Consider the following 57106-nt stretch of genomic DNA (forward strand, 5'->3'; position numbering starts at 1 on the left):
GGAAGGTGCGAATAAGCAGGTCATTTCTTCCCAAGCTGACTCGCTGATTAAAATTTCGCGGATCTGGGCCGATTTTTTTCCCGCAAACACATCGAATCAGCCTATTTAGGCTATTTTTTCCACCATTTCTGGCGTTATTTCCGGTTTTTACTGAGATCTCTCCCACTGACGTATCATTTGGTCCACCCGAAACAGGTTGGCCAGGGTGAATAACATCGCCAGTTGGTTATCGTTTTTCAGCAGCCCCTTGTATCTGGCTTTCACGAAGCCGAACTGCCGCTTGATGATGCGAAACGGGTGCTCCACCCTGGCACGGATGCTGGCTTTCATGTATTCGATGTTGATGGCCGTTTTGTTCTTGCGCGGATGCTGCTTCAAGGTTTTTACCCTGCCGGGACGCTCGGCGATCAGCCAGTCCACATCCACCTCGGCCAGCTCCTCGCGCTGTGGCGCTCCTTGGTAGCCGGCATCGGCTGAGACAAATTGCTCCTCTCCATGAAGCAGATTACCCAGCTGATTGAGGTCATGCTCGTTGGCCGCGGTGGTGACCAGGCTGTGGGTCAGGCCACTCTTGGCATCGACACCAATGTGGGCCTTCATGCCAAAGTGCCACTGATTGCCTTTCTTGGTCTGATGCATCTCCGGATCGCGTTGCTGCTCTTTGTTCTTGGTAGAGCTGGGTGCCTCAATGATGGTGGCATCCACCAAAGTGCCTTGGGTCATCATGACGCCTGCTTCGGCCAGCCAGCGATTGATGGTCTTGAACAATTGACGGGCCAGTTGATGCTGCTCGAGCAGGTGGCGGAAATTCATGATGGTGGTGCGATCCGGCAGGGCGCTATCCAGGGATAATCGGGCAAACAGGCGCATGGAGGCGATTTCGTACAGGGCATCTTCCATGGCACCGTCGCTCAGGTTGTACCAATGCTGCATGCAGTGAATACGCAGCATGGTCTCCAGCGGATAGGGCCGTCGGCCATTGCCCGCCTTGGGATAAAACGGCTCGATGACAGCGGTCATATTCTGCCATGGCAGAATCTGCTCCATGCGGGAGAGGAAAATCTCTTTTCGGGTCTGACGGCGCTTAGTGCTGAATTCACTATCGGCGAAGGTGAGTTGATGGCTCATGATGTCCCTCTGGGATGCGCTCCGGATGAATATGATGATCTCATATCAGGAACTTGTTCGCACCTTCCCCAGGATTCAGGCCGTTTTCGCCCCCCAACACCCAACAAACCCCGGTCAATGCGATGATTAATCCGGGAATCACCAACCAGGTTGTTTTTTGGCCATTAAATAAGATGGCGAATAATATTGTCAGACTTGGCCAGAGATAATTGACCATACCGACTTCAATAGCCTGGTGACGAGTGGCGGCATAGCCCAGGGCCAGCGCTAAGCATATTTCATAGCTAACAAAAAGCACGCTACCGGCGATTAAATATCGCACAGGAATTTTTCTGATATTTGGGAATCCGACGGTAAATATCAGCAACAGGCCGCTTAATGTAAAAATCATCGCCGCGCCGCCTGCCGGCCCCAGTCCTTCGCTTACCCCACGAATAAGCCCGACCATCGTGCTCCAGAGCACGATGGCAATAAGCCCAATTAACGTTGCTTTTTGTTTTGTCATGCTGATTGTCTGTCCATGGTACTGGCAAAAATTAAGCTGAAATGTATAGCACCTTTACACCGTAGCGCGCTAATTAATTCCCTTTTGTCTACTCCCTTATGGGTACAAAGGTTAAGCGAAGTGCACTATTTAGTAGCGGAACCGTTTCGTTATTGATTTGACGCAAAAAAAATATGGATATAGCTGATAGTTTCGTCGCGAAGTTGTACATGTCATCTTTCAATCATGCCGCGCTGGCGCAATTTGAGAGATTTCCTGTACGAATCCCTGCAAAAAAGAGGAAAGCAATGGACGTCAGCCGCAGACAATTTTTTAAAATCTGCGCGGGCGGTATGGCGGGAACAACAGTAGCCGCTCTGGGTTTTGCACCCAAAATGGCACTGGCTCAGGCGCGAAACTATAAGCTGTTGCGCGCCAAAGAGATCCGAAACACCTGCACATACTGTTCCGTAGGTTGCGGGCTATTAATGTATAGCCTGGGAGATGGAGCAAAAAACGCCAAAGAGTCGATTTACCATATTGAAGGGGATCCGGATCATCCGGTGAGCCGTGGGGCATTATGCCCTAAGGGTGCAGGATTACTGGATTACGTGCACAGTGAAAACCGTCTGCGTTACCCGGAATATCGCGCTCCAGGCTCCGACAAATGGCAGCGTATCAGCTGGGATGAGGCTTTCACCCGTATCGCGAAGCTGATGAAAACTGACCGCGACGCCAACTTTATTGAGAAGAATGAGCAGGGCGTAACGGTAAACCGCTGGCTTTCTACCGGGATGCTGTGTGCATCTGCGGCAAGTAATGAAACTGGCATGCTGACGCAAAAATTTGTGCGCTCACTCGGCATGCTGGCAGTAGACAACCAGGCGCGCGTCTGACACGGACCAACGGTAGCAAGTCTTGCTCCAACATTTGGTCGCGGTGCGATGACCAACCACTGGGTTGATATTAAAAACGCCAACGTCGTGATGGTGATGGGCGGTAACGCCGCTGAAGCACATCCGGTGGGATTCCGCTGGGCGATGGAAGCTAAAAACAACAATGATGCCACGCTAATTGTTGTTGACCCCCGTTTTACACGTACAGCCTCGGTAGCGGATATTTACGCGCCAATTCGTTCCGGCACGGACATTACGTTCCTGTCCGGCGTCTTGCTGTATCTGATTGAAAACAACAAAATCAACGCTGAATACGTTAAGCATTACACCAACGCCAGCCTGCTGGTGCGGGATGATTTTGCTTTTGAAGACGGTCTGTTCAGCGGTTACGACGCGAAAAAACGCCAATACGATAAATCGTCCTGGAACTACCAGTTCGATGAAAACGGCTACGCGAAACGCGATGAAACGTTAAGCCATCCTCGCTGTGTCTGGAATCTGCTAAAACAGCACGTTTCCCGCTACACGCCGGATGTGGTGGAAAACATCTGCGGTACGCCAAAAGAAGACTTCCTGAAAGTCTGCGAAGTGCTGGCTTCCACCAGCGCAGCGGATCGCACCACCACGTTCCTGTATGCACTGGGCTGGACACAGCATACCGTCGGGGCGCAGAACATCCGTACCATGGCCATGATCCAGTTGCTGCTCGGCAACATGGGGATGGCAGGTGGCGGGGTCAACGCTTTACGCGGCCACTCCAACATTCAGGGTTTAACCGACTTAGGGCTGCTCTCTACCAGTCTGCCAGGCTACCTGACGCTGCCGTCAGAGAAACAGGCCGATCTGCAAACCTATCTGGCTGCTAACACGCCAAAAGCGACGTTGGCCGATCAGGTGAACTACTGGGGCAACTACCCGAAATTCTTCGTCAGCCTGATGAAATCTTTCTACGGCAATGCGGCGCAGAAAGAAAACGACTGGGGCTTTGAGTGGCTGCCGAAGTGGGATCAGTCCTACGACGTCATCAAATACTTCAACATGATGGATAGCGGGAAAGTCACCGGCTACATCTGTCAGGGCTTTAACCCGGTCGCGTCCTTCCCGGACAAAAACAAAGTGGTGCAGTGCCTGAGCAAACTGAAGTATCTGGTGATTATCGATCCGCTGGTGACCGAAACCTCTACGTTCTGGCAGAACCACGGTGAATCAAACGACGTTGATCCGGCTTCTATTCAGACCGAAGTCTTCCGTTTGCCATCCACCTGCTTTGCGGAAGAGGACGGCTCCATCGCCAACTCCGGTCGCTGGCTGCAGTGGCACTGGAAAGGTCAGGATGCCCCGGGTGAAGCCCGCAACGACGGCGAAATTCTGGCCGGTATTTATCACCGTCTGCGCGACATGTATCGCACTGAAGGCGGTAAAGCCGTAGAACCCGTGCTGAAAATGAGCTGGAACTATAAGCAGCCGGATGAACCGCACTCCGAGGAAGTGGCAAAAGAGAACAACGGCTATGCGCTGGAAGATCTCTATGATGCCAACGGTGTGCTGGTTGCGAAGAAAGGCCAGTTACTCAGCAGCTTTGCGCTTCTGCGCGATGATGGGTCTACGTCATCGTCCTGCTGGATTTATACCGGTAGCTGGACCGAGCAGGGCAACCAGATGGCCAATCGCGATAACGCCGACCCGTCAGGTCTCGGTAATACGCTGGGCTGGGCCTGGGCATGGCCGTTAAACCGTCGCGTGCTGTATAACCGCGCTTCGGCGGACCCGCAAGGTAAGCCATGGGATCCAAAACGCATGCTGATCCAGTGGAACGGCACGAAGTGGACCGGGAACGATATCCCGGACTTCAACACCGCAGCACCGGGCAGTGGCACCAATCCGTTTATTATGCAGCCGGAAGGGCTGGGTCGTCTGTTCGCTATCGATAAGATGGCGGAAGGTCCGTTCCCGGAACACTACGAGCCGATGGAAACGCCGCTGGGTACGAACCCGCTGCATCCGAACGTGATCTCCAACCCGGCAGCGCGTCTGTACGAAGCGGATAAGTTACGCATGGGCACGAAACAGGACTTCCCATACGTCGGGACGACCTATCGTCTGACCGAACATTTCCATACCTGGACCAAGCACGCATTGCTGAATGCGATTGCCCAGCCAGAGCAGTTTGTGGAAATCAGCGAAACGCTGGCGGCAGCGAAGGGGATCTCCAACGGCGATCACGTCAAAGTTAGCAGCAAGCGTGGATTTATTCGCGCAGTTGCCGTGGTTACCCGTCGTCTGCGTACTCTGCACGTCAACGGTCAGCAGGTTGAAACGGTTGGGATCCCGATCCACTGGGGCTTTGAAGGAGTCGCGCGTAAAGGCTATATCGCCAACACCCTGACGCCGAATGTCGGTGATGCAAACTCGCAAACGCCGGAATACAAAGCGTTTTTAGTTAACATCGAGAAGGCGTAAGGGAGGCGAACATATGTCTATGGAAACGCAGGACATCATCAAACGGTCCGCAACAAACGCCATCACGCCGCCGCCTCAGGCCCGTGATTACAAAGCTGAGGTCGCGAAGCTGATCGACGTTTCCACCTGCATAGGCTGTAAGGCCTGTCAGGTGGCATGTTCAGAGTGGAATGATATCCGCGATGAAGTCGGCCACTGCGTCGGGGTGTATGACAACCCTGCCGATCTTAGCGCCAAGTCCTGGACGGTGATGCGGTTTACCGAAACCGAACAGAACGGCAAGCTCGAGTGGTTGATTCGTAAAGACGGCTGTATGCACTGTGAAGATCCGGGCTGCCTGAAGGCATGCCCGTCTGCCGGGGCTATCATCCAGTACGCCAACGGGATTGTTGATTTTCAGTCAGAGCACTGTATTGGCTGCGGCTACTGTATTGCCGGGTGTCCATTTAATATTCCGCGCCTCAATAAAGAGGATAACCGCGTGTATAAATGTACGCTGTGTGTGGACCGCGTCAGCGTCGGGCAGGAACCTGCCTGCGTGAAGACCTGTCCGACCGGGGCAATCCATTTCGGTACCAAGCAGGAAATGCTGGAAATGGGCGAACAGCGTGTGGCAAAACTGAAAGCACGTGGTTATGAACATGCCGGTGTCTACAACCCGGAAGGTGTGGGTGGCACGCACGTGATGTACGTTCTGCATCATGCCAACCAGCCGGAGCTGTATCACGGCCTGCCGAAAGAACCGCAGATCGATACCTCTATCAATCTGTGGAAAGGGGCGCTGAAACCGCTGGCCGCTGCCGGATTTATCGCCACCTTCGCCGGACTGATTTACCACTACATTGGTATCGGTCCGAATAAGGAAGTGGACGACGACGAGGAGGATCATCATGAGTAAGTCGAAAATGATTGTGCGCACGAAGTTTATCGACCGCGCCTGTCACTGGACGGTGGTGATCTGCTTCTTCCTGGTGGCGTTGTCGGGGATTTCGTTTTTCTTCCCGACTCTGCAATGGCTGACGCAGACCTTCGGTACACCGCAGATGGGGCGCATTTTGCACCCGTTCTTCGGACTGCTGATCTTCGTGGCGCTGATGTTCATGTTTGTACGCTTTGTTCACCACAACATCCCGGATAAAAAAGATATCCCGTGGCTGAAAAACATTGTGGAAGTGCTGAAAGGCAATGAACACAAAGTGGCGGACGTGGGTAAGTACAATGCCGGACAGAAAATGATGTTCTGGTCGATCATGAGCATGATTTTCGTGCTGCTGATCACCGGCATCATTATCTGGCGTCCGTACTTTGCGCAGTTCTTCCCGATGCAGGTCGTGCGCTATAGCCTGCTTATCCATGCGGCTGCGGGGATTATCCTGATGCACGCCATCCTCATCCACATGTATATGGCATTCTGGGTGAAAGGATCGATTAAAGGCATGGTCGAAGGGAAAGTGAGCCGTCGCTGGGCGAAGAAACATCACCCACGCTGGTATCGCGAAGTTGAACGACAAGAAGCGAAAAAAGAGAGCGAGGAAGGGGTTAACTAACTCCTGACGTGCCCTGATCGTAATGGCGCTACACCAGTAGCGCCATTTTTTTGCCAAAAAAACGTCATGTTTTTGTCATCTGCTGAACGTAAGGTATTGTCTTTCCAATAATAGAAGAGTTAAAAGACAATGCATCTGGTGAAAAAATTACTCGCAGTCAGCGTGTTTCTTTGTGCGTCCGCTCAGGCGCAGAACATCCTCGAATTTCCTCAGCCGTAAATAACCCGGAAGAGTTTTATGCCGTAACCGAAATCCCGGCAGGTGGAATGATTAAATATGAAACCGACGCCAAAACCGGTTTTATCGTGGCCGATCGCTTCCAGTCAATGCCGGTTGCCTATCCCGCCAACTACGGTTCACTAACCCAGTCTTTAGCCGGTGACGGCGATCCGCTGGATGTTATCTTTTATACCCGTGCGCCGCTGGCCCCGGGAACGTTGATTAAGTTGCGGGCTATAGGCGTACTGAAGATGATCGACGGCGGTGAAAAGGACGATAAAATTGTCGCCGTTCCGGCCAGCAAAATTGACCCCACTTATGACAACATCAAAGAGTTAAGCGACCTGCCCAAGATTGAAGTTCAACGTCTGGAATCTTTCTTCCGCGTATACAAAGATCTGCCGGAAGGGCGCAAGAAGGTCGAATTAAACGGTTTCAATGACGCCGCTACGGCAAAGCAAGAGATCAAGCAGGCCTGGGATGCCTGGAAAGAGAAAAAACCGCAATAACAAAAGATAAGCCGGATGACGGGCCTACACGCGCATTTTGCTGATGTAGGCTGCCATCCGGCAATACGGTTTACTCCAGTTGTGAGTTCAGGCGCTCAATCTCCTCACGCCATTGCGCCTGTAACAGCGGCTTTTGATGTTTCGGCTTGCGGGCAAGATCGTCAGCCAGACGCTGCTCCAGCTCAAGAAGTTGTTCCAGCAATCCATCGCTGTCACCGCTTATTTCGGCTCTTGCATCGACCACCGTTTTGGGAACGGTTATCTCCGAGGATGTTTCCCGAATACGCGCATTGACCGCGTCCAGATCGTGCCATTCACTGAGTTCACCCTTGTCGATCAACCAAAACCGGTTACAGCTTTGGCTGATAAGCTGACGGTCGTGACTGACCAACAACACGCCGCCGTTATAGCTTTGCAGCGTTTCTGCCAACGCCTCTTTACCTTCCAGATCCAGATGGTTGGTCGGTTCATCGAGCATCAGCAGGCTGTAGCGCGCAAGCGTTAGCCCAACAAACAGCAGCCGGGAGCGCTCACCGCCGCTTAGGGAACTGATCCGCTGCGCGTGACGAACCCACGGAAAACCCGCGCTAATCAGCGCCATTTTGCGGATATCGGGCTGCGGAGCAAACGGCTCCAGCGCGTCAAATAACGAATCGTTATCTGCGAGTTGGTGCAGCGTCTGGTCGTAATACCCCAACGTAACGCGCGGGTGCAACACCAGTGAAGGTGATGCCAGTTGTGAGTGAAACTGTTGCCAGATAAGCCTTAACAACGATGATTTCCCGCAACCGTTGCGCCCGACAATCGCCACGCGATCGCCGCTTTTTAACCGGAGACCGGCAATGGAAAACAGCGTATCGGCGTCGGGAGCAGGGGCTACGGACAGATTAGTCATCTCCAGCAAACGATCCGCACGCAGGGCATCTCCCTGCAATGTTAGTGTCCACTGACTTCCTGACGTCACTTCAGTCTGTACCTCTTTCAGGCGCTGTACCTGCTTTTCCATCTGCTTGGCCTTGCGGGAAAGATCTTCGTTGTCGTAGACCCGCCCCCAGGTAGCCAGCCGTTTGGCGCTGGCGGTCACCCGGTCTATCTCCTTTTGCTCAGCCTTATGGCGCAGAGCATCGCTGATGTCTCTTTCTGCCAGAGCCTGACGCGCCGCGCTACAGGGCAGATCGAAGGCATGAAGAGTTCGATCGCGCAGGATCCAGGTTCCGTGAGTCACCGCGTCTAACAGCTGCGGGTCGTGGGACACCACCACAAAACTGCCAGACCAGTTTTGTAAGAACTGTTCCAGCCACAGTAATGTTGGCAAGTCCAGGTGGTTACCCGGCTCATCCAGCAGCAGCAGGTCAGGGTTTCGCATCAGCGCCCGCGCCAATAACAGACGCGTGTGTTGGCCGCCGCTCAGCGTGTGTGCTGTCAGAGATAAATTCTCCGGCGTGAACCCCATTTCGGCGAGCAGTGCTTCAACTCGCCACTGCTGACCTGCGCGTTCATGCTCGGGCAGTTGAGCCAGAACGGCTTCCTGCAGCGTGAGCGGCAATATTTCGTCAGGCAGATGTTGTTCTACACGGGCGAGATGGCAGTGATTTGCCTGCGCGATAACCCCACTGGTCGGCGAAATTGTGCCATCGAGCAGTTTTAACAGCGTGCTTTTGCCGCAGCCGTTGTAACCGATAAGCCCGATGCGGTCGCCTTTTTTCAGGGTAAAGGAAAGATCGTCGAATAGCGTGCCGAATGCCGTATCAACGTGTAAGGATTGTGCGGTTAGTAATGTGCTCATTGTTGCTTACTCAAGAGTTACAGGCGTAAAAACGCCTCGTCAAACATCGCTGACGATAACCCGGTAAGCCCGAGAGAAGGGGATTTAGAAGTTAGCTTCGCTCAAGCAGAAGTTATCGCAGCACGATACCGATAACGCTTGAGCACTGGCGATCGCCAAAAGCATGTGAAACGATAAAACGTTCACAGTACAGCATAAGTATCCTCCTTTTGTTTTTCAGAATGTTAATCGGTAGCGAAAGTGTAATCGTAAGTCACGCAGTCGCGCAAGTTCTGAGCGCCCGGCAGCAGAGTGCCGCCGGGCAAACCGTCAGATAGAGGTACGACGGTAGTCGCGGTATTCTGCCTGCCAGAAATTATCGTCAATCGCCTGTTGCAGCGCTTCGGCGGAGGTTTTCACCGCCACGCCTTGCTGCTGGGCCATTTTACCGACGGCAAACGCGATGGCGCGGGAAACGGTCTGAATATCTTTCAGCTCAGGTAACACCAGTCCTTCGCCGTTAAGCACCAGCGGTGAATACTGCGCCAGCGTTTCACTGGCCGACATCAGCATTTCATCGGTGATACGCGATGCGCCAGAAGCAATTACCCCCAGACCAATACCCGGGAAGATATAGGCGTTGTTACATTGGGCAATGGGATAGATTTTCTCTTTCCACAGTACCGGTGCGAACGGGCTACCGGTCGCAACCAGCGCGTTACCCTCGGTCCAGGCGATAATATCCTGTGGCGTGGCTTCTACGCGGGAAGTCGGGTTAGACAGCGGCATGACGATCGGACGCGGGCAATGCTTATGCATTTCGCGAATGATCTCTTCGGTAAACAGGCCGGTCTGTCCGGAAACACCAATCAGGATGTCCGGCTTAACGTTGCGTACCACATCGAGTAACGACAGCACATCTTCTTGCGTATCCCAGTGCTGCAGATTTTCGCGTTTTTGCACCAGTTTGGTCTGGAAAGAGAGCAGGTTCGGCATCTTATCGGTTAACAGGCCGAAGCGATCGACCATAAACACGCGTTGACGCGCCGCTTCTTCGCTTAAACCTTCACGCTGGATTTGCGCGATGATCTGCTCGGCAATTCCGCAACCGGCGGAACCTGCCCCGAGGAAGACAATGTTCTGTTCGCTTAACTGGCTACCGGCCGCACGGCTGGCCGCAATCAGCGTGCCAACGGTTACCGCAGCGGTACCCTGAATATCGTCGTTAAACGAGCAAATTTCATCGCGATAGCGGGTCAACAGTGGCATGGCGTTTTTCTGTGCGAAGTCTTCAAACTGCAACAGCACGTCCGGCCAGCGATGCTTCACGGCCTGGATGAATTCATCGACAAATTCGTAGTATTCATCATCGGTGATACGCGGATTACGCCAGCCCATATACAGCGGATCGTTGAGCAGTTGCTGGTTGTTGGTTCCGACGTCCAGTACCACCGGCAGGGTGTAGGCCGGGCTGATCCCACCACACGCGGTATACAGCGACAGTTTACCGATTGGAATACCCATCCCGCCGATCCCCTGATCGCCAAGACCCAAAATACGTTCCCCATCGGTGACAACGATGACCTTGATATTGTGGTTAGGAACGTTTTGCAGGATATCGTCCATATTGTGGCGGTTCTGATAAGAAATAAACACGCCGCGCGCGCGACGATAAATCTCGGAGAAACGCTCACAGGCCGCGCCGACCGTTGGGGTATAGATAACCGGCATCATCTCATCAAGGTGATTATGCACCAGGCGGTAAAACAGGGTTTCGTTGGTGTCCTGGATGTTGCGCAGGTAAATATGTTTATCGATTTCGGTTTTGAATCCCTGATATTGGATCCAGGCGCGTTCAGCCTGTTCTTCAATCGTCTCGACCACTTCCGGCAGTAACCCCAGCAGGTTGAAGTTACGGCGTTCTTCCGCACTGAAAGCACTCCCTTTATTCAGTAAAGGGAATTCCAGCAGAACCGGGCCAGCGTAGGGGATGTAAAGGGAACGCAGTTTTTTAGTTTCGTTTTCCATGTCACTCACTCTTTTTTGAATAACCGTCCCTGGCACTCTTTATGATCGTATGTGGCCTGTCCGCCAGGGAAACGGCCGAAGTATAAAGCATTGTGAATGGGTTAAGGGGTTTTATAAGCAAAAACACCACTGCGGTTGCAATGGTTTTTATCTCGTTATTCAGTCAGACGTGCGAAAGGCTATTTGGCGTCAGCGCGGCGCTTTCTTCCGGTAGGATTATTGACCACGTTGGTTTTGTCACCTTCGGTCACGACTTTACGTTGATTTGAGATTTTGTGGTCCAGTCCGAGAATATGACGGGCCTGACGGTTCGATTTCATTCTAACTCCTTAATCCTGTTACTGGTTTCAAGGGCGAGTCCGTATGAGAACGGACGAAATACAACCTGATAGAAAGCCGATGTTGAAAATAGCGGCTTTCTGGATGGTCGGTCATTTAAGCTGAAAGGTCAATGCTTAAGCGGCAAATGAGAACTATCCCGTATGTGCCATGCTTTTTCTCAGCCGTCCTATACTTGTAACTCCAACGACAACACAGGAGAACGGTAATGACTATCCATAAGAAAGGTCAGGCACACTGGGAAGGCGACATTAAGCACGGTAAAGGTACCGTATCGACCGAAAGTGGGGTGTTGAATCAGCAACCCTATGGGTTTAACACCCGATTTGAAGGGGCGAAAGGCACCAATCCTGAAGAGTTGATTGGCGCGGCGCATGCAGCCTGCTTCTCAATGGCGCTTTCGCTCATGCTGGGCGAAGCGGGTTTTACCCCAGATGCCATTGATACCACTGCCGATGTTTCTCTGGATAAAGTGGATGCCGGATTTGCCATCACCAAAGTCGCGCTACACAGTCAGGTGAGCGTCCCGGGGATAGATGCCGCCACGTTTGACGGCATCATCCAGAAAGCAAAAGCCGGCTGCCCGGTATCACAGGTACTGAACGCGGAAATTACGCTGGATTATCAGTTAAAATCGTAAAGAAGGTGTGCCGGATGCGACGGGGTCTTATCCGGCACCAGATATCTTTATTGTGCCACCCAGCCGCCATCCATATTCCACGCCACACCACGCACCTGCGACGCCCCGTCTGAGCACAAAAATAGCGCAAGCTCACCCAACTGTTGCGGCGTGACGAATTCGCGCGACGGCTGTTTTTCCGCCAGCAGGGCGTCACGCGCGGCGTCAGGCTCAGCGCCTTCGGCAATACGTTTATCGATTTGCTGCTGGACCAACGGCGTAAGCACCCAACCGGGGCACAGCGCATTGCAGGTAATACCCGTCTGCGCGGTCTCCAGCGCAATGGTTTTGGTTAATCCCACCACGCCGTGCTTCGCCGCCACATAGGCGGATTTCTCTTTTGAGGCCACCAGGCCATGAACAGAAGCGATATTGATAATGCGTCCCCAGTTACGCGTACGCATGCCGGGAAGCGCCAGGCGCGTGGTGTGAAAGACAGAAGAGAGGTTAATGGCGATAATCGCGTTCCATTTATCAACCGGGAAGGTCTCCACCGGTGAAACATGCTGGATCCCGGCATTGTTGACCAGAATATCCACACCGCCAAATTCGCTATCGGCATAGCGCATCATGTCGGCAATTTGCGCTTCATTGCTCAGGTCCGCGCCATGATAGCCCGGCGTTTTGCCATATTGTGCAATGGCATCTTTGGCGGCTTCCACATCACCAAATCCGTTAAGGATCAGGGTAGCGCCCGCTTGCGCCAGCACCTGTGCGATGCCTAATCCAATACCGCTGGTAGAGCCGGTAACCAGAGCGGTTTTTCCCGTTAAGTTCATGATGATTCTCCTTAAACAATTCCGGTGGTGTAGAAGACGCCGATAACAAACAGCACGGCCAGACTTTTAATTACGGTAATGGCGAATATCCCGCCGTACGCCTGACGATGGCTAAGACCGGTGATGGCCAGCAGGGTAATGACCGCACCGTTATGCGGCAGGGTATCCATACCACCACTGGCCATTGACGCCACGCGGTGGAAGACCTCGAGGGGAATATTGGCGGCATGGGCGGCAGCAATAAAAGTGTCAGACATGGCGGCGAGGGCAATACTCATCCCGCCAGACGCCGAGCTGGTGATCCCGGCAAGCGTGGTGATGCTGATAGCTTCATTGAGCAGCGGGTCGGGAATGGCCGCCAGCGCTTTTGACAGCACGAGGAAACCTGGCAGGGCGGCGATCACTGCGCCAAAACCGTATTCTGATGCGGTGTTCATGGCTGCGAGGATCGCGCCGCCAACCGCCGTTCGGCTCCCTTCCGCCAGGCGACCTTTAATGTTGCGATAGCCGAAGAGCACCACCAGCAGGATCCCAGAAATCAGCGCCGCTTCTACCGCCCAGATAGCGGTGATTTTACCGACTTCGGTGGTAATCGGTTTGGCAAGGCCCGGAAGTTCCAGTTGATGCGTAGCGCCATACCATTGCGGGATCCAGTGGGTAAATAGTAGGTTAAAAACGCCAACCAGGATCAGCGGAGAGATAGCAATTATCGGGTTCGGCAGGTTAATGTTATCCGGCGTTTCCGGCTCGTTTAACAGTTCAGTGCCATATCCTTCATTCTTTGCCTGCGCTTTACGACGCTGGCGCTCGAGATAAACCAGACCGACAACGATGATATACAGAGAGCCGATCAAACCCAGCCAGGGCGCGGCCCAGGCGTTAGTTCCAAAGAAGCTGGTCGGAATAATGTTCTGGATCTGCGGCGTGCCTGGCAGAGCGTCCATGGTGAAGGAAAACGCGCCCAGCGCAACGGTGGCCGGGATCAGGCGCTTCGGAATATTACTCTGACGGAACAGCTCCGCCGCAAATGGATACACCGCAAATGCCACCACGAACAGCGATACGCCGCCGTAGGTCAACAGTGCACACACCAGCACAATCACAGGGATGGCGTGACGACGCCCGAGAATGTTGATGGCGGCGGCAACGATGGATCGAGAAAAACCCGATAACTCGATTAACTTGCCAAACACAGCGCCCAGTAAGAACACCGGGAAGTAAAGCTTCACAAAACCGACCATTTTTTCCATAAACAGGCCGGTGAAGGCAGGGCCGACGGCGCTGGGTTCGGTGAGCAATACAGCACCTAATGCCGCGATGGGGGCAAACAGGATGACGCTATATCCGCGATAGGCTGCCAGCATCAGCAGGCCCAACGCTGCCAGGGCGATTAATACACTCATCATGACTCCTCAATATCATTGTTATAGTGGGGTACAGAAAGAGAAGTTACGGTTTCAGGGCAAAGCGCAGCTGATGCTCTCTGCGTTGCTGGATATATTCCTTGCGCGAATCATCCCAGCGATAAAATCCCTGACCGCTGCGCAAACCGGTATCACCGTTAGCCACCTTGTCAGCGACCAGAGACATCATATCGCTCCCGGTTGCCAGCTCCGGTAGCAGATGCCGACAAATGTCCTGTACCGTAGAAAGTCCGGTCATATCCGCCGCCTCCAGCGGACCGACCATCGCATAGCGGCGACCGAGCGAGGCGCGCATTACCTGATCCACCACCTCTGCGCTGGCGATCCCGCTTTTTACGATATGCAACGCTTCACGCAGCAGAGCGAACTGCAGGCGATTACCGACAAACCCCGGCGCGGCGCGGTCGAGCACGACGGCTTCCAGCTGCATCGAAAGCAGCAGCTGTTGCAGTTCCTGCAGATATTCCGGCTTCGTGGCCGTGCCGGGTACAATCTCAACCAGTGGAATAAAATGCGGCGGGTGCCAGAAATGGGCGATTAACAACCGCTCAGGATGGGCGAGCTTCTCTGCCAGCGCATCCGGCGGCAGGCCGCTGGTGTTACTGGCAATGACGGCCTCAGGCGCGATCAGTGCTTCCAGTTGTGCATACAACGCGTGCTTGAGTTCGAGTCGCTCCGGGATGGCTTCGATCAGTAACCCGCACGCGGCGATATCGTGCAGCGAGGTAGTGCCATGCAGACGACTCACAGCCTGTTCTTTGTCGTTTTTAGGAAACTGTTCGGTGGCAATCAGTTCATCCAGAATACCGCTGGCAACTGCGCCAATATCTGCAATACGGTTGCTATCGGTGTCGTACAGCCAGACATCGTGACCATAACGGACGAAGTGGGTGGCAATACCGACACCCATTAAACCCGCGCCCAGTACGCAGATATGCTTAGTTTTCATGAGATACCTCCTGCGGGCGCTCAACCGCCAGCGCCACCCCCTGACCGCCGCCTACGCACAGCGTAGCCAGCCCTTTGGCGGCGTTACGGCGGGCCATTTCGTGCAGCAAAGTCACCAGAATTCGGCAACCTGACGCGCCAATGGGATGGCCCAGCGCAATCGCGCCGCCGTTTACGTTCACCCGATTGCTGTCCCAGTTCAGGGATTCGCCAACCGCCAGCGCTTGCGCGGCAAAGGCTTCGTTGGCTTCAATGAGATCGACATCATTCAACGTCCAGCCAGCTCGCTTCAGGCACTGAAGTGATGCCTCTACCGGCCCAATACCCATAATCGCAGGGTCGACGCCGGAGACAGCGTAGCCCGCCACTCTGGCAAGAACCGGCAGATTGAGTTCTGCTGCTTTGGCGGCGCTCATCAACATCACTGCGGCGGCGCCATCGTTGATTGAAGAGGCATTCCCGGCGGTCACCGTGCCGTTACCTGGGCGAAACGCTGGTTTGAGCTGCGCCAGCTTTTCAGCCTGCGTATCCGGACGAGGCTGTTCGTCACGATCCACGACACGCGGCGGTTTTTTGCCCTGCGGGACGCTGACTGGCGTGATTTCCGCGCTAAAACGACCGGCTTCAATGGCGGCGGCCGCTTTTTGCTGTGAGCGCAGGGCAAAGGCGTCCTGCTGCTCGCGACCGATCACGAACTTATCCGCCAGATTTTCCGCGGTAATTCCCATGTGATAGTCGTTAAACGCATCCCACAGACCGTCATGCACCACGCTGTCTTTCATGCTGGCATGACCGAGCCGCAGTCCCGCCCGGGCGCCGTCGAGGAAATAGGGCGCATTGCTCATGCTCTCCTGCCCACCGGCAATCACAATTTGCGCATCGCCGCAGCGAATCGCCTGGACCGCCTGATGCACCGCCTTCATGCCCGAGCCGCACACCAGATTCAGGGTTAACGCGGGCGTGGTGACCGGCAGTCCTGCGCGTAACGCTGTTTGCCTGGCAGGGTTCTGGCCGCAGCCTGCCGTCAGAACCTGGCCGAAGATCACTTCATCAATTTGCTCAGGTGCCACGGCGGTTTTTTCCAGCAGCGAACGGATCACCACTGAACCTAGTTCAACCGCGGAAAGCGGTGCCAGCGCGCCATGAAAACTGCCAATTGGGGTGCGCGTTGCCGCGACAATAACAACATCCTGCATGGTCAGCTCCTCAGCTAAAGTGCATTTCGGGGACATTTTCGGGAACGATCAGCTTGCCGGCGGTTCTGGCGACAATCTCATCGACGCTGATGCCCGGCGCTCGCTCGCGCAGAATGAACGCCCCGTCGGCAATCTCCAGCAGCGCCAGATCGGTAAGCACACGTTTAATACAGGCCACGCCGGTCAGCGGCAGGGTGCAGGCGGGAAGCAGTTTCGACTCGCCGCTTTTAGAGGCATGCGTCATCACCACGATGATGTTGTCGGCTCCGGCAACCAAATCCATCGCGCCGCCCATGCCTTTCACCATTTTTCCGGGGATCATCCATGAGGCGATATTGCCGTTAACATCCACTTCAAACGCGCCGAGCACCGTCAGGTCGACGTGACCGCCGCGGATCATGGCGAAGGATTGCGCCGAGTCGAAGATTGCCGCGCCTTTGCGCGCCGTCACGGTCTGTTTCCCGGCGTTGATCATGTCAGCATCAATTTCGTCTTCCGTGGGAAACGGGCCCATACCCAGCAAACCGTTTTCCGATTGCAGCATTACGTCCATGCCTTCAGGAATGTAGTTCGCCACCAGAGTAGGAATACCAATCCCGAGGTTGACGTAATAACCGTCTCGCAGTTCGCGGGCGACACGCATCGCCATTTGTTCACGCGTTAACATGGTCAGGCTCCTTTCTGGCGCAGGGTGCGTTGTTCAATACGTTTTTCAAACTGCCCCTGGATAATGCGGTTAACGTAAATTCCGGGGGTGTGAATTGCGGCGGGGTCCAGCTCTCCGGGAGGGACAATTTCTTCAACTTCCACGACGGTAATACGCCCAGCGGCAGCCATCAGCGGATTAAAATTTTGTGCGGTGTGGCGATAAATAACGTTGCCGTACCAGTCGGCTTTCCAGCCTTTAACCAACGCAAAATCACCGGTTATCGCCTGCTCTAAGATGTAAGGGCGTCCGGCAAACTCGCGAACTTCTTTCCCTTGCGCGACCGGGGTTCCGTATCCGGTCGCGGTAAAGAATGCCGGGATCCCCGCGCCGCCCGCGCGCAACTGCTCAGCCAGCGTGCCTTGCGGCGTCAGGATAGCTTCCAGTTCACCGCTGAGAACCTGCTGCTCAAACAGGGCGTTTTCACCTACATAAGATGCGACCACTTTGCGTACCTGGCGCGTTTCCAGCAGAACGCCAAGGCCAAAACCATCCACGCCGCAGTTGTTTGACACAACCGTAAGCCCCTGAACCTCCCGACGGCGTACTTCGGCAATCAGGTTCTCAGGGATCCCACATAAGCCAAAACCGCCCGCCAGCAGCGTCATGTTATCGGTCAGTCCTTCCAGCGCCTCTTGATAGGTGGCAACCCGTTTATCCAGTCCAGCCATATACTTGCCCCTCCTGTTGTCCTTGCCGACATCATTGGGGGTGAAAAATGATTTGTTAATTTTAAATTTGTGACTCACTCATTGGGTTTTTTTATCAATTTAATGTTAATTAAAGGTATTCAACAAGTTAAAGGAATGCGAAATGGGAATGAGCATCAAACAGTTACGCGCGTTTTTAGCGGTAGCTCACACTCTGAATTTTGCTCATGCCAGTGAAAGACTGAATATGTCGCAACCCGCTTTAAGCCTGGCGATTAAAGGACTGGAGGATTCACTGGGCGGGGCGTTACTGTTGAGAACCACCCGCAAAGTGACCCTGACGCAGGAGGGAGAAACGCTGCTCAACATGGGGCGACAGCTGCTGGCGGACTGGGAGAATACGGAAGAGGCAATGCGTCAGCGCTTTACGCTGCAGCGCGGGAAAATCTCTATTGCCGCCATGCCCTCATTCGCCGCTAACGTCCTTCCATCGGTACTGAAAACGTTTCGTGATTCCTACTCCGGGATCAACGTAACGGTACATGACGTGATTAACGAACAAGTGATTGAGATGGTCAGTGAAGGGCGGGTGGAGATGGGCATTGCCTTTGAGCCGGACTCTTCAGGGCATCTGCATTTCACCCCGCTCGGCGTGGATCGTTTTATCGCGATTGTTCCGCCGACATGCAAACTGGCGGGCCGGGATCGTATTGCGTGGCGCGAATTACTGACGCTGGATTTTATCACCCTGCAACGTCCTTCCGCCGTGCGCCTGATGCTGGAAGAACAGCTGGTGCAAAGTGGGCATACGCTGGAAGTGGCGCTGGAGAGCCATCAACTGGTGACGGTTGGTCGCCTGGTGGCGAGCGGACTGGGCGGCAGCGCCGTGCCCGCATTGTGCCGCACGCAAATGACAGAGCTGGGTGCAACCTGTATCGATCTGGATACGCCGGTGATCCAGCGTCGGATCGGCGTTTTGCGTTCGGCGCATCATAAGTTATCTACCGCTTCTGAAGTGCTGGTGGATTCACTGAAAAAGGCGTATTGCACCTGACTCTCACGCAATACGCCAACCGTTCAGCTCATGCAACCGCCCGCCAGCAGCGAACTTCACCACCACTATCACTTTTCAGCAATGCCTGTTTCTTCTCACAGCCGCTGGTTGCCAGTGGGCACCTGTCACGGAAAAAACAACCCTGGGGCAGCGTTCGGTTCCCCGGTAGTTCGGTTTTCCGTAACACCAAATCCTCCGCCAGCGGTGCTCCCGTTTTAGGGACCGAATCCAGCAATAATCGCGTGTAGGGATGGGCGGGCTGCGTGAGTACCTGCTGCGCATCGCCCAGCTCAACAATTTGCCCGAGGTACATCACCGCCACGCGGTCGCTCATATGGCGGACCACCGACACGTTGTGCGAGATCAGCACGTAGGTCAGGTTTCTGCGCGCCTGCAATGACACCAGCAGATTGAGAATTTGCGCCTGCACGGAGATATCCAGCGCCGAAGTAGGTTCATCGAGCACAATCACGTCCGGCTCTGATGACAACGCCCGGGCGATGGCAATACGCTGGCGCTGTCCACCGGAAAACGCATGCGGCAGGCGGTCGAGATATTCAGGACGAATTCCCACTTGTCGCGCCAAATCTTCAGCAAGCATACGGCGCTCACGTTCTGCAGGACGTTTTTGGATCCACACCGGTTCGGTGATAATCCGCCATACCGGTAAGCGCGGATCCAGCGATGAAAGGGGATCCTGAAAGACCATTTGCATACCGGTATGCTGCTTGTCACCACGGCGCGCATAGTTGCCCTGACTGGGTTTCAGCATCCCCATCAGCAGTTGCGCCAGCGTACTCTTTCCACAACCGGACTCGCCAACAATCCCCAGTGTTTCCCCCTGACGGATCTGTAAATCCAGACCATTGAGGGCATGCACCCGTTCCGTTACCTTGCCGAGCCAGTTTTTACGCGCAGGGAAGTTGACATGAACATTCTGCAGCGCCAGTAAAAAATCAGACATGTGTTGTCTCCAGTTGCGGATACCAGCAGGCAGATTGTTGATCCCCGCCTCCCTGACTGCGTAACGCAGGTGTTTCTTCACAACGGGGGCCAGCGGCAAAGCAGCGCTCGCGAAACGCGCATCCCGTCGGTAAGCAGGTTAAGTTCGGCACGGTGCCGGGAATGGCGGGCAGCAATGCGCGCGGCTCGCCGTGTTCCGGCGCGCATTTCAGCAGACCAATGGAATAGGGATGCGTCGGGCGTTGAATAACGGTTTGCGTTGGGCCACTCTCAATCACGCTTCCGGCATACATGACGTACAACCGGTCGCATAACTGTGAAACCACCGCCATATCATGGCTGATAAATAACACGGCTGTCCCGCTAGCTCGCGCTTTTAACTTCAGCAAACGCAGCACCTGCAGTTGCACCGTGACGTCCAGAGCGGTGGTCGGTTCATCGGCAATGATAAGCTCCGGTTCACACGAAAAGGCCAGCGCTATCATTACGCGCTGGCGCATCCCGCCGGAAAGCTCAAACGGGAAACGCTTCATGACTTCCGCCGCGTCCGGGATTTGCATCTCCTGGAGTAAAGCGATGGCTTTCTGACGGGCATCCGTGCGGCTTAACGCCTGATGATGGCGGATAACCTCCACCATTTGCTGACCGATGCGTCGGGTCGGATTCAGCGCCGTCATGGGTTCCTGAAAGATCATCGCTACGCGTGCGCCGCGCCATTGGCGCATTTGCTTCTCGCTGGCATTGAGCACATCTTCCCCCAGCAGCGAAACGCGTCCCTGGTGGATATGATAACTGCCTTCCGGCAGCAGACGCATGGTGAGCATGGCCGTCACGGACTTACCGGAACCGGACTCACCAACCACGCCAACGATTTCTCCGCGGTTGATATGCAGCGATACATGGTTAAGCGCATGCACGTCAGCTTTATAGCCGGGAAAACTCAAATGCAAATCTTCGATTTCCAGCACGGGTTGTGTCATGACTGTTTTCCTCCGGCTTTCGGGTCAAGCAGATCGCGAATACCATCGCCAAAGAGATTAAAGCCCAAGGCGGTAATCAGAATGGCGGCGCCGGGGAAAGCGCAATACCACCACTGATCAAGCACATAGTTACGGCCTATTGCGACCATCGCTCCCCATTCAGCGCTGGGTTGCTGTGCGCCCAGACCGATAAATCCGAGCGTAGCGGCCATCAGGATCGCACTGCCGATATCCAGCGACGCTTGCACAATTAGCGGGGGCAGAGAGTTACGTAAAATGTGCCAGCTAATCAGATGCCAGCGTGATGCGCCGTAGGTCCGCGCCGCCTGCACATAGGTAAACTGGCGCACTACTAACGTTTGACCGCGTGCGAGGCGCACATAAAACGGAATACGTACGATAGCAATCGCCAGCATGGCGTTAAACAGGCTTGGACCCAACGCGGCGGCCAGCGCCATCGTCAGCACCAGCGAGGGAATGGACAGCATAATGTCCATTATTCGCATAATAATTGCATCGGCGCGTCCGCCCATGACGCCAGACAAACAGCCCAGCAGCGAACCCAATCCCCCGGCGATACCCACCACGACCAGCCCCGCAACGACCGATTGTTGGCTACCCACCAGAACGCGGCTGAACAGATCGCGGCCGACTTCATCAGTACCAAACCAGTGAGCGGCTGACGGGGGCAGCAGGCGCGCACTCAAATTGATGGCATTAGGGTCGTGAGGGGTTATCCACGGCGACAGCACCATCAGCAGCAGTATCAACACAATGATGACCCCGCCAACCAGCGTCAGCGGGCTGCTTTTCATCATCCAGAACAGTTTAGCCCAGTCCGTGCGACGGCGTGTTGTCTGAGGCGCGGCTGGCGTTTCTTGTGTGAGCATCATTGTGCGTCTCCGCGTCCAATTCGTGGATCGATCCACAAGTAGAGTAAATCCACCACCAGGTTAACCAGCACATAGGCGAAAGAGACCACCACGGCAAATCCCATTACCGCCGGGAAGTCGAGCGCCTGAATCGACGTCACCACCCAGGCGCCCATTCCCGGCCAGGCGAAGACCGTTTCAGTCAGCACCGCACCGTAGAGCAGATCGCCCAATGCCAGGCCGAGAACGGTTATCGAGGGGATAAGCGCATTTGGCAACGCGTAACACAACACGATGTACCAGCCCGGCAACCCGCTGGCGCGAGCGGTGCGAATGTAATCTTCACTCAGTTGCTCCAGCATGGCGGAGCGAATCTGACGGGCAACGATCCCCAGGTACACAAAGGCCAGCGTCAGTGATGGCAGGATCAGGTGCTGAAGCGCATTGAAAAAGACTTCGCCATTGCCTTCCAGCAGTGCATCAATCAGATAGAACCCGGTGACGTGAGTTGGCGGATCCAGCCAGTCATCTAAACGTCCACCGCCGGGTAAAATTTGCAGATGACCATAAAACAGCACGATAACCCCCAGCCCCAGCCAGAATGCTGGTGTGGAGATACCGGTGATCGCCATCAGGCGAACGAGGTGATCTAGCCAGCGGTTGCGCCAGACCGCAGATAAAATGCCCAAAGGAATACCGATAACCAGCGCCAGCAACAAGGAGCAGAAAGCCAGCTCAAGGGTGGCGGGGAAGAAGATGCGCAGCTCATCCAGCACCGGACGTCCGGTGCGAATAGAGGTGCCTAAATCACCGTGAAAAATGTCGCTGACATAGCGAAAAAACTGGACATACAGCGGCTGGTTCAGCCCCAACTGTTGGCGAATATTTTCGACAATTTCATCGCTGGCGCGATCGCCCGCCAATAGCCGCGCGGGGTCGCCAGGTATCAGGTGCGAAATAATAAAAGTGATTACGCAAACACCGATAACCACCAGAATAAGTCCCCAGCATCGCTGGCGTAAAATGCTCCAGAACGTCATTAGCTTCCCCTTGCGGAGCCAGAGCGGCTCCGCATTAACGTGGCTTATTTACTCATGGTGGAGATATTGAAGACCTGTTCCAGCATGGGGTTGAATACAAATCCTTTGACGTCTTTGTTCATCGCCAACTGATAGTTTTTCTGGAATAAATAGACGTAGGCGGCTTCATCAATCACGATAGTTTGCGCCTGCTGGTAGTCATTGGTTCTGGCAACCTGATCGGTCGTGGCCAGCGCGCTACGCAGCAGCTTATCGACCTCACCGTTTTCATAGAACGAACGGTTACCCGGCAAGCCTTTCTTATCTGACTCAAACCAGTAGTTCATAAACATGTACGGATCGGCGAAATCAGGGCTCCAGTTGCCAATGGCAATGTCGTAATCTCCTTTGCCCACGCGGTCACGCATGGTGGCGTTCGCCAGTTTTTCCAGCTTCACCTTAATGCCCAGTTTGCCAAGGCTTGCCTGGGTCGCGAGCGCGATAGGTTCCCAGTTGGGGTCATTATCCGAGTACAGGAAGCTCAGACTGTCAGGTTTGGTGGCAACTTTCTCCCACGCCGCTTTCGCTTTGGCTTCATCGAAACTGTACTGCATGGCCTTGTCGTCAAAACCCCACATGCCTTCAGGGATCGGACCTCGCATTTGCTTACCGTTGCCGCTCAGGATCCCGTTTACCATGCCTTTATAATCGGTGGCCCACGAGATGGCGCGGCGTAAATCCACCTGATTGAGCGGCGCTTTACTGTTATTCAGATACAGATAGGTCACGCGCAACGAGGGATAATCCGCCACGTTAACTTTGCCTTCCTGTTTTAAGGCGGCAAGCTGGTCAACCGGAAGCGCATCGGCAATGTCGATATCACCCCGCGACAATTGCAGACGGCGAGAGGCGCTTTCACCGATGATTTTTACCGAAACCCGCTTAAACGCCGGTTTTGCACCGGCATAATATGGGTTAGGAACCAGTACCAACTGCTGTCCCTTTTGCCAGCTTTTGAGCATGAAGGGACCGGAGCCTGCCGTATTCTGCGCCAGGAATCCGCGGGCATCGTCTGCGGCATGCTCTTTTAAGACGGCCGGGTTAATAATTGAAGCCCCGTCATTGGCCAGCGTATACAGGAACGGCGCAAATGGCTGGCTGAGGGTAAACTTCACCGTATTGTTATCGATAGCCTCGACCTTCAGATCTTTCGGGAACGCTTCTGCAGGCCCCTGGCCGATTTTGAGCAGGCGTTCAAAAGATTGCTTTACCGCATCAGCCGTCACCGGCGTTCCGTCGGCGAATTTGGCATCGTTTTTCAGGATAAACGTCCACTCTTTCTGGTCGTCAGAGGCCTTCCAGCCGCTGGCCAAATCGCCTTCAACTTCCGTGGAACCTTTACCGCCATCCGTTTTGTACTGAACCAGCCGCTGATAAGAGGGATAGGTGACCGTCCAGTCGTTGTTATCGATGGTCACGGCGGGATCGAGCGTCTGCGGATCGGCAGCTTTGCCGATCACCAGCATATCTTTGGGAACGGCGGCCTGCGCAGCGGGCAGGGCAAACGCCAGCGCAACGGCTATCAGAGCGGGGCGAAAAAACGCGTTTAACGCAGGTGTAGTCTTCATAACCAGGCTCCAGAATTAAAGGGAATGTTGTGTTGTTATGGGTGTGACAGTGTAACAATCTATCTGATCGTCAAGCAGCGGATAGCGGGCGGCATCAGGTAATTCAAAATGCCACCACTCGCTGGTGATACCGACAAAACCGCCGCCAAACATAATGGCATTGAGCAGCAGGCGGTTGCGCTGCGCAGCCGGAGGAACAGAAGGGTGCCAGGCATGGGAACGGTCGTGCATCTCATCAAAGCCGGCGCCCATATCGAGAAGATTGCCACGATCGTCCATTAGCGTAACGTCAATGGCCGTCCCGCGGCTGTGATTGGATCCTATCGCCACATCAACAACATACTGAGGATCCGGACACGCATTCCACAGCACCGCCTGCGCCTGCTGCGGGCGATACGCGTCGTATACCACAAGTTTCAGGCCCGCCAGTTGCGCAATACTGATGCTTTTCGCCAGCGCAGTGACCGCGTCGGTGTGCAACAGGCAACGAGCTTCCCGGTAGATAGGGGCGCCGGTAATGTTGTCTGCCGTAGCGTATTTAAGATCGATATGCAGCGACGGGAATATCACCGACAGATCGACCAGTTCTGGGGTTTCTGACATAGCACGTTTCCTGTTTATTGTTCGAATTGACCAAATTGTTGTTGTAACTGGCGATTGGTTTGCAGGCGTTCTGCGAGGGAGTCACCCAGTTGTGCCACCACCGCAGAGAGTAATAAGTTGAACAGACAGCTCACCGGAGCCAGTGAGTCCCAGAAATGTCCGGTGTCAGTTTTCACCTGAAGTAAGTCAATGGAATAGTCTCTGGCCCACGGGCACCACACATCGGTGATTAACGCCAGCGGAATGCAGCGTTCTGTGGCAACGCGGCAATATTGTCGCGAGATAGCGGAATAGGCGCGCATATCGGTGATCACCACGTAAGGCTGGGTGAATCCTGAATTCAGCGACTCAACCCAACTGCCGGAAAGCCCTTCGGAGTAGCTGACTTTAGGCCGCAGGTATTCCAGGTGACTGAAAAAGGCGTTAGCGATCCCGCGGGTGGACTGGATCCCAAGGATATACACGGCTTCCGCATGCGCCAGCCGCTGCGCTATGCGTAAAAACGTTTCGCCTTGCGCGAGTTGATAGACATAGGTAATGGCGTCGATTTCCAGTAACAGCGACTGCTGCACGCGATCTGGCAGGCTTTGTTGTTGGTGCCAGGAGTCCAGCCGCTCGTTCATCCCCCAGGGTTGTTACGCTGGCTGTTACCGAAATGGACAGCACCGTTCAGCAAAACGCCTCGTTAATTGATGATGCCGCAGCGCGAACGCAGGCGCTGAAAGAGGAGGCGGAACAGCTGGCGATGCTGGTCTCATCATTCAGATTGCCTGAGCCTTCAGTTGCCTGATGGATCGGTTAAGAGCGTCCGTATAACCGGACGCTTTTGCGTTATAAATCCAATACGGACGACCATTAACGCCCCCAACGACTGCGAATATAGGTCACGGCTTCCTGCGTTTGCGGCTGATTAAGGTAATCTTCGCGAAACAAAATTGTGCCGTTAATGTGCGGTTCAGACTCGTTCAGATCGAGCTGTTTTTTTAGCTCCGGCACGCCGCCTTTAACCGTCCAGTCAGGTTCTTTTCGCGACGGCTCACCGACTTTGTACAACGCCACCCCAATATACAGGCGGGTGTTGGTTGATTTGACGACATCTGCCCACCATTTCGCCAACACATCGTAACGCGCCGCGTCGCGGGCAAAAGGCCAGTACAGCTGCGGGGCGATGTAGTCCAGCAAGCCTTGTTGCACCCAGCGGCGGGTGTCCGCATACGATTCATCATAGGCTGCCGCGCCGCGCGTGTCGGAGCCAGCCGGATCGTGCGAACGGTTGCGCCACACGCCCGCAGGGCTGACGCCAAATTCAACTTCAGGTTTGAGTTTCTTGATAGTTCGTGAAACCTGCGCGATCAGGCGTTGCGTGTTATCGCGCCGCCAGTCAGCTTTGGAGACAAATCCCTGGCCGTATCTTCTGAAGGTCTGGCTGTCGTTGAGCGCAGAGCCGGGAGACTCGGTATAGAAGTAATCATCGAATTGCGCGCCGTCAACCGGGTAATTCTCAACCACTTCAGCCACGATACTGGTTATCCAGTCACGCACTTCGGGAATACCGGGATCTAACACAAAACGCTCGCCCGAGGTACGGATCCAGTCCCGATGCAAGACATAAACGCTGGAAGGCGTCTGTGACAGCGTGTTGTTTAATTCGGTAACCGTTGCAGGTTTAGTGTTCACGGACACGCGGTAGGGGTTAAACCAGGCATGGACTTTCATTCCGCGTTTATGCGCTTCATCGAGCATAAACCGTAACGGATCGTAACCCGGATCCTGACCAATCTTACCGGTCAGGGTATCTGACCACGGCAAGATTGTAGAATGCCACAACGCAGTGGCATCGGGCTTCACCTGGAAAAAAACGGTGTTAATACCAAGACGTTTCAGGTTATCCAGCTTGTCCGTCAGCGCCTTTTGCTGCTGGCTGATACGAACGGCAGGCGAGCTGATGTTGACGGATGAAATCGGCGGCCAGTCAAGACGCGAAACCGTTGCCAGCCATATACCGCGTACCGGCTCCTTGCTCTGCTGTGGTTTGCCTACCGGGGGCAGTGGGGTGATTTTTGAACCTGGCGGCTGTGAAGAACAGCTGCCAAGTAGCAACATACTGCCTACGAGCAGCGCGAACCATTTCAGGTTGGTTCGCGGCAGCCTGGCTCGGGAACGGGCGAGAATATTCGCCAGTTTTTTTTGATAATTTGCTGAAATAAAACCGGATGCTGACATCAGATTTTGCTCTTAATTCTTCTTGTTGCGGCTGTTAGCCCAGGGATCGAACGCCGGTTCGGTGGTGTTATTTGAGGCAAGGTCATGCAGTGAATCCAGGTACAGCGCTTCAACTTCTGCCCGCGCCCAGGGCGTGCGGCGCAGAAACTTCAAACTGGATTTAACGCTCGGCTCATTTTTAAAGCAGTTGATATTAATGCGTTGCGCCAGCTCAGCCCAACCATAACGATCAACCAGTGCATTGACCTGCATTTCAAGCGTTACGCCATGTAAAGGGTCTTTAGAAATATGAGCATTCATATGAAGTCCAGTTCAGTGGTTCCAGATTTTGTCAGTAGTGCAACGGGAAGAAGGTTACAAGAAAGCGGGGCGACCAGCAATGGCATCTGTTCCTCAGGCTTTCATGATTAAGAAGTAAACATCAGCCAAACATTGCTGAAGAAAAGATCTGGATTAGATGCATTCATTAATCTTAAGTGGGTATTTATACCTGGATTGTTACTCCAGTTTCTCTTTATTTATGTATTATCGCTGTCATTCGACTATTAAAATAAAAAAACAAAAGATCTAAAAAAACCGAAAATAACATATCCATAATGTTAACTATTGATAAAATTAAAGTAACATTTAGTAAAACATGGATATTTTGTTTTTCATGGACGAGAGTTTACATATCATGATATAATATTGCGGAAAAATTTGCAGGCTATTAATCTGCATGTAATGTAAATGAATTTCTGAGGAGACTATTCCAGTGGGACGTAAATGGGCAAATATTGTTGCTAAAAAAACTGCTAAAGACGGTGCAACGTCTAATATATATGCAAAATTCGGTGTAGAAATCTATGCTGCTGCCAAACAAGGTGAACCAGACCCAGAATCAAACTCAGCTTTAAAATTCGTTATTGAACGTGCGAAACAAGCACAGGTTCCCAAACACGTTATTGATAAAGCAATTGATAAAGCCAAAGGCGGCAGCGATGAAACGTTCGTGCAAGGGCGCTATGAAGGCTTTGGTCCAAGTGGTTCACTGATTATCGCTGAAACGTTGACGTCAAATGTTAACCGTACGATTGCTAATGTCCGCTCAATTTTCAATAAAAAAGGCGGGAATATCGGAGCGGCAGGTGCTGTCAGCTATATGTTTGACAATACCGGGGTGATTGTATTTGCAGGAACAGATCCTGACCATATTTTTGAAATTTTGCTTAATGCTGATGTAGATGTTCGCGATGTAACCGAAGAAGAGGGAAACATCGTTATTTATACTGAATCTACAGACCTTCATAAAGGAATTGCAGCCCTGAAAGCCGCAGGGATTACTGAATTCTCAACGACAGAATTAGAAATGATTGCTCAATCAGAAGTTGAACTTTCGCCAGAAGATTTAGAAATCTTTGCAGGACTCGTTGATGCCCTTGAAGATGACGATGATGTTCAAAAAGTCTATCACAACGTTGCAAACCTCTAATTATAAATAAAGGAATCTGTTATTGCGGCAGATCTTTAACTTATAAAGTTGTTACAAAAATATCTAGCCCGATACATTGATTATAAAAAAAGAAAAAATTTACGGTAGAAAATCAAAGTGACTGTCTGCTTTTGCTCAAGGCAGACAGTCATGTCCAGCAGTTTTCAGTCAGGATTAGCAGTGGGAGCTTTTCCAGGAATGAAAAAAACTGCTTCCTGGCTTCCTGACTCGAAGGCGACAACAGCTCTGACCTTATCGTTTTTCATCACTGTGTACCAACCGGAACCGCCAAACTGAGAATGGCTAAAGAGGGATCTGCATTCGGGGTCATCTGACGAAAACTTGTTACCGTAGCAGATAAGGGAAGGGTAAGGATTTGATGGAACGGCGTCAGCTAAGGGGTATGAACTAAGCATCCATCAAATACCAAATTGCATTTAACATAATATACATTATACGCACTTGCGTTGAGTAAGGTAGAATCTGAAGCTTTATGGTAATCCTTGTGCTGCTCAATAATGATGGCCAAACATCTTTTCAAATGCCGTTACCAGCGCTAACCATTTTCGACCTGTGCCGCATCACTCACTGAACATCAAAACTGATAACTTTAGTTCACGCTGCCAAACCACAGACATGCCAATCTGTCTTCCTGGCATATTTCTGCCCTTATCCTTCATTATCATATAATCTTCTAAATGAAATGGCTCACCGGCAAGGACTTATGCGGTCCTTTCTGCCTTTTTCTCTCATACTGGAGATTCATTCATGGCTGACTGGAACCCTTCGCTTTATCTGCAATATGAAACTGAACGTTCAAGACCCGCAGCGGAATTACTCAACAGAGTGGCGTTAGAGAGTGTTCGTTCAGTTGTTGATCTTGGCTGTGGTCCGGGAAACAGCACGGCATTACTGCATCAGCGCTGGCCTTCGGCTGTAATAACCGGGGTTGATTCCTCACCCGCCATGCTGAATGAAGCGCGCAACGCATTACCGCAATGCCATTTTATTGAAGCGGATATCAGTCAGTTCCAGCCCGAGCATCCTGTGGATCTGCTTTACGCAAATGCGTCTTTACAATGGGTACCCGATCACTATGAGCTATTGCCGAACCTGGTATCGCTGCTGGGTCGCAACGGCGTTCTGGCCGTACAAATGCCGGATAACTGGCTGGAACCCACGCATGTTCTGATGCGCGAAGTCGTTTATGAACAGGGTTTCCCGGACCGGGGTCGTGCGCCACTACCTGGCGTACATGCCTACTATGATATTTTGACCGAAACTGGCTGTGAGGTGGATATCTGGCGCACCACGTATTATCACATTATGGATTCTCATCAAGCAATTATCGACTGGGTAAGTTCTACAGGCCTGCGCCCTTGGTTACAGGATTTGAGAGAAAGCGAGCAACGTCAGTATCTGGCGCGCTACCACGAACTACTTCAGGAGCAATATCCACTGCAGGAAAATGGCAAAATTTTACTGGCATTTCCCCGATTGTTTATTGTTGCGCGCCGCAATAATTAAGCATTTATCATCAGATAGATCACAGGAATAGAGGATCGCCTATGAGCGCCCTCGCCTTTTTAACATAAGGATCTAGTGACAATGCGAGGCATCTGCTAGTGTCTTGCCACGTGTTTCTGACGGGAGTTGTTATGTCTAAAGTCTACATTGGTGGGTGTCTTTGTGGTTCGATCCGCTTCACGGCCAGCAGTCCTAATAATTCCCATACCTGCTCCTGCGATATATGCCGGAAACATACGGGCGCACCGACCGTCGTCTGGATTGAGTTTGATGCAGAAAATGTAGAATGGACGGGAAAAGCCGGAAAACCGACAACCTGGCGCTCGTCAGAAACGAGTAGTCGAGCCTTTTGCCCTCATTGCGGCAGTTCCGTGGGCGCTATTGATGACGCCCCGGTAATTGCACTTTTAGTCGGGGCTTTTGATGATCCTAACGATGAAGACCTGGCACCAGAGTTTCATTCGTTTTCCGATATGCAGCCAGCCTGGTGGCAAAACGAACGTAACTAAGTTAGTTGGTAATGCTTATCAGGCATGTGTTTTGCTGGCACATTTGTTTCATCGTTCATCTGCAGCAAATCGATTTCGATCGCATTGCAAATCGCATCCAGCGGCAGGTCATTGTTCTCTGTGCCAAACGGATCTTCAAGCTCTTCTGCAAGCGTGTCGAGCGAGATAAACGTATAGGAAATAAGCACCGAGATAAACGGTGTCATGTAGTGCAGATCCACCACTAACGCGAATGGCAGCATGATACAAAACAGGTATACCGTGCGATGAAGGATCAAAGTATAAGCAAACGGGACCGGGGTATTCGCAATCCGCTCACAACCTGCCAGTACCGCAGACATATCGTTTAACCTATTGTTTAAACTATGAAATAATATGTCTGACAGTTGACCATTACGCCTGCGCACGGCCAACCACTCTCCCATCAACAACAAAATGCGGTTTGCTGGAGATTGTGAGGCAAATACCGTCTGCAGATCTTTCTCGCTGAGGTACTTCGCCAACGGCTCTGCCTGTGGCTTTCGACGTAAAGTCATGCGTAAACAGTGGGCAAACGCGATTTGCAGACGAACAAACTGCCCTAATTCGGCGTCGTCCGGTAAGGTGGTTATTACCTCACGCAGTAGCGATCGGGAAGCAATCATCAACTGCCCCCACAGGTGTCGGGCCTCAACGTAACGTGAGTAACAGGCGTTATTGCGAAAACCTAAAAAGATTGCAATCGCCACGCCGAGAATGCTGAATGGCGCCAGCGTGAATTTGATTCCCAGCATCGTATACCACGGAAGCATGATAATAACGGCGATGGAGAGCAGGAAGTTCAGCAGCAGTCGTGAAAAGATTTTGGATAATACCGACCCATGCCAGACGAATATCAGGCGTAGCCAGTGTTGTTGGGGGCGAACGATCATGGTTTTCTTCGGGAAAATGTGAAATCCATCACATTAGACGCGATCATGATCAATGTTGCAAGTTAATCGCAACATTAACTAAACAACGTTTGCGCTGCCAGAACCACCACGCACCGGAGTTACAGAACGGTGTAGTTATTAATAAACAATAGTATGTTGTAACTAAAGAATGTTCTATAAAAAACCCGGCCTGAGCCGGGTTGTCTTCTTAGCACAATGGCTTAACGGCTTCACGCATGCCTTTGGCCAGAATGGTATCCAGATCGGCTGAAACCTGCTCCACGAGTCCGGAAACCTGAGTCAGATCCTGTTCCCAGTGTTCTTTAACGCCCAGTACCGATTTGACTAACTCGTCGGTGCTTATCTGGCGGTCATGATGCTGGGACCACAGCTGTTGAAAACGTGCCACCCAGTGCGCATCATCCTGGACCGGATAAGCCTCACCGTTACGCTCTCCACGATAGAAAGCTATCAGCGCGGCAAGCGCAAACGTCAGGCGCGCCGGCAGTTTACCGCTGGCCTGTTGCCCTGCCAGCAGCTGCGGCAAAATACGGGTACGGAATTTAGTCATGCCGTTCAGGGCAATCGACAGCAACTGATGCTTGATGTACGGATTGCAGAATCGACCGGTCACCGCGCTGGCGAAAGACGCCAGCTCATCGCGGGGTAAATCCAGTACCGGAATGATCTCTTCATAAATCGCTTTTTCAACGAAGGCGCAAATCTCTGCGTCATTCATCGCCTCACCCACGGTGTCCAGCCCTGCCTGCCAGGCAACGGGAACCAGTGCGGTGTGTGCCCCGTTGAGAATCGCCACTTTCCGTTCTTTGTACGGTTTGATGTCATCAACAATCAGGACATTGAGCGGATACTTATCCAGACGCAGTTCTGCAGCTAATGACTTCGGTCCCTGAATAACGAACAGATAGAAGTGTTCTGCAGTGTCGAGGAAGGCATCGTGATAGCCCAACTCAGCTTCCAGTTTCTCCACTTCGTCACGCGGATAACCGGTAACAATGCGGTCCACCAGCGTGGAGTAAAATGCGTTGGCCTGATCCAGCCACTGAATAAATGCCTCCGGCAGCGCCCACTCCTGAGCATAGCGCAGGACCAGTTCACGCAGCGCATCACCATTGTAATCAATCAGTTCGCAAGGAATGATAATCCAGCCTTTATCCGACGCGCCGTTAAAATGGCTGAAGCGTTCGAACAACAGTCGGGTCAGTTTAGCCGGATAACTCACGGCCGGTGCATCCTCAAACTTATCGCCCGCGTGGTAGCTGATGCCCGCTTCAGTCGTGTTGGAGAACACAAAACGCATATCTGGATTATGCGCCAGCTTCAGGAACTCATCGTATTCGCTATAGACGCTGATTTCGCGGTTAACCGAACGGATCAAACGGGCATCGCTTACGGCCTCGCCCTTCTCATTCAAACCACGAATGATGGTGGTATAGAGACCATCCTGCGTACTCAGCGATGGCGGGAAGGTACTTTCGATGGGACGAACAATGACTACACCAGCGTTCAGATCGGTATGTTCGTTCAGCAAATCGACTTGCCAGTCAACAAAGGCGCGCAGGAAGTTTCCTTCACCAAACTGAATAATGCGTTCAGGATACTGAGCACCGGGGAAATCGCGACGATTTAGTGTTTGCACAATGGGTTCCCTTTTTAATTAGTCATACAACCTGATTGAATTGGTCCAATAGGTTAGCAAACTTTAATACATTGAAACCCTGTTTTGATCAATCCCCGGCGACAAATTAGAGAGTTTTGTAGAAAAGTGTGGTCCCGGTCAGCTTCCCGTCAGGCATTTTTGCATAGTCCGGTATCACCCCTACTTTTTGCCATCCACAATTGTGGTAGAACAACTCAGCGCTGCTGCCCGTCGCTGTATCAAGCACCAGCAGCGTTTTCCCTTGCTGACGCGCGCAGTTTTCGAGTTCGTTCATCAACGTCCGGGCAACACCACCGCGCCGCGCTGAGGGGTGAACCAGCAGCTTGGCGACATCAGCACGATGAGGTTGGTTTTCGGGTTGATCGATAATGAGCTGGACGGTACCGACAAGCACCCCCTGTGCGTTCTGCGTACCCAGAACAATCCTTTCTCCACGGTCAACGCTTTGCGCGACGCTCATCCAGAAAGGCCGTGATTTATCACCACTAAAAGGGAGCATAAAGCTGACAGAGGCGCCATCATTGACGCATGTTTCAAGGATGTCGCTGAATTCATCGATTCTCGACAGAATCTGGGCCGCGCTCAGCACAAAGCAGGGTTTACAGGAAGCCATTTTTTTCTCCTTAGAATGACCCCTTCATACTGCTTTTAACAATTGCACAACACAAGGAGTCATATCATAGGATTATGTTATCTATGGCTTGTTCATCTGGATCACTAGCCAGTGATAGATAACCGTGACAACGTAACGCTGCTGTTCATCGTTTAACGCCACACCCTGAGGGATATCATGCCATTTCGCCAGACATCCCCGACAACAGGTCGCCGTAGCATGTTGAGCGATAAATACCGGATGCCCGCGCATGGGTGTCTGCTTACCGTCATTGGCAGGAAACGCGGGCGCCAGCCGTTTGGCAATAAAATCCGTGGCGTGTTGTTCGATAACCGGCGCGCCTTTATCCAGACAATACTGCCTTTCTTTCTGGCCAAGGCGAAACCGCGAGCGAAACGTTGATTTCGCCAGCCGGGCAAAAAGAGGATCGAGCGTGTTCATCAGTAAACCGAGCGCCCCAGTTGTTGCGTTAATTGCTCCAGCACGGCGATACCCGCCAGCGAATTTCCCGCCGCATCCAGTTCCGGACTCCAGACGGCAATCGCCATCTCGTGAGGCACGATAGCCACGATACCGCCCCCCACACCAGATTTCGCCGGTAAGCCCACTCGCCAGGCAAATTCCCCTGCGTTCTGATACATGCCACTGGTCGCCATCAGCGCGTTGATCTGTCGGGCCTGCATGGGTGTCACCACCGGCTCAGCAAGATGAAAAGCATGTCCCTGATTCGCCAGAAAGACGAACGTGCGCGCCAGCTCCACACAGCTCATTTTCAGTGCGCAGTAGTGAAAGTAATTTTGCAAAACGGTGGTCACGTCATGGTGAAAATTGCCAAAGGACTTCATTAACCAGGCAATAGCCGCGTTACGCGCCGAGCGCTCAAACTCAGAACGCGCCACCGTCGCATCATAGGCGATATCCGAAACGCCGCTTAGCGCCCGTACCACTTCCAGCATCCGTTGACGCGGTGCGCTCAGACGTCCTTGCAGCATATCGCAAACCACCAGCGCCCCGGCGTTGATAAAGGGATTGCGTGGGATCCCTTGCTCCATTTCCAACTGCACCAGGGAGTTGAAAGGATGACCGGAAGGATCCTTGCCGACACGTTGCCAGATCTCATCTTCCTGATAGTGACGCATCGCCACGACCAGACTGAGCACCTTTGAAATTGACTGAATAGAAAAGCGCTCTTGCGCATCCCCCGCCTGATAGTGCTGTCCATCGACGGTGCAAATAGCAATACCCAGTTTTGAACCGTCGACAGAAGCTAAGGCAGGAATGTAATCAGCGACTTTACCCTGACCAATCAGCGGACGAACCTGCTGCACAATGGTCTCTAAAATTGAATTGTCCATGGCCCTGGCCACAACATGCTCCTTGCTCGCAGGTATGAAAGGCCTGCGAGTATAACAGAGCTGAATACGCAGCGTCAGGCCGGAAGGCGGAATCTGGCCACGGTCTGCATGAGCGGGTGAGATTCATGCCGTAGACAGAAACATTGCAGAATTAAGGCCGGTGCCCCCATCAGAGGCGGTTTTTCCAGACGGTCTGTACATTACAAAACTCATGCAGACCAAAGTGTGAAAGCTCGCGGCCAAAACCACTTTTCTTCACGCCGCCAAAAGCAACGCGGGCATCGCTGGCGCTGTAACCATTGATAAATACGCCCCCACACTCCAGGCGTGACGCCATCTTCTGCGCCAGAGCTTCATCCGCGGTGAACACCGTGGCTGATAAGCCGAAATCACTGTCATTAGCCAGCGCTAAGGCATGTTCCACATTCTTTGCAACGGTAATCGCTGCAACCGGGCCAAACAGCTCCTGACGAAAAGCCGTCATCTCCGGGGTGACATCACCCAGAACCGTCACGGCATAGTAATTGCCCTGACCCGCGATTTTTTCCCCGCCGAGAAGTAACCGCGCGCCTTCGGCAAGGGAGGCTTCGACCTGCTGATGCAGTTCATCGCGCAGCTCAAATCTTGCCATCGGACCCAGATCGTTTTCTTCGTTCAGCGGGTCGCCCATTTTGAGCGCGCTCGCGGCCGCCACAAAACGAGCCGTAAATTCTGCCGCAATTCCTTCTTCGATAATAAAGCGCTTTGCTGCCGCACAAACCTGTCCGGTGTTCTGATAACGACCGGCGACCGCCGCCTTAACGGCCAGATCGAGGTCAGCATCATTAAGGACAATAAACGGATCGGAACCCCCCAGTTCAAGCACGCATTTTTTCAGCGCCGCCCCCGCCTGAGCACCAATCGCCGCACCAGCTCGAACGCTGCCCGTCACCGTTACCGCCGCGATACGCGGGTCATTGATCATCTGACTTACCCCGGCGTTATCGGCATTCACCCAACCGTAAACACCCGCGGGAACGCCCGCATCAGCAAAAACCTGCGCGATAATCGCAGCACAGCCGGTTACGTTTGGCGCATGCTTTAACAGATAGCCATTTCCGGCCAGCAGAATTGGAATGGCGCCGCGAAGTACCTGCCAGAGCGGGAAGTTCCACGGCATGATCGCCAGAATAGTTCCAACGGGGCGATACTCAATCACCGCCTGGTTGTTCTCCACCAGCGTAGGTTCCGGGTTGAGCATCGCCGGTCCATGTTCGGCGTACCAGTCACACAATGCGGCTGATTTGGCAACTTCACCACGCGCCTGCTTGATGGGTTTCCCCATTTCACGTGAGATACACTGCGCCATCTCTTCCGCGCGATGACGCAGAGCCTGCCCGATATGACGCAGCGTTTGCGCACGCTGCTCAACGGCAGTGTGTTTCCATTCGCGGTAGCCATTCGCGGCAAGGCTCAGCGCATGTGCAATCTCCTCAGTACTGGCCCACGGCATTGCCGCCAACCTTTCACCGTTGGTAGGGTTAACGGAAATCGCATGTGTTGCTGCTGTGATAGTCATAAGTGCCTCTCTTTATCGCAGGGTATGGTCATATCATGCGCATATTTACTCTTTCTGAAAAATGAATAATATTAACCACACCATTCACGAACAGAGAATATTATGGATCTGACGCAACTAGAAATGTTCAACGCCGTCGCGGAGACAGGCAGTATTACGCAGGCCGCCGCGAAGGTGCATCGCGTGCCATCCAATCTCACCACTCGTATTCGCCAGCTTGAAGCCGACCTTGGCGTCGATCTGTTTATTCGTGAAAATCAGCGTTTGCGGCTTTCCCCATCCGGGCACAATTTTTTACGCTACAGCCAGCGGATCCTCGCCCTGGTTGACGAGGCGAGAATGGTCGTCGCCGGCGATGAACCGCAGGGGTTGTTCTCTCTTGGCTCACTCGAGAGTACTGCCGCTGTGCGGATCCCCGCCACGCTGGCTGAATATAATCAGCGTTACCCCAAAATTCAGTTTGCACTGGCGACAGGTCCTTCAGGCACGATGCTGGACGGCGTGCTCGACGGGACGCTGAACGCCGCCTTTGTCGACGGCCCAATTACTCATCCAGGTCTTGAAGGAATGCCGGTCTACCGTGAAGAGATGATGATAGTCACTCCGCACGGTCATCCCCCTATCCAGCGGGCCAGCGACGTTAACGGTTGCAGCATTTACGCCTTTCGCGCCAACTGTTCCTATCGTCGCCATTTTGAAAGCTGGTTTCATGCCGATCGCGCAATGCCCGGCACCATTCATGAAATGGAGTCGTATCACGGCATGCTGGCTTGCGTCATTGCCGGTGCGGGTATCGCGCTGATCCCGCGTTCGATGCTGGAGAGCATGCCAGGACACCATCAGGTCCACGCCTGGCCGCTAAGCGAAAACTGGCGCTGGCTGAATACGTGGCTGGTCTGGCGCAGAGGGGCAATGACGAGGCAACTGGAAGCGTTTATTGAGGTTTTGAACCCTCAGTTGTCGAAAAGCACGGAATAATTCGCGATTCTCAAACAACGCAATAAATAGCGTTCCGGGTGAATTCACACGCCGGAATTTCATTAATAATGAAACAGTTAAAATTACGCGAAATGTTCGGCAGTCAATTTTGCCACCCAGTCAATGAAATGAGATCTGCATCACGAAATGATTGTATTTTAGCCAGCAAAAGTTTTAAGATCGTGGCCTTACCTTTTCGCAGCTAATCCACCTAATTGATATGACAACAGACACTGTTTCCCGCAAGGTCGCGTGGCTTCGGGTAGTTACGCTTGCCATTGCCGGTTTTATTTTCAATACCACTGAGTTTGTCCCTGTCGGTTTGTTATCCGACATCGCACAAAGTTTTAATATGCAGACCGCTCAGGTCGGGATCATGCTGACGATCTACGCCTGGGTTGTCGCCCTGATGTCGCTGCCTTTCATGCTGCTTACCAGCCAGGTAGAACGCCGCAAACTTCTGATCTGCCTGTTTGTCGTTTTTATCGCCAGCCACGTTCTCTCTTTCCTGGCATGGAATTTTACCGTGCTGGTGATCAGTCGTATCGGTATTGCTTTTGCCCACGCTATTTTCTGGTCGATCACCGCATCGCTGGCGATTCGCCTGGCTCCTGCCGGGAAACGCGCGCAGGCTCTCAGCCTGATTGCGACCGGCACCGCGCTGGCGATGGTGCTGGGCCTGCCTATCGGGCGCATCGTTGGCCAGTATTTTGGCTGGCGTACCACGTTCTTCGCCATCGGTATGGGGGCGTTAGTCACCCTACTTTGCTTGATTAAGCTCCTGCCAAAATTACCCAGTGAGCATTCCGGTTCATTAAAAAGCCTGCCGGTTTTATTCCGCCGTCCAGCATTGATGAGCTTGTATCTGCTGACGGTGATTGTGGTCACCGCGCATTACACGGCCTACAGCTATATCGAACCGTTTGTACAGACCGTCGCCGGGCTGAGCGCAAACTTTGCCACCGTGCTGCTGCTGGTTCTGGGTGGCGCGGGTATTGTCGGTAGCGTCATTTTTGGCAAGCTGGGTAACCAACATGCTTCCGTATTGATTAGTAGCGCCATTGCCCTGCTGACGGCGTGTCTGGTGCTGTTACTGCCCGCAGCGGACAGCGAAATGCATCTGGCCGTCCTGAGTATATTCTGGGGCATCGCCATTATGTTGATAGGCCTGGGTATGCAGGTCAAAGTGCTGGCGCTGGCCCCGGATGCCACCGACGTCGCAATGGCCCTTTTCTCAGGTATCTTTAATATTGGGATAGGCGCTGGCGCGCTGGTAGGAAATCAGGTGAGTCTGCACTGGTCAATGTCTACGATTGGTTACGTAGGTGCAGTGCCTGCGGTTGTGGCGTTCATATGGTCGGTGATTATCTTCCGTAAATGGCCAGTATCACTGGAAGAGCAGCCTCAGCATTCATAAAAACGTGCCCGGTAGACAATACCGGGCACGTTGTTTTAAGCGTAAGTTTTAATGATTTCCAGCACGCCGTTAATAATAAACTGCACGCCCATACATACCAGCAGGAAGCCCATCAATCGGGAGATCGCCTCAATACCGCCTTTACCGACCAGGCGCATAATTCCGCCAGAACTGCGCAAACAGCCCCACAGGATAACCCCGACCACGGCAAAAATAATCGGCGGTGCGACCATTATCACCCAGTCCGGAAACTCAGCCCCATGACGCACGGTGGACGCCGAGCTGATGATCATTGCAATCGTACCCGGACCCGCGGTGCTTGGCATGGCCAGCGGAACAAATGCAATATTGGCAGTCGGTTCATCTTCCAGTTCTTCTGATTTGCTTCTCGCTTCCGGAGAGTCATGTGCCTTCTGCTGTGGAAACAACATTCGAAAGCCGATAAACGCAACGATTAACCCACCCGCGATACGTAACCCGGGAATCGAAATCCCGAAGGTATTCATCACCAGTTGTCCGGCATAATACGCCACCATCATGATGGCAAACACGTAAACGGACGCCATGAGTGACTGACGGTTACGCTCTGCGCTGTTCATGTTGCCGGCAAGGCCGAGGAACAACGCCACGGTGGTTAACGGGTTTGCCAACGGTAACAGGACTACCAGCCCCAGTCCTATTGCTTTAAACAAGTCCATCATAATGTCATCTTTCCTGTGCGTTAATCGTCAACGGCAAGTATACGGTGAAATCCGGGAGATAAGCCATTTTCGCGGTGTAAGTATTCATTTTTCATCCGCACGTATAAGCCATAATTTTCAAACCGTTAAAATTCCACTCGCCAGAAATTGAGTCTGATGATTTAGCAAAACGTGGCATTTGCTGACCCATTCATTTGACTTATATTTGCCTAAGCAATAATATCAGCCGTGACTAACTACTTGCCAGGGCAACCATTGTGAAAAGCACCAGTGATCTGTTTAACGAAATCATCCCACTGGGTCGTTTGATCTACATGGTTAATCAGAAAAAAGATCGTTTGCTAAACGACTATCTGTCACCGCTGGATATCACGGCATCGCAGTTCAAGGTGCTCTGCTCCATCCGTTGCGCGGTGTGTATTACCCCTGTCGAATTGAAAAAAGTGCTGTCTGTCGATCTCGGCGCCCTGACGCGGATGCTGGACAGGCTGGCCTGTAAAGGCTGGATAGAAAGGCTTCCGAATCCACATGACAAGCGAGGCGTGCTGGTGAAACTCACCGAACATGGCGCGGCAATTTGCGAGCAGTGTCATCAATTAGTAGGGCAAGACCTGCGCCAGGAACTAACAAAAAACTTAACGGCGGATGAAGTGACCACGCTTGAGCATTTGCTGAAGAAAATCCTGCCGTAAACAGAAAGAGGTATGACGATGTCCAGACGCAATACTGACACAATCACTATTCATAGCATTTTGGACTGGATCGAAAATAACCTTGAATCGCCGCTCTCGCTGGAAAAGGTGTCAGAGCGTTCAGGTTACTCCAAATGGCACCTGCAACGGATGTTTAAAAAAGAAACCGGCCATTCACTGGGTCAATACATCCGTAGCCGTAAAATGACTGAAATAGCGCAAAAATTAAAAGAGAGTAACGAGCCGATCCTTTATCTGGCGGAGCGTTACGGCTTTGAGTCCCAGCAAACGCTGACCCGGACATTCAAAAACTATTTTGATGTTCCACCGCATAAATACCGTATGACGAATATGCACGGCGAATCACGCTATTTGCTGCCACTCAATCAATGTAATTGCTAATCGCCAGTTAACGACGTAACCGAGGAAATCATGAAACTTCTGTCTTATGCGATGCTGGCCCTGCTGTATGTTGTTTCGGGCCAGAGCATGGCGGAACAGACCGCGCAACCTGCCACACAAAACAGTCGTGACGCGATGATTATGCCGCCTGCGCACGATCGGTCCCCGTTCGATTTTAATCATATGGGTGCAGGCAGCGACAAATCCGACGAATTAGGTGTGCCTTATTACAATATGCGCAACCTGTAATTTTTTTGCCCCGTCACTGCGGGGCTTTTTTTACCCTCTCGCCTGCGCAGTCTTACGCAACCGAAAGCCAAACACATTAATGTACAATCCTGCCATGATCAGCAGCGCACCGAGCAGTTGTAATCCGGTAAGCGTTTCATCCAGCAGCACGGCCGCGCTCGCCAGTCCAACAACCGGCACCAACAGCGACAACGGCGCGACACGCCAGGTTTCATAACGCCCGAGTAAAGATCCCCAGATGCCATAACCCACAATGGTTGCCACAAACGCCAGATAAGCCAGTGACAGAATGGTGGTCATATCTATCGTCAACAGACTTTGGATAATTTGCGTTGGGCCATCGAGAAGTATTGAGGCGAGGAAGAATGGGACAACAGGAATCAACGCACTCCATACCACCAACGACATCACCGCCGGGCGTGACGTATGCTGCATGATTTTTTTATTAAAGATATTACCGCTGGCCCAGCTTAGTGCCGCCGCCAGCGTCAACATAAAACCGAGCATGCCGACATGCTGTCCGTTCAGACTGGCCTCAATCAGCACCAGCACGCCAAATATGGCCAGCGCAATCCCTACCCGTTGTTTACCTTGCAGACGTTCACCAAAGGCGAATGCCCCCAGAATGATGGTGAAAAACGCCTGAGCCTGTAATACCAGAGAAGCTAACCCGGCAGGCATACCGAATTTGATGGCGCTAAAGAGAAACGCGAACTGTCCAAAACTGATGGTCAGCCCATAGCCGAGCAGCAGTGAAAGCGGAATTTTCGGCCGGGCAACGAAGAAAATCGCCGGAAATGCCACCAGTAAAAAACGCAACCCAGCCAGCATTAAGGGTGGCATATTGTGTAGCCCCACTTTGATGACGACAAAGTTCAGCCCCCAAACCACAACGACCAGTAACGCTAATAACCCGTCTTTACGCGACATACCACCGCCCCTGCGAATATTAAATTTTTGTAAACAAATTAAAGTAACGGAAATCGTTGTGCCGTAACAGATCATTAATTCAGGTAGGCCACACAGGGCATTTTCGGACAACTTATTGAGTGTACATCACACTTTTAGCATGCTATTTGTTTCTGATATCTAAAAAAAACATAACAACATGCATTGTCGGGCAGGAAAATGAATATCTCTCTGAGAAGGTCCACTCTCGCGTTACTCGCGTCATCATTGTTATTAACGATTGGGCGTGGCGCCACGCTGCCCTTTATGACGATCTACCTCAGCCGACAGTACAATCTGAGCGTCGACCTGATCGGTTATGCGATGACGGTCGCACTGACCATTGGCGTCGTGTTCAGCCTTGGCTTTGGTATTCTGGCCGACAAGTTTGATAAAAAACGCTATATGCTGCTGGCTATCTGCGGCTTTGCCTCTGGCTTTATTGCTATTCCACTGGTGCATAACGTAGTGGTAGTGGTTTTGCTCTTTGCCCTGATCAACTGCGCCTACTCCGTCTTCGCCACGGTGCTGAAAGCCTGGTTTGCCGATAATCTCTCGGCGACCAACAAAACAAAAATTTTCTCGCTTAACTATACCGTGCTGAACATCGGCTGGACTGTAGGCCCACCGCTGGGCACGCTACTGGTGATGCAAAGCATTAACCTGCCGTTCTGGCTCGCTGCTGCATGTTCAGCACTCCCTCTGGTGTTTATCCAGACCTGGGTAAAACGTTCACCAGCAGCATCAGAAGGTTTGAACGCCGCAGTTTGGTCCCCCTCGGTACTGCTACGCGACAGAGCATTATTCTGGTTTACGCTGTCAGCATTTTTGGCGTCATTCGTTGGTGGTGCCTTTGCGTCCTGTATTTCGCAATACGTTATGGTGGTTGCAGACGGCGATTTTGCCGAGAAAGTGGTGGCAGTCGTCCTGCCCGTTAATGCCGCCATTGTGGTATCACTGCAATATGCCCTCGGGCGCAGGCTCACCGCCACCAATATCCGCCCGCTAATGACTGTGGGCACGCTGTTCTTTGTGGTCGGTCTGGTTGGCTTCACCTTCTCCGGCAACAACCTGGTGTTATGGGGCATTTCTGCGGCCTTTTTCACTATCGGCGAAGTCATTTACGCGCCGGGTGAATACATGCTCATCGACAACATCGCGCCTGCAGGAATGAAAGCCAGCTATTTTTCCGCCCAGTCGTTAGGCTGGTTGGGCGCAGCGGTAAACCCATTAGTCAGCGGCGTCATTTTAACCACATTGCCGCCGTGGTCGCTGTTTGTGGCGCTGATGGTGGCGATCGTTCTTGCCTGGGCGCTAATGATAAAAGGTATGCGCGCCAAACCCTGGGGCCAGACGGCGGTCTGCTAATGATGATCGCGACAGAGCCAAAGCCGCTCTGTCGCGAATCTCAAATGGCGACCAGCCCTCGAACGCCTTCGGATTCCATATTTTTACCGTCACCGCTTTGAATAATGCTGCCTCGCGACATGAGTAAGTATTTGTCGGCCAGTTGCTGCGCAAAATCATAGAACTGCTCCACCAGCAAAATGGCCATGTCACCCCGGTGCGCCAGTTGAGAAATCACCTGCCCAATTTCTTTAATCACTGACGGCTGGATCCCCTCCGTGGGCTCATCGAGGATCAACAACTGCGGGCGACTGGCCAGCGCTCGTCCAATCGCCAGTTGCTGCTGTTGCCCGCCGGACAAATCTCCGCCCCGCCGATGTTTCATCTCCTGTAGCACCGGAAAAAGCGCATAGATATCATCCGGCACACGTCTGGCCTCCTGTGCTGAAAAACGGGAAAGGCCGAGCAGCAGGTTCTCTTCTACCGTCAGACGCGGGAAAATATCGCGACCCTGTGGTACATACGCCACCCCGGCCCTGACCCGCTGATGCGGCTTCCAGTGAGTGACATTTTTCTCCTGCCAGAACACACTCCCGCTGCGGGCAGGAATAAGCCCCATCAGGCACTTCAGAAGCGTCGTTTTCCCCACGCCGTTACGCCCCAGCAGACATGTCACCTCGCCGATACGCGCCTCAAAGTTCACACCTCGCAGAATATGGCTGCCACCATAATATTGATTCAGTTCTTTCACCTGCAGCATTTGTGCTCCTTAACGCCCGAGATAAACTTCAATAACCTGCTCGTTGGCCTGCACTTCGCGCAGACTTCCCTGAGCCAGAACGCGTCCCTGGTGTAAGACCGTGACGCGATCGGCAATGGTTTCGACAAATCCCATATCGTGCTCAACAACCATCAGCGAGTGCTTCCCGGCAAGCTTACGAAACAGCTCCGCAGTGTATTCCGTCTCCGCATCCGTCATGCCCGCCGCGGGTTCATCCAGCAGCAGTAAATGCGGCTCCTGTATTAACAGCATGCCAATTTCGAGAAACTGTTTTTGCCCGTGAGAAAGCAGCCCGGCGCGGCGGGCCCGCTCGTTGCCCAGCCGCAACAGCGCCAGTATTTCATCTATACGATCCCGTTGTTCGCCGGTGAGGCGCGCCCGTAAAGAGCCCCAGACAGATTTATCGCTTTTCAGCGCCAGCTCCAGATTCTCCTCCACCGTTAACGCTTCAAATACCGTGGGTTTCTGAAACTTCCGCCCAATACCCTGACGTGCAATGGCGATGGGGTCCAGCGTTGTTAAATCGGTCGACTGATCGTATATCGCCCGACCACTTTGCGGCCTGGTTTTGCCGGTAATAACATCCATTAGCGTCGTTTTTCCGGCACCGTTGGGACCAATGATGCAACGCAGCTCCCCAACGCCAATATTGAGCGTGAGATCCGTTAACGCCTGGAAGCCATCGAAGTTAACGTTAATTTTTTCCAACTGGAGCACCGGGTCCGTTTGGTTGCGAAACCGATCGCCTGGCATTTGGCGAGTAAAAAGCCCTTCATCTGGCTGCATTATTTGTCTCCCTTGCGAAACAGACCCATCACACCACGAGGTAAAAACAGCGTAACGCCAATAAAGATCAGGCCAAGAAACAGTTGCCAGTATTCCGGCATAATGACGGTAAACAGGCTTTTAGCGCCGTTCACCAGTACGGCGCCAAATACCGGGCCAATCAGGGTTCCACGCCCGCCGAGGGCAACCCAAATCGCCGCTTCTATCGAGTTGGTCGGCGACATTTCGCTGGGGTTAATGATTCCCACCTGCGGAACATACAACGCCCCCGCCAGGCCACACAGCACGGCGGAAAGCGTCCACACCAGCAGCTTGAAACCTTTCGGATCGTAACCACAGAACATCAGTCGGTTCTCGGCGTCGCGCACGGCAGTGAGAATTCGACCAAACTTACTGCGGGCCAGCGCCAGTCCCAGCCATATTGCCAGCACCAGCAGCATGACCGTCGCCAGAAACAGTGCGATACGGGTTGAGGTCGCGGTCACCGGAAATCCCAGAATGGTGGTAAAACCGGTAAAACCGTTATTTCCCCCAAAGCCGGTTTCGTTGCGGAAAAACAGTAACATTCCGGCGAAAGTCAGGGCCTGAGTCATGATGGAGAAATAGACCCCTTTGATTTTTGAACGGAAGGCAAACCAGCCAAATACCAGCGCCAGCAGGCCCGGCACCAGCACAACCAGCAACATCGCCCAGATAAAATGTTGCGTTCCCCACCAAAACCAGGGCAGCTCGGTCCACGACAGAAACGACATAAAGGCCGGTAATCCTTCGCCGGAAGCCTGGCGCATCAGATACATTCCCATCGCATATCCCCCCAGCGCAAAGAAAATACCGTGGCCCAGCGAGAGCATTCCCGCATAGCCCCACACCAGATCCAGTGCCACCGCCACAATGGCATAGCAGAGAATTTTCCCGGCCAGAGTCAATGTCCACACCGATATGGCCAGCGGATGATCCGCAGGTAACAGCGCCAGAAACGGCAGAATAATCAGCGCCAGCAGTAAACCCAGCCCCAGGATACGTGTCGCGCGCGGCGCTTTACGCGCCAGCGTTAATGTCATTGGCATCGTCATCAGTCAATAACCCTCCCTTTCAACGCGAACAGCCCCTGAGGACGTTTCTGAATAAACAAAATAATCAGCACCAGAATCATAATCTTACCGAGAACCGCTCCCACCTGAGGCTCAAGAATTTTGTTGAAAATCCCAAGCCCAAACGCAGCGGCTACACTCCCCGCGAGTTGTCCCACGCCGCCCAGCACCACCACCAGAAACGAATCGATAATGTAGCTTTGCCCCAGCTCCGGTCCTACGTTGCCTAACTGCGAGAGCGCTACGCCCCCCAGTCCGGCAATCCCTGAACCAAGACCAAAGGCCAGCATATCCACACGTCCGGTAGGTACGCCGCAGCAGGCCGCCATATTGCGATTTTGCGTCACCGCACGTACGCGCAGTCCCAGACGGGTTTTATTCAACAACAGCCAGGTGAAGAACAGCACCAGAATGGCAAAGCCAAGCACCACAATTCGGTTCCACGGCAAAATCAGATTGGCATAAACCTGAATGCCCCCGGAAAGCCATTCCGGATTAGCGACTTCAAGGTTTTGCGCGCCGAAGGACATACGCACCAACTGGATAAGCATCAGACTGATCCCCCACGTTGCCAGCAGGGTTTCGAGCGGACGCCCGTATAAATGGCGGATCACTCCGCGCTCGAGTAGCATTCCAACCCCAGCGGTAAGCAAAAAGGCGACCGGAAGCGCAATAACCGGATACCAGGCCAACCATTGCGGGAAAAACTGGCCCATCAGTTGTTGCACCATCCAGGTACCGTAAGCGCCGAGCATTAACATCTCACCATGCGCCATATTAATGACGCCAAGTAAGCCGTAGGTTATCGCCAGACCCAATGCCGCCAGCAGCAAAATGGAGCCCAGCGACAATCCCATAAATGCCTGTCCAAGAAGATCGCCAACCTTCATGCGATGCGCGATGGCATTCAGGCTTTCGTCAGCGGCAGCACGAACGCGGGCATCAGGTTCATGTTCAGCATGGGTGAATGGCTGCAGGCGCGTCTGGGTTTCAGGATCGTTCGACGCCCCTAGCAGTTCGATTGCCTGACGTCTGATCTCAGGCGAAGTGCTGGTCAGTTGCAGGTTTGCCAGTGCAATAGCCAGTAAAGATTTCACGTCAGCATCGGGCTCCTGGGCCAGTCGTTGCTGCAAAAACGGCAACATCCCCGGCTGGGCCTCACGCTGTAATGTACGCGCTGCCCCGCTCCTTTGAGTGACACTGTCACTTAATAGCTGGTGGACGGCCAAGGTTCCGGCAACCAGATTACGCAGGCGGTTAGTCAGGCGGATTTTTTTTAGCTCGCCGTTCGGACCTGCCGCCGTTCCTAGCGGTTGTACGTGCGACCCGTTCATGATGAACGCGTTTTTCGCGTTATCTGTCAGCAGGTTCTCGTCACTCAGCGCTTTGAGCACCGGCAAGCGTTGAACATCGGGTTTTACCGACCATTGTTCTAGCAAGGCGGCCTGCTGAGTCCGGTTGGCGGCGGTAAAGGTATCGGCATCTGCGGCCTGCGCTATCCACGGCAAAAGCCACGTCAGCAACAACACACCACGAATAAAGCGCATGGCTTTCATGAGCATTCTCCAAAGCGTTGCCCTCCCGCAGGAGGGCGTAAGATCAGTTGCTGGCGGTTTTAACGGGCTGTTCAGATTTTTTATCATTACCGGCGATATACGGACTCCACGGCTGGGCGCGAACCGGCGCTTCGGTTTGCCACACCACGTTAAACTGGCCGTTGCTTTCAATCTCGCCAATCATGACGGGTTTATGCAGGTGATGGTTGGTCGCATCCATGGTCAGGGTAAATCCTGATGGTGCTGCGAATGATTGTCCTGCCATAGCCGCCCGGACTTTATCCACATCGGTAGTTCCGGCTTTTTCTACTGCCTGCGCCCACATATGCAGGCCAACATAAGTGGCTTCCATAGGGTCGTTGGTCACCACCGAATCAGCATTCGGCAGCTTATGCGCTTTGGCATACGCCCGGTAATCCGCGACGAACTTCTTGTTGGCCGCATTATCTACAGACTCAAAGTAGTTCCACGCAGCCAGGTTGCCCACCAGCGGTTTAGTATCGATACCGCGCAACTCCTCCTCACCCACAGAGAATGCCACCACTGGAACATCCGTGGCTTTCAGGCCCTGGTTCGCTAACTCTTTATAGAATGGAACGTTAGAATCCCCGTTGATGGTCGATACCACCGCCGTTTTTCCCCCTGCGGCGAATTTTTTAATACTGGCAACAATGGTCTGGTAATCGCTGTGTCCGAATGGGGTATACACCTCTTCGATATCTTTATCGGCCACGCCTTTCGAATGCAAAAAGGCGCGTAAAATTTTGTTAGTCGTACGCGGATAGACATAGTCCGTACCCAGCAGGTAGAAGCGCTTAGCGCTGCCGCCGTCCTCACTCATCAGATACTCAACCGCCGGGATCGCCTGCTGATTAGGCGCAGCGCCGGTATAGAAGACGTTAGGCGACATCTCCTCACCTTCATATTGCACCGGGTAAAACAGCAGACCGTTCAATTCTTCAAATACCGGTAAAACCGATTTACGCGAAACCGATGTCCAGCAGCCGAAAACCGCCGCTACCTTGTCCTGGCTCAGTAACTGACGTGCTTTTTCAGCAAATAACGGCCAGTTCGAAGCCGGGTCAACCACCACCGGTTCCAGCTTTTTGCCCAATACACCACCCTGCGCATTGATTTCATTAATAGTCATCAACGCCACATCTTTCAGCGGCGTTTCGGAAATAGCCATGGTGCCGGATAACGAATGCATGATGCCAACCTTAATAGTGTCGGCCGCCTGAACACTAAAACTCATTCCCATTGCGACAACAGAGGCGGAAAGCGCAAAAGCTTTTAAAAATGTACGACGCTGCATAGTTTCACTCCTGAAATTAGTCTTGTTGAAAGCTCCGGTGCAGCCGGGCAGACAAAACGGTGCAAATTAAGGGTATTCAGAAGTGATAAGGCAAAAACGATGCCAGATATTAAAACATCATATAAAATCAATGAATTAGAATTTTAGGCACAAAAATCAGTATTAATTTTTGCCGCCAGAAGGATTAATCGCGTGAAACATTGAACCACAATGAGACAACTCTGCATTATAAACGTGCAACAATCTGTGTCTGTCACACATGGTCATAACGGCGCGCCCCGGTATAAAAATATGGTTATTTGTTCGCAGATAACCGTGCCTTGTCACTATTATTTATTTTTCCCGACGTAATCACGTCAAAATTTTACTTTTCCGCCGAAATAATCACACAGTTCAGCCTTTGTTTAAGATTGAATTGCTACTATAGTCATAAGCGAGGTGAACTTAAGGTAAGAGAGGAAACTCACAAATAAAGGAGCATTTACTATGCTGGGTAATATGAATATTTTTATGGCTGTTCTGGGAATTATTTTATTTTCCGGTTTCCTGGCCGCGTATTTTAGCCACAGATGGGATGATTGATGAACGGAGATAGTCCTGAACCGACCCGGCCCCTTGCTGCGTAGCTGCACAAGGGGCCATTTTTTTACCTGAATTCCCCCTCCCGGCACCTTTTCCCTGATGTACAGATAAAAAAAACCGCCGGATAAACCAGCGGTAAATGCTTGCATGGATAGATTTGTGTTTTGCTTTTATACGCTACCTGGCAATTCCCTGCGAAGATAACGGATAGTTGGCTAATCTATCATCGACAACCCCAATGAACGTTAAACGAAACGTAACTACCTTCTATAAGTCATGTTGGCCGCTAATGAGATTCTTGCAAACCGTACAGTAATCCATGTCATCGCAATGGTTATAAAATGAGCTATTTATTGCTTCATAGTGTATGGTAAGCACCCCATCACAAGGACAATCAATATGTCGATACTCAAAGATATTAAGATGCGTACTTTACGACCAGTGAAAAGTACCTGTCCTCACTGCTGCCGCCAGTCAATGCACAGCCTGTCGAGAATAAAAAACAACATAACGTTAGTCTGCCCCAACTGCGGCAATACCTACCTTCCTTCCCAAAGCAAACCAGTCAAGTAACGTAAGAACAGGAAAACAATGCCGACCTTTCACCAGCAGCCCTCCCTACCCGAGCGTCTCTATGAGATGCAAGGCATCAATACCCAACAACGATTCATTTTGCTGAAGAAAAAATCCAGCTAACAACCGGGCACCACGCCCGGTTCAATTTTCTGGCTGACCTGTCTTAAGCGCTCAAACCACGATGTTCCAGCATGGGTTCCATGCGCGGTTCACGCCCGCTCCACTGGCGATAAAGTTCAGTTAAATCAGTGCTGTTTCCGCGGGACAAAATTGCTTCGCGGAATTTCTGTCCGTTTTCACGGGTTAATCCGCCCTGCTCTACGAACCACTGATAGCCGTCATCGGCCAGCATTTGCGTCCACAGATAGGCATAATAACCTGCGGCATAACCGCCACCGAAGGTATGGGCAAAATAACTGCTGCGATAACGCGGCGGCACGGCCTTGAGATCCAAACCTTCCGCCGCCAGCGCCTGCTGTTCAAATTGATCGACCGGATGAGATGACTCGCTCAACTCCAGAGAGTGCCAGCGCATATCCAGCAATGCAGCGCTGAGCAGTTCGGTCATGTCGTAACCTTTGTTAAACAGACTGGCTCGCTGCATTTTATCCCGCAATGCCTGCGGCATTTGCTCCCCGGTATCAACATGTCGGGCAAAACGGGCAAAGACCTGAGGATGGCTCGCCCAGTGTTCGTTGATCTGTGAAGGAAACTCGACAAAATCACGCGGAGTGTTGGTTCCAGAAAGCGTGGCATAACGCTGAGTGGCGAACAGACCGTGCAATGTATGGCCAAATTCATGAAATAGCGTAATAACATCATCCCACAGCAGCAATGCAGGCTGATCCTGCGCAGGTTTTTGATAATTACAGACGTTGTAAATAACCGGTCTGGTTTCGTTAAGCAGCGATTGCTCGACAAAATTGCCCATCCAGGCTCCGCCGCTTTTTGATTCCCGGGCAAAGAAATCACCGTAAAATAGCGCTAACCCTACGCCATCATGATCGAATATTTCCCATACCCGAACATCCGGGTGATAAACCGGAAAGTCGAATCGCTCAACGAATTTGATGCCAAAGAGTTGATTGGCCGTCCAGAAAACGCCCTCGTTCAGCACCGAATCAAGGGCAAAGTAAGGTTTGAGCTGTGCCTCATCAAGGTCATATTTCTCACGACGGACCTGCTCGGCATAAAACGACCAGTCCCAGGCCTCGGCGCTAAACGACTCGTGTTCTTGAAAGATAACGTTCTGGATTTCAGCCTGCTCATCCAACGCCCGCGCCCGCGCGGCTGGAACAATAGATCGCATAAATGTCAGTGCCGCTTCCGGCGTTTTTGCCATCTGGTCGGCAATTTTCCAGGCTGCGTAATTGGCAAAACCAAGCAGTTGCGCCTGCTGCATCCGGATTGCTACCTGTCGCTGAATAATAGCTCGCGTGTCGTTGCCATCATCATTTTCAGCCCGCGTCCATGCTCGGGTGAACAGTTTTTCGCGGGTCTGACGATCGCGTAAAACCGCAAGCGCCGGTTGCTGAGTTGTGTTTAATAGCGGGATAACCCAACGCGCTTCAAGCCCTTTCGCCCTTGCAGCTTCGGCGGCAACGGCAATTTCTTCTGTGCTCAGCCCCTCCAGAAGCCGGATATCATCCACCACCATAGCACCTGACGTGTTGGCTGCCAGCAACCGTTGATTAAACTGGCTGGTCAGCGTGGCTGACTCCGTATTGAGCGCTTTAAGTTTGGCTTTATCGGTCTCGTTCAGACGGGCGCCGGCCAGTACAAAACGCTGATACACGACCTCCAGCAGACGTATTGATTCGCTATCCAGACTTAACGTACCACGCCGTTGCCAGACAGCTTCGACACGGGCGAAAAGCGCGCCATTGAGATAAATATCATTGGCAAGGTTCGCCAGCTCTGCGGAAAACTCTTCGTCAAGGCGCTGTAGTTCATCGTTGGTGTGCGCCGCCGTCATTGCGAAGAAAACGCTGGTCACACGCGTGAGCAGCCCCCCGCTTTGTTCAAGCGCCAGCAACGTATTAGCAAAATCAGGAACCTGTGAGTTTTGCACAATAGCGTCGATCTCGGCGCGTTTTTGCCGCACGCCCTCATCAAACGCTGGACGATAATGCTGCACGTCGATCTGATCAAACTGCGGTGCCTGATACGGCAATGTGCTGTGGTGTAAAAATGGATTCGTTAACGACATCTTTCACTCCTGAAAACGATTTGTTTACCAGAGTAGACTTCCCGGGAATCGACCGCAATCGCGTTAAGCAGGAATAGCTCTGAACGGAAATGACGTGCTATGGTAGTACTACATAAAAAGCGTTGAGGAACAGTGAGATGATCGTTTTAGTAACCGGAGCAACCGCAGGTTTTGGTGAGTGCATTACGCGTCGTTTTATTGAGAATGGGCATAAAGTTATTGCCACCGGACGCCGCCAGGAGCGCCTGCAGGAACTCAAAGATGAGCTGGGTGACCGCCTCTATACCGCGCAACTGGACGTACGTAATCGTGCATCAATTGAAGAGATGCTGAACGCCTTACCCGCTGAATGGCGCGATATTGATGTTCTGGTCAACAACGCGGGTCTGGCGCTGGGCCTTGAGCCAGCCCACAAGGCCAGCGTTGAAGACTGGGAAAATATGATCGACACCAACAACAAAGGCCTGGTTTATATGACCCGTGCCGTTCTGCCAGGCATGGTTGAGCGCAACCGCGGTCATATTATCAATATCGGTTCTACCGCGGGAAGTTGGCCATACGCTGGTGGGAACGTCTACGGTGCGACCAAAGCGTTTGTTCGCCAGTTTAGCCTGAATTTACGTACTGACTTACACGGCACTGCGATTCGCGTTACCGACATTGAACCTGGTCTGGTTGGCGGTACGGAATTCTCTAACGTACGTTTTAAAGGCGATGACGCTAAAGCTGAAAAAGCCTACGAAAATACCACTGCGCTGACCCCGCAAGATGTTACAGAAGCGGTATGGTGGGTGGCGTCCTTACCCGCTCATGTCAACATTAACACCCTTGAAATGATGCCTGTCACACAGTCTTTTGCCGGACTGAGTATTCATCGGAGCTAATTTCTCTGCCCGGCCTTGCGCCGGGTATAGATAGCCTGAAATAAGTGATAAGATCTCCGGGTTAACTCTCTAAAAAGTAAGAATGAATGACCGTAGAAACGCAGCTCAACCCTACACAACCGGTAAATCAACAGATTTACCGTATTCTTCGTCGTGATATCGTGCACTGTCTGATTGCACCCGGTACGCCGCTGTCGGAGAAAGAGGTTTCCGTACGCTTTAATGTGTCACGCCAGCCGGTACGAGAAGCATTCATCAAACTGGCAGAGAACGGTCTGATTCAGATCCGCCCGCAGCGTGGCAGCTACGTAAACAAAATTTCGCTGTCGCAGGTGCAGAACGGCTGTTTTGTTCGCCAGGCAATTGAATGTGCCGTGGTCCGCCGCGCCGCATCACTGATCACTGATAAACAGTGCTATCAGCTCGAACAAAATCTGCATCAGCAGCGCATCGCGATTGATCGAAAACAAATCAATGATTTCTTCCAGCTAGATGACGAATTTCATCAGAAACTGGCTTTAATCGCCGAGTGCCAACTCGCCTGGGACACCGTTGAGAATATTAAGGCCACGATTGACCGCGTTCGTTATATGAGCCTGGATCATATCTCTCCGCCTGAAATGCTGCTGCGTCAGCATCACGATATTTTTACCGCACTTGAGAAACATGATGGCGATGCCGTAGAGCGCGCAATGATGCTGCATCTCCAGGAAATTGGTGAGTCCGTTCAGCTAATCCGTCAGGAAAATAGCGACTGGTTCAGCGAAGATTAATATTACGCTCACCTCACACCGAGGTGAGTTTCTCCTGCCTTCCCCCTCTCCCGCACATCTGCATAAAAAAAGCTGTGATTTTGATCGAAAACAAAAAAAATCATTAACGAGAAGCGTATTTATATTGCGCCCGTTACGTGGGACTAGAGCCCACGGGCTTTGACGGTAAGTTGGAAAGGAGAAAACACCATGAAAACATACGATCGTAACCGTAACGCAATCACCACTGGCAGCCGCGTCATGATTAGCGACACCGGACTTACAGGCCGCATTACAGCGATAGATACCGATGGCCTGACCGCTGAGCAAATTCGCCGCGGGAAAACAGTGGAAATCGAAGGGTGTGAAGGTAAATATGCCCCCCTCGAACTGATTCGTTTGGGCATGAACTAATTGGTGTGAATGCCAAAAAACAATGCGCCATCTGGCCTGTTTATAGCCAGATGGCGACTTAAATGATGTTCTCGTTACTTCAGTTTTGCAGCATACTTCGCAACGGTTGCTTTCGCCCCTTCAGCCAGTAAAGCAAGATAGGCTTGTGTGACCTGGTTCTTGAACAATTCTACCTGCGGCAGTTCACGACCAAAAATAGCATCGATCGCCAGCAGCGCCTGGACACGATCTTCGCCCTCGTTACTGCTATGCACCGTTTTCTGGATCACCGGTAACAGCGGATCGCTGATTTCAATCGCCTGACCCTGATCATCGACACCGCCGACGTAACGCATCCAGCCAGCCACGCCCAGCGCCAGCAGTTCAAAGTGGCTACCGTGCGCAATGTGCCAGCGAATGGAGTCCAGCATACGCTGCGGCAGTTTTTGACTGCCGTCCATCGCGATCTGCCAGGTGCGATGACGCAGTGCCGGGTTGCTGTAGCGCTCAATTAACAGATCGGCATAGTGCGGAAGATCCACACCTTTCACTTTTAACGTGGGCGCTTGTTCCTGCAACATCAGCGCACGCGCGGCGAGGCGATAATTTTCATCGCCCATGCAATCGTTAATGTGCTGATATCCCGCCAGATACCCCAGATAAGCAAGGAAAGAGTGGCTGCCGTTGAGCATACGCAGTTTCATCTCTTCAAACGGAATGACATCAGCAACCAGCTCCGCTCCCGCCTTCTCCCATTCAGGGCGGCCAGCGACAAAGTTATCTTCTATAACCCACTGACGGAACGGTTCACATGCCACGCCTGCCGGGTCGCGTACGCCGGTAATGTGTTCAATTTTGTCCAGCGTATCCTGGGTAACTGCAGGGACAATGCGGTCAACCATTGTCGACGGGAATGTGACATGTTGTTCGATCCACGCAGCCAGTTCCGCATCCACCGCCCGGGCATACGCGGTGACAACATTGCGCATTACATGACCGTTTTCCGGCATGTTGTCGCAGGACATCACGGTAAAAGCGGGTAACCCCGCAGCTTTGCGTCGTGCAAGCGCCTCAACCACAACGCCTGGCGCAGTTTTTGGCTGTTTTGGGTTTTGTAGATCGGCGGCAATCATCGGGTTGTCTAACATCAATTGACCGGTCGCCGGAGAATGGCAATACCCTTTCTCGGTAATGGTCAGGGAAACAATCGCAACCTGCGGTTCACTCATCGCAGCCAGTACGCTTTCCAGACCATCAACCTGCGCATGCAGCGCATTTTTCACCACGCCCACGACTCTTGCAGTCCAAGCATCCGCAGACATTTCTGCAACGGTATACAGGTTATCTTGCTGTTTCAGATCGGCAATCTGCTGCTCGCCGCCAATCAGGTTCACTTCGCAATAGCCCCAGTCACTGCCGTGATCCGCAGCGAGAATGTCAGCGTAAACCCCCTGATGTGCGCGGTGAAATGCGCCAAACCCCAGATGAACAATACGCGGGACCAGTTTTGTACGATCGTAGTCGGGAAGTGCAGCCTTTGCCGTTAAGAGCTTGTTTTGCATGGTATGACCTACTTATCAATGAAATCAGGATTGATTCAGAGTAACGCCTGTATGGTTGTATGTTTTGATTTGCATTAAGCTTTTAATGATTGGTATGACATCACTTAAAGCTGTGTACCATAAAAGGTAAATTTGGCGGCATATTGCCGCCAAAGGATATTAATGTTTCTGCCACTGCTGGTATTCACGTTTAAGCCTTTGCGGTGCAGTTTCCGGCATCATCAGCAAACCAATAACTGAGATGACGCCAAGTACAATCACATAGGTTGCGAGTCCATAATAATGTCCACCAGTTACTTGCAGAATTTTTACTGCTACTAAACCAAGAATCCCACTACCAATTAGCGATCCCAACTGCCAAATTAATGCTATTCCGCTACAACGAATATGAGTCGGGAAAAGCTCTGGGAAATAAGATGCCTGAGGTGCATAACACATACTATGCCCAACGCTCAGTACCAGGATCATTACTATTTGCGTAAGCCAAAAGCTATCCTGATTGATTGCAAGGAAGAAAGGAATAATCATAACAACCTGGAGCAATGCGCCGATAATATAAACTGGTTTACGCCCAATTTTGTCGCATAGCGAGCCCATCATCGGTATTGCAATTATTTCTATAATCACCGCAACAATCATTGTCTCCATCAAGATATTTGCATCGAGATTGTTTGCCTTACCGTATGCAAGGACAATCACTGTAAACATTGCAAATGTGCAGGCCTCAATCAGCTTCGCACATACTCCCTTAACGACAATTCCCGGAAAATCACGGATAACTTCAACTAATGGACGTGATTCTTCTGCTTTTGTCTCCCTAATCTGAGCAAAGACTGGTGATTCATCAATTTTTAAGCGGATAAATAACCCAACAATAACCAGCAACAGACTTAACAGGAACGGTATACGCCACCCGTAATCCATCATTACCTCTGGAGAAAGTGTGGCATTTAACAACGCAAAGAGTGCTAACGGCAGAAGAAAACCAACTGGGGCACCGATTTGAACCCAACTCGAAAAAAATCCACGATGTTTGGGCTCAGAATATTCAGCAGTCATCAATACTGCACCGGCTTGTTCTCCTCCAACACCAAAGCCCTGTAATACACGAATAAATATAAGTAAAGCTGGAGCCCATACACCTATTTTTTCATATGTAGG

Annotated in this window: 54 protein-coding genes and 4 pseudogenes (1 of these 58 cut by a window edge); 21 read left to right on the forward strand and 37 right to left on the reverse strand. The window is 52.4% G+C overall.

The window, feature by feature from the left end; all coding sequences use genetic code 11:
• Positions 1–147 precede the first annotated feature (147 nt).
• Positions 148–1128, reverse strand: coding sequence for an IS5-like element ISKpn26 family transposase (locus OGV38_RS20180; RefSeq protein ID WP_000019450.1), 981 nt, complete (start codon positions 1126–1128; stop codon positions 148–150).
• Positions 1129–1192: 64 nt separating this feature from the next.
• Positions 1193–1633, reverse strand: a pseudogene (gene yddG / locus OGV38_RS20185) (aromatic amino acid efflux DMT transporter YddG); the annotation flags it as partial.
• Between the two features lie 287 nt (positions 1634–1920).
• Between yddG and fdnG the strand changes: the two are divergent.
• The 4 genes and pseudogenes from fdnG to OGV38_RS20205 all read left to right on the forward strand — a co-directional run.
• On the forward strand, positions 1921–4968 hold the full coding sequence (gene fdnG, locus OGV38_RS20190) for a formate dehydrogenase-N subunit alpha (protein WP_094169740.1): 3048 nt from the start codon (positions 1921–1923) through the stop codon (positions 4966–4968).
• Positions 4969–4981: 13 nt separating this feature from the next.
• Positions 4982–5866: a formate dehydrogenase N subunit beta gene (gene fdnH, locus OGV38_RS20195; RefSeq protein ID WP_016156544.1), complete on the forward strand. Its 885-nt coding sequence runs from the start codon at positions 4982–4984 to the stop codon at positions 5864–5866.
• On the forward strand, positions 5859–6515 hold the full coding sequence (fdnI, locus tag OGV38_RS20200) for a formate dehydrogenase-N subunit gamma (RefSeq protein ID WP_016153106.1): 657 nt from the start codon (positions 5859–5861) through the stop codon (positions 6513–6515). The genes fdnH and fdnI overlap by 8 nt, the downstream gene beginning before the upstream one ends.
• A gap of 129 nt (positions 6516–6644) precedes the next feature.
• Positions 6645–7244 (forward strand): annotated as a pseudogene (locus OGV38_RS20205) (inorganic diphosphatase); the annotation flags it as partial.
• A gap of 69 nt (positions 7245–7313) precedes the next feature.
• On the opposite strand, the gene OGV38_RS20210 reads toward OGV38_RS20205, so the two are convergent.
• From OGV38_RS20210 to sra, 3 genes are all read right to left on the reverse strand, one after another.
• Positions 7314–9029: an ABC-F family ATP-binding cassette domain-containing protein gene (locus OGV38_RS20210; RefSeq protein WP_080858778.1), complete on the reverse strand. Its 1716-nt coding sequence runs from the start codon at positions 9027–9029 to the stop codon at positions 7314–7316.
• Between the two features lie 309 nt (positions 9030–9338).
• Positions 9339–11036: a malate dehydrogenase gene (gene maeA / locus OGV38_RS20215; protein ID WP_016153104.1), complete on the reverse strand. Its 1698-nt coding sequence runs from the start codon at positions 11034–11036 to the stop codon at positions 9339–9341.
• Positions 11037–11215: 179 nt separating this feature from the next.
• Positions 11216–11356, reverse strand: coding sequence for a stationary-phase-induced ribosome-associated protein (sra, locus tag OGV38_RS20220; protein ID WP_016153103.1), 141 nt, complete (start codon positions 11354–11356; stop codon positions 11216–11218).
• A 227-nt stretch (positions 11357–11583) separates the two neighbouring features.
• Here sra and OGV38_RS20225 point away from each other — a divergent pair, with 227 nt between their 5' ends.
• Positions 11584–12015 carry an OsmC family protein gene (locus OGV38_RS20225; RefSeq protein WP_016156542.1) on the forward strand — a complete coding sequence of 144 codons (432 nt, stop codon included), beginning with the start codon at positions 11584–11586 and terminating at the stop codon, positions 12013–12015.
• Positions 12016–12062: 47 nt separating this feature from the next.
• On the opposite strand, the gene OGV38_RS20230 is transcribed toward OGV38_RS20225, so the two are convergent.
• From OGV38_RS20230 to OGV38_RS20255, 6 genes are read right to left on the reverse strand one after another with little or no spacing between them, the layout of a single operon-like run.
• Entirely contained in the window at positions 12063–12833 is a 771-nt protein-coding gene (locus tag OGV38_RS20230; RefSeq protein ID WP_065554443.1) for a 3-hydroxybutyrate dehydrogenase, read from the reverse strand.
• A gap of 11 nt (positions 12834–12844) precedes the next feature.
• The gene (locus OGV38_RS20235) at positions 12845–14239 is read right to left on the reverse strand and encodes a GntP family permease (protein WP_286474670.1); all 1395 of its coding nucleotides are present in this window, start codon (positions 14237–14239) and stop codon (positions 12845–12847) included.
• 43 nt (positions 14240–14282) lie between these two features.
• Positions 14283–15206, reverse strand: a complete 924-nt coding sequence (locus tag OGV38_RS20240; protein WP_200049610.1) for a 3-hydroxyacyl-CoA dehydrogenase family protein — start codon at positions 15204–15206, stop codon at positions 14283–14285.
• The gene (locus tag OGV38_RS20245) at positions 15196–16401 is read right to left on the reverse strand and encodes an acetyl-CoA C-acetyltransferase (protein WP_200047860.1); all 1206 of its coding nucleotides are present in this window, start codon (positions 16399–16401) and stop codon (positions 15196–15198) included. Before OGV38_RS20245 ends, OGV38_RS20240 begins: the two co-directional genes overlap by 11 nt.
• Before the next feature lie 10 nt (positions 16402–16411).
• Positions 16412–17068 (reverse strand): CoA transferase subunit B, encoded by a 657-nt coding sequence (locus OGV38_RS20250; protein WP_016153097.1) that lies wholly within the window; start codon positions 17066–17068, stop codon positions 16412–16414.
• Between the two features lie 2 nt (positions 17069–17070).
• Positions 17071–17778 carry a CoA transferase subunit A gene (locus OGV38_RS20255; RefSeq protein WP_016153096.1) on the reverse strand — a complete coding sequence of 236 codons (708 nt, stop codon included), beginning with the start codon at positions 17776–17778 and terminating at the stop codon, positions 17071–17073.
• A gap of 142 nt (positions 17779–17920) precedes the next feature.
• On the opposite strand from OGV38_RS20255, the gene OGV38_RS20260 reads away from it, so the two are divergent.
• A complete protein-coding gene (locus tag OGV38_RS20260) occupies positions 17921–18811 on the forward strand; it encodes a LysR family transcriptional regulator (protein ID WP_016153095.1) in 891 nt (296 codons plus the stop codon).
• A gap of 28 nt (positions 18812–18839) precedes the next feature.
• Here OGV38_RS20260 and OGV38_RS20265 read toward each other — a convergent pair whose 3' ends face one another.
• The 7 genes and pseudogenes from OGV38_RS20265 to OGV38_RS20295 all read right to left on the reverse strand — a co-directional run.
• The gene (locus OGV38_RS20265) at positions 18840–19775 is read right to left on the reverse strand and encodes an ABC transporter ATP-binding protein (protein WP_016156538.1); all 936 of its coding nucleotides are present in this window, start codon (positions 19773–19775) and stop codon (positions 18840–18842) included.
• A complete protein-coding gene (locus OGV38_RS20270) occupies positions 19768–20754 on the reverse strand; it encodes an ABC transporter ATP-binding protein (RefSeq protein ID WP_016156537.1) in 987 nt (328 codons plus the stop codon). Before OGV38_RS20270 ends, OGV38_RS20265 begins: the two co-directional genes overlap by 8 nt.
• Positions 20751–21647: a D,D-dipeptide ABC transporter permease gene (ddpC, locus tag OGV38_RS20275; RefSeq protein WP_286474676.1), complete on the reverse strand. Its 897-nt coding sequence runs from the start codon at positions 21645–21647 to the stop codon at positions 20751–20753. The genes OGV38_RS20270 and ddpC overlap by 4 nt, the downstream gene beginning before the upstream one ends.
• Positions 21644–22666, reverse strand: coding sequence for an ABC transporter permease (locus OGV38_RS20280; protein WP_286474679.1), 1023 nt, complete (start codon positions 22664–22666; stop codon positions 21644–21646). Before OGV38_RS20280 ends, ddpC begins: the two co-directional genes overlap by 4 nt.
• A gap of 44 nt (positions 22667–22710) precedes the next feature.
• On the reverse strand, positions 22711–24273 hold the full coding sequence (locus tag OGV38_RS20285) for an ABC transporter substrate-binding protein (protein WP_016153090.1): 1563 nt from the start codon (positions 24271–24273) through the stop codon (positions 22711–22713).
• A 15-nt stretch (positions 24274–24288) separates the two neighbouring features.
• Positions 24289–24876 (reverse strand): D-alanyl-D-alanine dipeptidase, encoded by a 588-nt coding sequence (ddpX, locus tag OGV38_RS20290; RefSeq protein WP_109017775.1) that lies wholly within the window; start codon positions 24874–24876, stop codon positions 24289–24291.
• A 14-nt stretch (positions 24877–24890) separates the two neighbouring features.
• Positions 24891–25511 (reverse strand): annotated as a pseudogene (locus tag OGV38_RS20295) (MurR/RpiR family transcriptional regulator); the annotation flags it as partial.
• A 20-nt stretch (positions 25512–25531) separates the two neighbouring features.
• On the opposite strand from OGV38_RS20295, the gene OGV38_RS20300 reads away from it, so the two are divergent.
• Entirely contained in the window at positions 25532–25666 is a 135-nt protein-coding gene (locus tag OGV38_RS20300; protein ID WP_286474682.1) for a hypothetical protein, read from the forward strand.
• Positions 25667–25731: 65 nt separating this feature from the next.
• On the opposite strand, the gene OGV38_RS20305 is transcribed toward OGV38_RS20300, so the two are convergent.
• Positions 25732–27099: a glycoside hydrolase family 10-like protein gene (locus OGV38_RS20305; protein WP_269517276.1), complete on the reverse strand. Its 1368-nt coding sequence runs from the start codon at positions 27097–27099 to the stop codon at positions 25732–25734.
• A 12-nt stretch (positions 27100–27111) separates the two neighbouring features.
• Positions 27112–27399, reverse strand: coding sequence for a VF530 family protein (locus OGV38_RS20310; protein WP_016153085.1), 288 nt, complete (start codon positions 27397–27399; stop codon positions 27112–27114).
• A gap of 454 nt (positions 27400–27853) precedes the next feature.
• On the opposite strand from OGV38_RS20310, the gene OGV38_RS20315 reads away from it, so the two are divergent.
• Positions 27854–28570, forward strand: a complete 717-nt coding sequence (locus OGV38_RS20315) for a YebC/PmpR family DNA-binding transcriptional regulator (RefSeq protein ID WP_016153084.1) — start codon at positions 27854–27856, stop codon at positions 28568–28570.
• 218 nt (positions 28571–28788) lie between these two features.
• Here the strand turns inward: OGV38_RS20315 and OGV38_RS25180 are convergent.
• Positions 28789–28881, reverse strand: a pseudogene (locus tag OGV38_RS25180) (alpha/beta hydrolase); the annotation flags it as partial.
• 457 nt (positions 28882–29338) lie between these two features.
• On the opposite strand from OGV38_RS25180, the gene tam reads away from it, so the two are divergent.
• On the forward strand, positions 29339–30097 hold the full coding sequence (gene tam / locus OGV38_RS20320) for a trans-aconitate 2-methyltransferase (RefSeq protein WP_286474686.1): 759 nt from the start codon (positions 29339–29341) through the stop codon (positions 30095–30097).
• Between the two features lie 131 nt (positions 30098–30228).
• Positions 30229–30606 carry a GFA family protein gene (locus OGV38_RS20325; RefSeq protein ID WP_286474711.1) on the forward strand — a complete coding sequence of 126 codons (378 nt, stop codon included), beginning with the start codon at positions 30229–30231 and terminating at the stop codon, positions 30604–30606.
• On the opposite strand, the gene OGV38_RS20330 is transcribed toward OGV38_RS20325, so the two are convergent.
• The 6 genes from OGV38_RS20330 to sad all read right to left on the reverse strand — a co-directional run bounded on the left by OGV38_RS20330 (position 30603) and on the right by sad (position 36724).
• Positions 30603–31517 (reverse strand): bestrophin family protein, encoded by a 915-nt coding sequence (locus tag OGV38_RS20330; protein ID WP_094761159.1) that lies wholly within the window; start codon positions 31515–31517, stop codon positions 30603–30605. The genes OGV38_RS20325 and OGV38_RS20330 overlap by 4 nt on opposite strands.
• A gap of 208 nt (positions 31518–31725) precedes the next feature.
• Positions 31726–33177, reverse strand: a complete 1452-nt coding sequence (locus OGV38_RS20335; RefSeq protein WP_269517277.1) for a tagaturonate reductase — start codon at positions 33175–33177, stop codon at positions 31726–31728.
• Between the two features lie 106 nt (positions 33178–33283).
• On the reverse strand, positions 33284–33811 hold the full coding sequence (locus OGV38_RS20340) for a GNAT family N-acetyltransferase (RefSeq protein ID WP_047359048.1): 528 nt from the start codon (positions 33809–33811) through the stop codon (positions 33284–33286).
• A gap of 81 nt (positions 33812–33892) precedes the next feature.
• Positions 33893–34252 carry a DUF4186 domain-containing protein gene (locus tag OGV38_RS20345; protein ID WP_016153078.1) on the reverse strand — a complete coding sequence of 120 codons (360 nt, stop codon included), beginning with the start codon at positions 34250–34252 and terminating at the stop codon, positions 33893–33895.
• Positions 34252–35178, reverse strand: coding sequence for a glutaminase B (glsB, locus tag OGV38_RS20350; RefSeq protein ID WP_286474716.1), 927 nt, complete (start codon positions 35176–35178; stop codon positions 34252–34254). The genes OGV38_RS20345 and glsB overlap by 1 nt, the downstream gene beginning before the upstream one ends.
• Before the next feature lie 157 nt (positions 35179–35335).
• Positions 35336–36724, reverse strand: coding sequence for a succinate-semialdehyde dehydrogenase (gene sad / locus OGV38_RS20355; RefSeq protein ID WP_286474718.1), 1389 nt, complete (start codon positions 36722–36724; stop codon positions 35336–35338).
• A gap of 102 nt (positions 36725–36826) precedes the next feature.
• Here sad and ptrR point away from each other — a divergent pair, with 102 nt between their 5' ends.
• Positions 36827–37702 carry a putrescine utilization regulator PtrR gene (ptrR, locus tag OGV38_RS20360; RefSeq protein ID WP_016153075.1) on the forward strand — a complete coding sequence of 292 codons (876 nt, stop codon included), beginning with the start codon at positions 36827–36829 and terminating at the stop codon, positions 37700–37702.
• 220 nt (positions 37703–37922) lie between these two features.
• On the forward strand, positions 37923–39119 hold the full coding sequence (locus OGV38_RS20365; RefSeq protein ID WP_210589993.1) for a sugar transporter: 1197 nt from the start codon (positions 37923–37925) through the stop codon (positions 39117–39119).
• 35 nt (positions 39120–39154) lie between these two features.
• Here the strand turns inward: OGV38_RS20365 and OGV38_RS20370 are convergent, their stop codons facing one another.
• On the reverse strand, positions 39155–39820 hold the full coding sequence (locus OGV38_RS20370; protein ID WP_016153073.1) for a MarC family NAAT transporter: 666 nt from the start codon (positions 39818–39820) through the stop codon (positions 39155–39157).
• A 257-nt stretch (positions 39821–40077) separates the two neighbouring features.
• Here OGV38_RS20370 and marR point away from each other — a divergent pair, with 257 nt between their 5' ends.
• From marR to marB, 3 genes are read left to right on the forward strand one after another with little or no spacing between them, the layout of a single operon-like run.
• Positions 40078–40512: a multiple antibiotic resistance transcriptional regulator MarR gene (gene marR / locus OGV38_RS20375; protein ID WP_286474725.1), complete on the forward strand. Its 435-nt coding sequence runs from the start codon at positions 40078–40080 to the stop codon at positions 40510–40512.
• Between the two features lie 18 nt (positions 40513–40530).
• Positions 40531–40914, forward strand: coding sequence for an MDR efflux pump AcrAB transcriptional activator MarA (gene marA / locus OGV38_RS20380; RefSeq protein ID WP_003032424.1), 384 nt, complete (start codon positions 40531–40533; stop codon positions 40912–40914).
• Positions 40915–40944: 30 nt separating this feature from the next.
• A complete protein-coding gene (marB, locus tag OGV38_RS20385) occupies positions 40945–41163 on the forward strand; it encodes a multiple antibiotic resistance protein MarB (RefSeq protein ID WP_016153071.1) in 219 nt (72 codons plus the stop codon).
• A 30-nt stretch (positions 41164–41193) separates the two neighbouring features.
• Here marB and eamA read toward each other — a convergent pair whose 3' ends face one another.
• On the reverse strand, positions 41194–42093 hold the full coding sequence (gene eamA, locus OGV38_RS20390) for an O-acetylserine/cysteine exporter (RefSeq protein WP_286474728.1): 900 nt from the start codon (positions 42091–42093) through the stop codon (positions 41194–41196).
• Between the two features lie 198 nt (positions 42094–42291).
• On the opposite strand from eamA, the gene ydeE reads away from it, so the two are divergent.
• Positions 42292–43479: an efflux MFS transporter YdeE gene (gene ydeE / locus OGV38_RS20395; RefSeq protein ID WP_047359042.1), complete on the forward strand. Its 1188-nt coding sequence runs from the start codon at positions 42292–42294 to the stop codon at positions 43477–43479.
• A gap of 40 nt (positions 43480–43519) precedes the next feature.
• Here the strand turns inward: ydeE and urtE are convergent, their stop codons facing one another.
• From urtE to urtA, 5 genes are read right to left on the reverse strand one after another with little or no spacing between them, the layout of a single operon-like run.
• The gene (gene urtE, locus OGV38_RS20400; RefSeq protein ID WP_016153068.1) at positions 43520–44218 is read right to left on the reverse strand and encodes an urea ABC transporter ATP-binding subunit UrtE; all 699 of its coding nucleotides are present in this window, start codon (positions 44216–44218) and stop codon (positions 43520–43522) included.
• A gap of 9 nt (positions 44219–44227) precedes the next feature.
• Positions 44228–45025, reverse strand: a complete 798-nt coding sequence (gene urtD, locus OGV38_RS20405; protein WP_049040454.1) for an urea ABC transporter ATP-binding protein UrtD — start codon at positions 45023–45025, stop codon at positions 44228–44230.
• Positions 45025–46098: an urea ABC transporter permease subunit UrtC gene (urtC, locus tag OGV38_RS20410; RefSeq protein ID WP_046276388.1), complete on the reverse strand. Its 1074-nt coding sequence runs from the start codon at positions 46096–46098 to the stop codon at positions 45025–45027. Before urtC ends, urtD begins: the two co-directional genes overlap by 1 nt.
• Positions 46098–47672, reverse strand: a complete 1575-nt coding sequence (urtB, locus tag OGV38_RS20415; protein WP_049259793.1) for an urea ABC transporter permease subunit UrtB — start codon at positions 47670–47672, stop codon at positions 46098–46100. Before urtB ends, urtC begins: the two co-directional genes overlap by 1 nt.
• A gap of 43 nt (positions 47673–47715) precedes the next feature.
• The gene (urtA, locus tag OGV38_RS20420; RefSeq protein ID WP_137367580.1) at positions 47716–48987 is read right to left on the reverse strand and encodes an urea ABC transporter substrate-binding protein; all 1272 of its coding nucleotides are present in this window, start codon (positions 48985–48987) and stop codon (positions 47716–47718) included.
• 486 nt (positions 48988–49473) lie between these two features.
• Here urtA and mgtS point away from each other — a divergent pair, with 486 nt between their 5' ends.
• Entirely contained in the window at positions 49474–49569 is a 96-nt protein-coding gene (gene mgtS, locus OGV38_RS20425) for a protein MgtS (protein ID WP_003032406.1), read from the forward strand.
• 399 nt (positions 49570–49968) lie between these two features.
• A complete protein-coding gene (locus OGV38_RS25015; protein ID WP_213083734.1) occupies positions 49969–50142 on the forward strand; it encodes a YnfU family zinc-binding protein in 174 nt (57 codons plus the stop codon).
• A gap of 166 nt (positions 50143–50308) precedes the next feature.
• Here the strand turns inward: OGV38_RS25015 and dcp are convergent, their stop codons facing one another.
• Positions 50309–52354 (reverse strand): peptidyl-dipeptidase Dcp, encoded by a 2046-nt coding sequence (gene dcp, locus OGV38_RS20430; protein WP_286474737.1) that lies wholly within the window; start codon positions 52352–52354, stop codon positions 50309–50311.
• 137 nt (positions 52355–52491) lie between these two features.
• Between dcp and ydfG the strand changes: the two genes are divergently transcribed.
• From ydfG to ydfZ, 3 genes are all read left to right on the forward strand, one after another.
• Positions 52492–53238, forward strand: coding sequence for a bifunctional NADP-dependent 3-hydroxy acid dehydrogenase/3-hydroxypropionate dehydrogenase YdfG (ydfG, locus tag OGV38_RS20435; RefSeq protein ID WP_016153061.1), 747 nt, complete (start codon positions 52492–52494; stop codon positions 53236–53238).
• Positions 53239–53324: 86 nt separating this feature from the next.
• A complete protein-coding gene (locus OGV38_RS20440) occupies positions 53325–54011 on the forward strand; it encodes a GntR family transcriptional regulator (protein ID WP_016153060.1) in 687 nt (228 codons plus the stop codon).
• 189 nt (positions 54012–54200) lie between these two features.
• The gene (gene ydfZ / locus OGV38_RS20445; RefSeq protein ID WP_003032393.1) at positions 54201–54404 is read left to right on the forward strand and encodes a putative selenium delivery protein YdfZ; all 204 of its coding nucleotides are present in this window, start codon (positions 54201–54203) and stop codon (positions 54402–54404) included.
• Positions 54405–54478: 74 nt separating this feature from the next.
• Here the strand turns inward: ydfZ and OGV38_RS20450 are convergent, their stop codons facing one another.
• Complete coding sequence (locus OGV38_RS20450) at positions 54479–55945, reverse strand: mannitol dehydrogenase family protein (RefSeq protein WP_210590004.1); 1467 nt, start codon at positions 55943–55945, stop codon at positions 54479–54481.
• A 159-nt stretch (positions 55946–56104) separates the two neighbouring features.
• Positions 56105–57106 carry the 3' portion of an MFS transporter gene (locus tag OGV38_RS20455; protein ID WP_286474742.1) on the reverse strand. The gene runs 333 nt beyond the window's last position, so only the last 1002 of its 1335 coding nucleotides appear in the window; its start codon lies beyond the right edge, outside the window; it ends in the stop codon at positions 56105–56107.

Source organism: Citrobacter sp. Cb080, from assembly GCF_030334745.1.
Lineage (GTDB): Bacteria > Pseudomonadota > Gammaproteobacteria > Enterobacterales > Enterobacteriaceae > Citrobacter > Citrobacter braakii.

Coding starts and splice junctions, on each gene's coding strand:
- OGV38_RS20255 (WP_016153096.1), bottom strand. CDS start 17,778: ATGGCTGGACTGGATAAACGGGTTGCCACCTATCAAGAGGCGCTGGAA.
- urtE (WP_016153068.1), bottom strand. CDS start 44,218: ATGCTGCAGGTGAAAGAACTGAATCAATATTATGGTGGCAGCCATATT.
- ddpX (WP_109017775.1), bottom strand. CDS start 24,876: ATGTCAGAAACCCCAGAACTGGTCGATCTGTCGGTGATATTCCCGTCG.
- marB (WP_016153071.1), top strand. CDS start 40,945: ATGAAACTTCTGTCTTATGCGATGCTGGCCCTGCTGTATGTTGTTTCG.
- eamA (WP_286474728.1), bottom strand. CDS start 42,093: ATGTCGCGTAAAGACGGGTTATTAGCGTTACTGGTCGTTGTGGTTTGG.
- sra (WP_016153103.1), bottom strand. CDS start 11,356: ATGAAATCGAACCGTCAGGCCCGTCATATTCTCGGACTGGACCACAAA.
- urtC (WP_046276388.1), bottom strand. CDS start 46,098: ATGACGATGCCAATGACATTAACGCTGGCGCGTAAAGCGCCGCGCGCG.
- OGV38_RS20330 (WP_094761159.1), bottom strand. CDS start 31,517: ATGATCGTTCGCCCCCAACAACACTGGCTACGCCTGATATTCGTCTGG.
- OGV38_RS20225 (WP_016156542.1), top strand. CDS start 11,584: ATGACTATCCATAAGAAAGGTCAGGCACACTGGGAAGGCGACATTAAG.
- OGV38_RS20305 (WP_269517276.1), bottom strand. CDS start 27,099: ATGTCAGCATCCGGTTTTATTTCAGCAAATTATCAAAAAAAACTGGCG.
- OGV38_RS20440 (WP_016153060.1), top strand. CDS start 53,325: ATGACCGTAGAAACGCAGCTCAACCCTACACAACCGGTAAATCAACAG.
- OGV38_RS20230 (WP_065554443.1), bottom strand. CDS start 12,833: ATGAACTTAACGGGAAAAACCGCTCTGGTTACCGGCTCTACCAGCGGT.
- OGV38_RS20370 (WP_016153073.1), bottom strand. CDS start 39,820: ATGATGGACTTGTTTAAAGCAATAGGACTGGGGCTGGTAGTCCTGTTA.
- ydfG (WP_016153061.1), top strand. CDS start 52,492: ATGATCGTTTTAGTAACCGGAGCAACCGCAGGTTTTGGTGAGTGCATT.
- OGV38_RS20345 (WP_016153078.1), bottom strand. CDS start 34,252: ATGAACACGCTCGATCCTCTTTTTGCCCGGCTGGCGAAATCAACGTTT.
- OGV38_RS20260 (WP_016153095.1), top strand. CDS start 17,921: ATGGGAATGAGCATCAAACAGTTACGCGCGTTTTTAGCGGTAGCTCAC.
- OGV38_RS20340 (WP_047359048.1), bottom strand. CDS start 33,811: ATGGCTTCCTGTAAACCCTGCTTTGTGCTGAGCGCGGCCCAGATTCTG.
- urtA (WP_137367580.1), bottom strand. CDS start 48,987: ATGCAGCGTCGTACATTTTTAAAAGCTTTTGCGCTTTCCGCCTCTGTT.
- OGV38_RS20325 (WP_286474711.1), top strand. CDS start 30,229: ATGTCTAAAGTCTACATTGGTGGGTGTCTTTGTGGTTCGATCCGCTTC.
- ptrR (WP_016153075.1), top strand. CDS start 36,827: ATGGATCTGACGCAACTAGAAATGTTCAACGCCGTCGCGGAGACAGGC.
- OGV38_RS25015 (WP_213083734.1), top strand. CDS start 49,969: ATGTCGATACTCAAAGATATTAAGATGCGTACTTTACGACCAGTGAAA.
- OGV38_RS20280 (WP_286474679.1), bottom strand. CDS start 22,666: ATGACGTTCTGGAGCATTTTACGCCAGCGATGCTGGGGACTTATTCTG.
- OGV38_RS20210 (WP_080858778.1), bottom strand. CDS start 9,029: ATGAGCACATTACTAACCGCACAATCCTTACACGTTGATACGGCATTC.
- dcp (WP_286474737.1), bottom strand. CDS start 52,354: ATGTCGTTAACGAATCCATTTTTACACCACAGCACATTGCCGTATCAG.
- ydeE (WP_047359042.1), top strand. CDS start 42,292: ATGAATATCTCTCTGAGAAGGTCCACTCTCGCGTTACTCGCGTCATCA.
- OGV38_RS20310 (WP_016153085.1), bottom strand. CDS start 27,399: ATGAATGCTCATATTTCTAAAGACCCTTTACATGGCGTAACGCTTGAA.
- OGV38_RS20235 (WP_286474670.1), bottom strand. CDS start 14,239: ATGATGAGTGTATTAATCGCCCTGGCAGCGTTGGGCCTGCTGATGCTG.
- sad (WP_286474718.1), bottom strand. CDS start 36,724: ATGACTATCACAGCAGCAACACATGCGATTTCCGTTAACCCTACCAAC.
- OGV38_RS20450 (WP_210590004.1), bottom strand. CDS start 55,945: ATGCAAAACAAGCTCTTAACGGCAAAGGCTGCACTTCCCGACTACGAT.
- maeA (WP_016153104.1), bottom strand. CDS start 11,036: ATGGAAAACGAAACTAAAAAACTGCGTTCCCTTTACATCCCCTACGCT.
- OGV38_RS20300 (WP_286474682.1), top strand. CDS start 25,532: ATGGACAGCACCGTTCAGCAAAACGCCTCGTTAATTGATGATGCCGCA.
- OGV38_RS20245 (WP_200047860.1), bottom strand. CDS start 16,401: ATGCAGGATGTTGTTATTGTCGCGGCAACGCGCACCCCAATTGGCAGT.
- ydfZ (WP_003032393.1), top strand. CDS start 54,201: ATGAAAACATACGATCGTAACCGTAACGCAATCACCACTGGCAGCCGC.
- fdnH (WP_016156544.1), top strand. CDS start 4,982: ATGTCTATGGAAACGCAGGACATCATCAAACGGTCCGCAACAAACGCC.
- OGV38_RS20250 (WP_016153097.1), bottom strand. CDS start 17,068: ATGTTAACGCGTGAACAAATGGCGATGCGTGTCGCCCGCGAACTGCGA.
- OGV38_RS20180 (WP_000019450.1), bottom strand. CDS start 1,128: ATGAGCCATCAACTCACCTTCGCCGATAGTGAATTCAGCACTAAGCGC.
- OGV38_RS20265 (WP_016156538.1), bottom strand. CDS start 19,775: ATGTCTGATTTTTTACTGGCGCTGCAGAATGTTCATGTCAACTTCCCT.
- OGV38_RS20285 (WP_016153090.1), bottom strand. CDS start 24,273: ATGAAGACTACACCTGCGTTAAACGCGTTTTTTCGCCCCGCTCTGATA.
- tam (WP_286474686.1), top strand. CDS start 29,339: ATGGCTGACTGGAACCCTTCGCTTTATCTGCAATATGAAACTGAACGT.
- OGV38_RS20365 (WP_210589993.1), top strand. CDS start 37,923: ATGACAACAGACACTGTTTCCCGCAAGGTCGCGTGGCTTCGGGTAGTT.
- urtD (WP_049040454.1), bottom strand. CDS start 45,025: ATGCAGCCAGATGAAGGGCTTTTTACTCGCCAAATGCCAGGCGATCGG.
- OGV38_RS20270 (WP_016156537.1), bottom strand. CDS start 20,754: ATGACACAACCCGTGCTGGAAATCGAAGATTTGCATTTGAGTTTTCCC.
- OGV38_RS20240 (WP_200049610.1), bottom strand. CDS start 15,206: ATGAAAACTAAGCATATCTGCGTACTGGGCGCGGGTTTAATGGGTGTC.
- mgtS (WP_003032406.1), top strand. CDS start 49,474: ATGCTGGGTAATATGAATATTTTTATGGCTGTTCTGGGAATTATTTTA.
- urtB (WP_049259793.1), bottom strand. CDS start 47,672: ATGAAAGCCATGCGCTTTATTCGTGGTGTGTTGTTGCTGACGTGGCTT.
- marA (WP_003032424.1), top strand. CDS start 40,531: ATGTCCAGACGCAATACTGACACAATCACTATTCATAGCATTTTGGAC.
- ddpC (WP_286474676.1), bottom strand. CDS start 21,647: ATGATGCTCACACAAGAAACGCCAGCCGCGCCTCAGACAACACGCCGT.
- fdnI (WP_016153106.1), top strand. CDS start 5,859: ATGAGTAAGTCGAAAATGATTGTGCGCACGAAGTTTATCGACCGCGCC.